54 protein-coding genes and 2 pseudogenes (2 of these 56 running past the window's edge) are annotated in these 56163 nt (G+C 70.7%); 27 read left to right on the top strand and 29 right to left on the bottom strand.

Annotation, left to right across the window (positions count from 1 at the left end):
• Positions 1-251, bottom strand: the 5' portion of a protein-coding gene (locus tag ACFW48_RS19685; protein ID WP_386316250.1) for a cytochrome d ubiquinol oxidase subunit II. It extends 820 nt beyond the left edge of the window; 251 of the gene's 1071 nt are visible here — the first part of the coding sequence; the start codon lies at positions 249-251; its stop codon lies beyond the left edge, outside the window.
• A 76-nt stretch (positions 252-327) separates the two neighbouring features.
• Positions 328-1629, bottom strand: a complete 1302-nt coding sequence (locus tag ACFW48_RS19680) for a cytochrome ubiquinol oxidase subunit I (RefSeq protein ID WP_386316248.1) — start codon at positions 1627-1629, stop codon at positions 328-330.
• Positions 1630-1825: 196 nt separating this feature from the next.
• Between ACFW48_RS19680 and ACFW48_RS19675 the strand changes: the two genes are divergently transcribed.
• The 3 genes from ACFW48_RS19675 (at position 1826) to ACFW48_RS19665 (ending at position 4559) form a co-directional block, all read left to right on the top strand.
• Positions 1826-2755, top strand: a complete 930-nt coding sequence (locus ACFW48_RS19675; protein WP_386316247.1) for a LysR family transcriptional regulator — start codon at positions 1826-1828, stop codon at positions 2753-2755.
• A 239-nt stretch (positions 2756-2994) separates the two neighbouring features.
• Complete coding sequence (locus ACFW48_RS19670) at positions 2995-3318, top strand: 2Fe-2S iron-sulfur cluster-binding protein (RefSeq protein ID WP_386316245.1); 324 nt, start codon at positions 2995-2997, stop codon at positions 3316-3318.
• The gene (locus ACFW48_RS19665) at positions 3318-4559 is read left to right on the top strand and encodes an NAD(P)/FAD-dependent oxidoreductase (protein ID WP_386316243.1); all 1242 of its coding nucleotides are present in this window, start codon (positions 3318-3320) and stop codon (positions 4557-4559) included. The genes ACFW48_RS19670 and ACFW48_RS19665 overlap by 1 nt, the downstream gene beginning before the upstream one ends.
• A 140-nt stretch (positions 4560-4699) precedes the next feature.
• Here ACFW48_RS19665 and ACFW48_RS19660 read toward each other — a convergent pair whose 3' ends face one another.
• The 3 genes from ACFW48_RS19660 to ACFW48_RS19650 all read right to left on the bottom strand — a co-directional run bounded on the left by ACFW48_RS19660 (position 4700) and on the right by ACFW48_RS19650 (position 6683).
• Positions 4700-5245 carry a YceI family protein gene (locus tag ACFW48_RS19660; RefSeq protein WP_386316241.1) on the bottom strand — a complete coding sequence of 182 codons (546 nt, stop codon included), beginning with the start codon at positions 5243-5245 and terminating at the stop codon, positions 4700-4702.
• 86 nt (positions 5246-5331) lie between these two features.
• Complete coding sequence (locus ACFW48_RS19655; protein WP_386316239.1) at positions 5332-6162, bottom strand: endonuclease/exonuclease/phosphatase family protein; 831 nt, start codon at positions 6160-6162, stop codon at positions 5332-5334.
• 38 nt (positions 6163-6200) lie between these two features.
• Positions 6201-6683 carry a carboxymuconolactone decarboxylase family protein gene (locus ACFW48_RS19650; protein WP_386316237.1) on the bottom strand — a complete coding sequence of 161 codons (483 nt, stop codon included), beginning with the start codon at positions 6681-6683 and terminating at the stop codon, positions 6201-6203.
• A gap of 181 nt (positions 6684-6864) precedes the next feature.
• On the opposite strand from ACFW48_RS19650, the gene sigJ reads away from it, so the two are divergent.
• The 3 genes from sigJ (at position 6865) to ACFW48_RS19635 (ending at position 10155) form a co-directional block, all read left to right on the top strand.
• The gene (gene sigJ, locus ACFW48_RS19645; RefSeq protein ID WP_386316236.1) at positions 6865-7800 is read left to right on the top strand and encodes an RNA polymerase sigma factor SigJ; all 936 of its coding nucleotides are present in this window, start codon (positions 6865-6867) and stop codon (positions 7798-7800) included.
• A gap of 497 nt (positions 7801-8297) precedes the next feature.
• Complete coding sequence (locus ACFW48_RS19640) at positions 8298-9035, top strand: VOC family protein (RefSeq protein WP_386316234.1); 738 nt, start codon at positions 8298-8300, stop codon at positions 9033-9035.
• A gap of 622 nt (positions 9036-9657) precedes the next feature.
• Positions 9658-10155: a MarR family winged helix-turn-helix transcriptional regulator gene (locus ACFW48_RS19635; protein ID WP_386316232.1), complete on the top strand. Its 498-nt coding sequence runs from the start codon at positions 9658-9660 to the stop codon at positions 10153-10155.
• 270 nt (positions 10156-10425) lie between these two features.
• Here the strand turns inward: ACFW48_RS19635 and ACFW48_RS19630 are convergent, their stop codons facing one another.
• The 6 genes from ACFW48_RS19630 to ACFW48_RS19605 form a co-directional block, all read right to left on the bottom strand.
• Positions 10426-12195, bottom strand: a complete 1770-nt coding sequence (locus tag ACFW48_RS19630; RefSeq protein ID WP_386316230.1) for a PP2C family protein-serine/threonine phosphatase — start codon at positions 12193-12195, stop codon at positions 10426-10428.
• Complete coding sequence (locus ACFW48_RS19625) at positions 12182-13255, bottom strand: SpoIIE family protein phosphatase (protein ID WP_386316314.1); 1074 nt, start codon at positions 13253-13255, stop codon at positions 12182-12184. Before ACFW48_RS19625 ends, ACFW48_RS19630 begins: the two co-directional genes overlap by 14 nt.
• A complete protein-coding gene (locus tag ACFW48_RS19620; protein ID WP_386316228.1) occupies positions 13252-13695 on the bottom strand; it encodes an ATP-binding protein in 444 nt (147 codons plus the stop codon). The genes ACFW48_RS19625 and ACFW48_RS19620 overlap by 4 nt, the downstream gene beginning before the upstream one ends.
• The gene (locus tag ACFW48_RS19615; RefSeq protein WP_386316226.1) at positions 13674-14099 is read right to left on the bottom strand and encodes an STAS domain-containing protein; all 426 of its coding nucleotides are present in this window, start codon (positions 14097-14099) and stop codon (positions 13674-13676) included. Before ACFW48_RS19615 ends, ACFW48_RS19620 begins: the two co-directional genes overlap by 22 nt.
• Complete coding sequence (locus ACFW48_RS19610) at positions 14096-14989, bottom strand: STAS domain-containing protein (RefSeq protein WP_386316224.1); 894 nt, start codon at positions 14987-14989, stop codon at positions 14096-14098. The genes ACFW48_RS19615 and ACFW48_RS19610 overlap by 4 nt, the downstream gene beginning before the upstream one ends.
• A gap of 142 nt (positions 14990-15131) precedes the next feature.
• On the bottom strand, positions 15132-16313 hold the full coding sequence (locus ACFW48_RS19605) for a PP2C family protein-serine/threonine phosphatase (protein ID WP_386316222.1): 1182 nt from the start codon (positions 16311-16313) through the stop codon (positions 15132-15134).
• Between the two features lie 122 nt (positions 16314-16435).
• Between ACFW48_RS19605 and ACFW48_RS19600 the strand changes: the two genes are divergently transcribed.
• From ACFW48_RS19600 to ACFW48_RS19575, 6 genes and pseudogenes are all read left to right on the top strand, one after another.
• Positions 16436-16918 (top strand): MarR family transcriptional regulator, encoded by a 483-nt coding sequence (locus tag ACFW48_RS19600; protein WP_386316220.1) that lies wholly within the window; start codon positions 16436-16438, stop codon positions 16916-16918.
• Positions 16919-17293: 375 nt separating this feature from the next.
• Positions 17294-17428: pseudogene (locus tag ACFW48_RS19595) on the top strand (transposase); the annotation flags it as partial.
• A gap of 548 nt (positions 17429-17976) precedes the next feature.
• Entirely contained in the window at positions 17977-18699 is a 723-nt protein-coding gene (locus ACFW48_RS19590) for a dienelactone hydrolase family protein (protein ID WP_386316218.1), read from the top strand.
• 1160 nt (positions 18700-19859) lie between these two features.
• A complete protein-coding gene (locus ACFW48_RS19585) occupies positions 19860-21068 on the top strand; it encodes an NAD(P)/FAD-dependent oxidoreductase (RefSeq protein WP_386316217.1) in 1209 nt (402 codons plus the stop codon).
• A gap of 92 nt (positions 21069-21160) precedes the next feature.
• Complete coding sequence (locus ACFW48_RS19580) at positions 21161-22057, top strand: RNA polymerase sigma-70 factor (protein WP_386316215.1); 897 nt, start codon at positions 21161-21163, stop codon at positions 22055-22057.
• Positions 22058-22345: 288 nt separating this feature from the next.
• The gene (locus ACFW48_RS19575; protein ID WP_386316213.1) at positions 22346-23380 is read left to right on the top strand and encodes an NADP-dependent oxidoreductase; all 1035 of its coding nucleotides are present in this window, start codon (positions 22346-22348) and stop codon (positions 23378-23380) included.
• 928 nt (positions 23381-24308) lie between these two features.
• On the opposite strand, the gene ACFW48_RS19570 is transcribed toward ACFW48_RS19575, so the two are convergent.
• Positions 24309-24452, bottom strand: a complete 144-nt coding sequence (locus ACFW48_RS19570; protein ID WP_386316211.1) for a hypothetical protein — start codon at positions 24450-24452, stop codon at positions 24309-24311.
• A 267-nt stretch (positions 24453-24719) separates the two neighbouring features.
• Between ACFW48_RS19570 and ACFW48_RS19565 the strand changes: the two genes are divergently transcribed.
• Both ACFW48_RS19565 and ACFW48_RS19560 read left to right on the top strand, forming a co-directional pair.
• Complete coding sequence (locus ACFW48_RS19565) at positions 24720-26015, top strand: TrkH family potassium uptake protein (RefSeq protein ID WP_386316209.1); 1296 nt, start codon at positions 24720-24722, stop codon at positions 26013-26015.
• Positions 26008-26697: a potassium channel family protein gene (locus ACFW48_RS19560; protein WP_386316207.1), complete on the top strand. Its 690-nt coding sequence runs from the start codon at positions 26008-26010 to the stop codon at positions 26695-26697. The genes ACFW48_RS19565 and ACFW48_RS19560 overlap by 8 nt, the downstream gene beginning before the upstream one ends.
• 341 nt (positions 26698-27038) lie before the next feature.
• Here ACFW48_RS19560 and ACFW48_RS19555 read toward each other — a convergent pair whose 3' ends face one another.
• The 5 genes from ACFW48_RS19555 to ACFW48_RS19535 all read right to left on the bottom strand — a co-directional run bounded on the left by ACFW48_RS19555 (position 27039) and on the right by ACFW48_RS19535 (position 29977).
• Entirely contained in the window at positions 27039-27833 is a 795-nt protein-coding gene (locus ACFW48_RS19555) for an ABC transporter permease (RefSeq protein WP_386316205.1), read from the bottom strand.
• Entirely contained in the window at positions 27830-28831 is a 1002-nt protein-coding gene (locus tag ACFW48_RS19550; RefSeq protein ID WP_386316203.1) for an ATP-binding cassette domain-containing protein, read from the bottom strand. Before ACFW48_RS19550 ends, ACFW48_RS19555 begins: the two co-directional genes overlap by 4 nt.
• 138 nt (positions 28832-28969) lie before the next feature.
• Complete coding sequence (locus ACFW48_RS19545; RefSeq protein ID WP_386316201.1) at positions 28970-29296, bottom strand: DUF1048 domain-containing protein; 327 nt, start codon at positions 29294-29296, stop codon at positions 28970-28972.
• 1 nt (position 29297) lies between these two features.
• Entirely contained in the window at positions 29298-29654 is a 357-nt protein-coding gene (locus ACFW48_RS19540; protein ID WP_386316200.1) for a DUF1048 domain-containing protein, read from the bottom strand.
• Positions 29651-29977: a PadR family transcriptional regulator gene (locus ACFW48_RS19535; RefSeq protein WP_386316198.1), complete on the bottom strand. Its 327-nt coding sequence runs from the start codon at positions 29975-29977 to the stop codon at positions 29651-29653. The genes ACFW48_RS19540 and ACFW48_RS19535 overlap by 4 nt, the downstream gene beginning before the upstream one ends.
• 67 nt (positions 29978-30044) lie before the next feature.
• On the opposite strand from ACFW48_RS19535, the gene ACFW48_RS19530 reads away from it, so the two are divergent.
• Positions 30045-30332 carry a hypothetical protein gene (locus ACFW48_RS19530; RefSeq protein WP_386316196.1) on the top strand — a complete coding sequence of 96 codons (288 nt, stop codon included), beginning with the start codon at positions 30045-30047 and terminating at the stop codon, positions 30330-30332.
• Positions 30333-30597: 265 nt separating this feature from the next.
• Positions 30598-30813 (top strand): hypothetical protein, encoded by a 216-nt coding sequence (locus ACFW48_RS19525; protein ID WP_386316194.1) that lies wholly within the window; start codon positions 30598-30600, stop codon positions 30811-30813.
• A 23-nt stretch (positions 30814-30836) separates the two neighbouring features.
• On the opposite strand, the gene ACFW48_RS19520 is transcribed toward ACFW48_RS19525, so the two are convergent.
• On the bottom strand, positions 30837-32399 hold the full coding sequence (locus ACFW48_RS19520; RefSeq protein WP_386316192.1) for an MFS transporter: 1563 nt from the start codon (positions 32397-32399) through the stop codon (positions 30837-30839).
• A 760-nt stretch (positions 32400-33159) separates the two neighbouring features.
• On the opposite strand from ACFW48_RS19520, the gene ACFW48_RS19515 reads away from it, so the two are divergent.
• The 3 genes and pseudogenes from ACFW48_RS19515 to ACFW48_RS19505 all read left to right on the top strand — a co-directional run bounded on the left by ACFW48_RS19515 (position 33160) and on the right by ACFW48_RS19505 (position 35004).
• Entirely contained in the window at positions 33160-33732 is a 573-nt protein-coding gene (locus ACFW48_RS19515; RefSeq protein WP_386316190.1) for a GNAT family N-acetyltransferase, read from the top strand.
• A gap of 211 nt (positions 33733-33943) precedes the next feature.
• Positions 33944-34258, top strand: a pseudogene (locus tag ACFW48_RS19510) (EamA family transporter); the annotation flags it as partial.
• A gap of 38 nt (positions 34259-34296) precedes the next feature.
• The gene (locus ACFW48_RS19505; protein WP_386316188.1) at positions 34297-35004 is read left to right on the top strand and encodes a B3/4 domain-containing protein; all 708 of its coding nucleotides are present in this window, start codon (positions 34297-34299) and stop codon (positions 35002-35004) included.
• A gap of 377 nt (positions 35005-35381) precedes the next feature.
• Here ACFW48_RS19505 and ACFW48_RS19500 read toward each other — a convergent pair whose 3' ends face one another.
• Both ACFW48_RS19500 and ACFW48_RS19495 read right to left on the bottom strand, forming a co-directional pair.
• Positions 35382-36437: a YncE family protein gene (locus tag ACFW48_RS19500; protein ID WP_386316187.1), complete on the bottom strand. Its 1056-nt coding sequence runs from the start codon at positions 36435-36437 to the stop codon at positions 35382-35384.
• A gap of 84 nt (positions 36438-36521) precedes the next feature.
• Positions 36522-37118, bottom strand: a complete 597-nt coding sequence (locus ACFW48_RS19495) for a hypothetical protein (RefSeq protein WP_386316185.1) — start codon at positions 37116-37118, stop codon at positions 36522-36524.
• A gap of 147 nt (positions 37119-37265) precedes the next feature.
• Between ACFW48_RS19495 and fes (ACFW48_RS19490) the strand changes: the two genes are divergently transcribed.
• Positions 37266-38552, top strand: a complete 1287-nt coding sequence (gene fes, locus ACFW48_RS19490; protein ID WP_386316183.1) for an enterochelin esterase — start codon at positions 37266-37268, stop codon at positions 38550-38552.
• Here fes (ACFW48_RS19490) and ACFW48_RS19485 read toward each other — a convergent pair.
• From ACFW48_RS19485 to fes (ACFW48_RS19445), 9 genes are all read right to left on the bottom strand, one after another.
• On the bottom strand, positions 38479-38754 hold the full coding sequence (locus tag ACFW48_RS19485) for an MbtH family NRPS accessory protein (protein WP_386316313.1): 276 nt from the start codon (positions 38752-38754) through the stop codon (positions 38479-38481). The two genes, fes (ACFW48_RS19490) and ACFW48_RS19485, sit on opposite strands and share 74 nt — an antisense overlap.
• Positions 38755-38756: 2 nt before the next feature.
• Positions 38757-42629 (bottom strand): amino acid adenylation domain-containing protein, encoded by a 3873-nt coding sequence (locus ACFW48_RS19480; protein WP_386316182.1) that lies wholly within the window; start codon positions 42627-42629, stop codon positions 38757-38759.
• Positions 42626-42853, bottom strand: coding sequence for a phosphopantetheine-binding protein (locus tag ACFW48_RS19475; RefSeq protein WP_386316180.1), 228 nt, complete (start codon positions 42851-42853; stop codon positions 42626-42628). The genes ACFW48_RS19480 and ACFW48_RS19475 overlap by 4 nt, the downstream gene beginning before the upstream one ends.
• A gap of 2 nt (positions 42854-42855) precedes the next feature.
• Positions 42856-43488, bottom strand: a complete 633-nt coding sequence (locus ACFW48_RS19470; RefSeq protein ID WP_386316178.1) for an isochorismatase family protein — start codon at positions 43486-43488, stop codon at positions 42856-42858.
• A gap of 21 nt (positions 43489-43509) precedes the next feature.
• The gene (locus ACFW48_RS19465) at positions 43510-45138 is read right to left on the bottom strand and encodes a (2,3-dihydroxybenzoyl)adenylate synthase (RefSeq protein WP_386316177.1); all 1629 of its coding nucleotides are present in this window, start codon (positions 45136-45138) and stop codon (positions 43510-43512) included.
• Positions 45135-46388: an isochorismate synthase gene (locus tag ACFW48_RS19460; protein ID WP_386316175.1), complete on the bottom strand. Its 1254-nt coding sequence runs from the start codon at positions 46386-46388 to the stop codon at positions 45135-45137. Before ACFW48_RS19460 ends, ACFW48_RS19465 begins: the two co-directional genes overlap by 4 nt.
• Positions 46389-46429: 41 nt before the next feature.
• Entirely contained in the window at positions 46430-47212 is a 783-nt protein-coding gene (locus tag ACFW48_RS19455) for a 2,3-dihydro-2,3-dihydroxybenzoate dehydrogenase (RefSeq protein WP_386316173.1), read from the bottom strand.
• The gene (locus tag ACFW48_RS19450) at positions 47209-48186 is read right to left on the bottom strand and encodes an ABC transporter substrate-binding protein (RefSeq protein WP_386316171.1); all 978 of its coding nucleotides are present in this window, start codon (positions 48184-48186) and stop codon (positions 47209-47211) included. Before ACFW48_RS19450 ends, ACFW48_RS19455 begins: the two co-directional genes overlap by 4 nt.
• A 96-nt stretch (positions 48187-48282) precedes the next feature.
• Positions 48283-49611 carry an enterochelin esterase gene (gene fes, locus ACFW48_RS19445; RefSeq protein ID WP_386316170.1) on the bottom strand — a complete coding sequence of 443 codons (1329 nt, stop codon included), beginning with the start codon at positions 49609-49611 and terminating at the stop codon, positions 48283-48285.
• A 178-nt stretch (positions 49612-49789) separates the two neighbouring features.
• Here fes (ACFW48_RS19445) and ACFW48_RS19440 point away from each other — a divergent pair, with 178 nt between their 5' ends.
• The 7 genes from ACFW48_RS19440 to ACFW48_RS19410 all read left to right on the top strand — a co-directional run.
• The gene (locus ACFW48_RS19440; RefSeq protein ID WP_386316168.1) at positions 49790-50842 is read left to right on the top strand and encodes a FecCD family ABC transporter permease; all 1053 of its coding nucleotides are present in this window, start codon (positions 49790-49792) and stop codon (positions 50840-50842) included.
• Positions 50839-51912, top strand: a complete 1074-nt coding sequence (locus tag ACFW48_RS19435) for a FecCD family ABC transporter permease (RefSeq protein WP_386316166.1) — start codon at positions 50839-50841, stop codon at positions 51910-51912. The genes ACFW48_RS19440 and ACFW48_RS19435 overlap by 4 nt, the downstream gene beginning before the upstream one ends.
• 670 nt (positions 51913-52582) lie before the next feature.
• The gene (locus ACFW48_RS19430; RefSeq protein WP_386316164.1) at positions 52583-53233 is read left to right on the top strand and encodes a GntR family transcriptional regulator; all 651 of its coding nucleotides are present in this window, start codon (positions 52583-52585) and stop codon (positions 53231-53233) included.
• A gap of 48 nt (positions 53234-53281) precedes the next feature.
• On the top strand, positions 53282-54034 hold the full coding sequence (locus tag ACFW48_RS19425) for a PIG-L deacetylase family protein (protein ID WP_386316163.1): 753 nt from the start codon (positions 53282-53284) through the stop codon (positions 54032-54034).
• A complete protein-coding gene (locus ACFW48_RS19420) occupies positions 54031-54738 on the top strand; it encodes a 4-carboxy-4-hydroxy-2-oxoadipate aldolase/oxaloacetate decarboxylase (protein WP_386316161.1) in 708 nt (235 codons plus the stop codon). The genes ACFW48_RS19425 and ACFW48_RS19420 overlap by 4 nt, the downstream gene beginning before the upstream one ends.
• The gene (locus tag ACFW48_RS19415; protein ID WP_386316159.1) at positions 54735-55862 is read left to right on the top strand and encodes a 4-oxalomesaconate tautomerase; all 1128 of its coding nucleotides are present in this window, start codon (positions 54735-54737) and stop codon (positions 55860-55862) included. Before ACFW48_RS19420 ends, ACFW48_RS19415 begins: the two co-directional genes overlap by 4 nt.
• A protein-coding gene (locus ACFW48_RS19410; protein ID WP_386316157.1) for a VOC family protein crosses the window boundary here: on the top strand, positions 55843-56163 show its 5' portion. 630 nt of this gene lie beyond the right edge of the window; only the first 321 of its 951 coding nucleotides appear in the window; it begins with the start codon at positions 55843-55845; the stop codon falls past the right edge of the window. Before ACFW48_RS19415 ends, ACFW48_RS19410 begins: the two co-directional genes overlap by 20 nt.

The raw sequence follows: 56163 nt of genomic DNA, 5'->3' as shown, positions 1-56163 counted from the left end.
ACGGCGACCAGCCAGACCTCGTTGCCCAGGAAGAACGGCGCGATGGCGTCGAGGGCGGCGTTCCGGCCGGTCCACCCGGTCCACCCGGTCCACCCGGTCCGCCCGGTCTCCTCGGTCCGTCCGGCTTTTTGATCTCCTCGGCCGCCGAGGACGGGGTGCAGCATCTGTGCGCCGTAGTCGTATCCGCCGAGTACGAAGTACCCCGCGAGGAGCAGGCCGAGGAGGGCCAGCCAGGCGGTTTCCAAGCTCATCTCGCTCAACTTTCCATCGTGGTCGGGGCGTTTCCCGCCGGTGCGTGGCAAGGGCCGCCGCTCCGGCCAGGTCGACTCAGAAGACCGGGACCCGCTGTGGGTCGCCGGAGCCGTCTCCCGGTTCCACGGGCAGGGCCTCGGGGAGCGGCTCGGTGACGCCGAGCTGGGTGGCGTCCGGGCCGCGGACGGCGAAGCGGGTGATCAGGGTCCAGTTCGTCACTGCCAGCGCCAGGAAGATGGCGATGAACAGGGTGCAGGAAACCACCAGTGAGGCCCTGCTGACCCGCGAAAGCGCGTCGTCCACCGTCAACTGTCCGTAGACGATCCAGGGTTGCCGCCCGACCTCGCGGACGACCCAGCCGCCCACCGCGGCGACGAAGGGCAGCGGGATCATCGCGGTCATCAGGTAGGCCAACGGACGTCGGCGCACCAGCCAGTCCCGCCACAGCAGGATGACGGCGATCAAGGTGATGGTGGAGACGGTGTTGCCGATGATCGTCATGATGTCCATCGACAGGCGCACCCACTCCTGCGGCGGGACGTAGTCGCCAGGGCCGTGCAGTTCGACGAGCTGCCGCTGCAACTCCGCGACACCCTCGTTCTCCAGGACGGCCGCCTTCATGGGCTGCGTGCGTTCGATCACCGGGACCTGCATGTCACCGACGACGACGACGAAGAAGGAGGCGAACATGGCCACCCACACCCCCAGCCGCAGGGAGCTGCGGAACAGGTCGGGCTCCTTGGTGCCCCGGGCGAAGTGCCAGGTGCTGATTCCGGCGACGAGAACGCCGCCCGTCGTCAGCGCGGCGAGGGTGATGTGTCCCAGGGCGACCAGTGCGCTGGGGTTGGTGAGGAGCGCCCCGAAGTCGGTCAAGTAGGCCACGCCGTCCCGGACTTCGTAGCCGACGGGATGTTGCATGAAGCCGTTGGCAATCATGATCCAGTACCCGGAGGCGTACGCGGTGAGGGTCACCAGCCAGATGAGCGTGACATGCACACCCTTGCGCAGCCGGCCCCACCCGAAGATCCACATACCGAGGAAGGTGGACTCGGCGAAAAATGCGATGAGCGTCTCGAGGGCCAGCGGGGCGCCGAAGACGTTGCCCGCGAACTTGCTCAAGCCGCTCCAGCTGAGTCCGAACTGGAACTCCATGACGAGGCCGGTGACGATGCCGACCGCGTAGTTGATGACGTAGAGCTGGCCCCAGAACCGGGTCATGCGCTCCCTGACCGCCCTCACGACGGGATCGCGGGTGAACGCGGCCCGGGTGTGCATGACCGCCACGAGGGGGACGAGCCCCATGGTGAGGAGCACGAACAGCCAGTGGATGCCGGTGGTGGCCGCGAACTGGAGTCGGGCCAGATCCGCAGCGCTCATGATGCGACCTTCCTGTGAGGGACGAGGGCAGGGTGAATGGTCAGGCGGGGCCCCGCATCGCGTACAGGCACCGGGCGCCGTTGCCCGTCACCTGTGCGGTGACCCCGCTGAAGACCGTAGAGAGAAGTGCTTATGCATTTCCAAGACCACTTTCGCCATGCGATGATGCCTCCGAAGGCATGAGTGAAGGTGGGTCGTGGATCTTCTGCAGCTGCGCTACTTCCAGACCGTCGCCCGATACGAGCACATCAGCCGCGCCGCGGAGGAGCTGCGCGTCGCCCAGCCCTCGGTCAGCCGCACCATCGCGCGCTTGGAGGCCGAACTCGGCTCTCCGCTCTTCGACCGAAAGGGCCGCCGCATCCGGCTCAACCAGTACGGCGCACTGTTCCTGCGCCATGTCGACCGCGCCCTGAGCGAACTCGACGACGGCCGCAGGGCCGTCCGTGAGGCCCGCGACCTGGGACTCGGCCAGGTTCGGGTGGCCTCGGAGACGCTGCTGACGATCACGTCGCTCCTCGGCAGCTTCCGGGCCTCCTACCCCCGCGCCGACGTCCGGCTCTACCAGTCGAACGCCGAGGAGATGGACCGCCAACTCCGCTCCGGTGAGGTCGACTTCTGCGTCGCCTCGCAGCAGCTGACCGGCCCGGACCTGGAGTCGATCGAGCTTGCCCGCGAAGAGGTGCTGCTCGCGGTCCCGTGCGGGCACTGGCTCGACGGGCGTGAGAGCGTGACGATCCGCGAGATCGCCGACGAGCCCTTCGTCACCACGCGGCCGGGTCACTGGCAACGCGCCCTCCTCGACCGGCTGTTCGCGGCCGAGGGGATCACGCCGCTGCTGTCCTGCGAGAGCGACGAACCGGGCGTCAGCCAGGACATGATCAGCGTCGGCCTCGGCATCGGCCTCATCCCGGCGGTGTCCCGCCAAGCCGGTACGGAGACGCGTGTCCCGGTCGCCTGGGTGCATCTGGACGCGCCCCACTGCCGGCGGGTGCTCACCCTCGTGTGGAACCGGGACGCCTACCTGTCCGAAGCGGCGCAGCGCCTGCGGGAGTTCATCACCAGCCGTCCCTTCATGACCCACCGTCTGCCCCGCCTGCCTCGCGATCGCGCACACGACCCGTCCTGACGGACCGACCGGCGGCCGGCTCTGGCGCGCCGGGAACTCTCCTGGTACGTTCCATCGCGCCGCCGTAACCCTGGCCGAGGACGTCGCGGCGTCCGAACGGCCAGTGCGTGATGGTGAGTCGGTAAGGGTGTCGCGTCCCCGACCGACCATCCGGCAGCGCATCCCACTGATCACCACTTGACCGGCGTTCGAGCCGGAGCGCGCTCGCGCGCGGCCGGACGTCATCGAGGAGTTCCGCCATGCCAAAAATCACCTATGTCGCCGTCGACGGTTCCGAGCGGACGGTCGACGTCCCCGTCGGCACGAGCGTCATGCGCGGCGCGGTCTTCAACGACGTCGACGGCATCGTCGCCCAGTGCGGCGGCAACCTGCAGTGCGCCACCTGCCACGTCTACGTGGACGAGGACTTCCTCGACCGGCTGGAGACGGCGCAGGCCGCCGAGGACGACATGCTCGACTTCACCGCCTGCGACCGCCGGCCCAACAGCCGGCTGAGTTGCCGGCTCAAGGTGACCGACACCATGGAGGGCCTGGTCGTCCACCTTCCCGAACGGCAGAACTGATGACGGACCGAGCGCGGCCCGCGTCCGTCGTCGTCGTGGGGGCAGGACAGGGCGGTTACCAAACGGCGGCTTCCCTGCGCGAGTACGGATACCGGGGACGCGTCACGCTCATCAGCGCCGAGGACGCGCTGCCGTACGAACGGCCGCCGTTGTCCAAGGCGTACCTCACGGGCGGGTCGGACAGCGCCCAGTTGTGGCTGCGGCCCGTGACGTACTACGTACGCCAGTCGATCGACCTGGTCCAGGGCACCGTGACGGAGATCGACCCGGCCGCCCGGACGGTCCGCCTGGCCGACGGCACCGCGTACGCGTACGGCCACCTGGTGCTGGCCACCGGGGCCCGGCCGCGGATGCTCGACGTGCCGGGGATCGGGCTGCGCGGTGTGCACACCTTGCGGACCGAACGGGATGCCGCGGCACTGCGGAGATCCCTCGAAGCGGTCCGGCACGTCGTGGTGATCGGGGCCGGGTTCATCGGCCTCGAGTTCGCCGCCGCGGCGCGCATGTCGGGCTGCGAGGTGACAGTCGTCGAGGCACGGGACCGCCCACTGGCCCGGGTCGTCTCGGCCCGGACCGCCGAGTGCTTCACACGGCTGCACCACCAGCGAGGCACCCGGTTCCTGTTCGGCCGGGTCGTCGCGGCACTGCGGGGGGACGGCCGGGGACAGGTGACGGCGGTCGAACTGGACGGCGCCGACGTGCTGCCGGCGGATCTGGTCCTGGTCGGTGTCGGGGTCAGTCCGTGCACGGACCTGGCCACTTCGGCCGGCCTCCCGGTGGGCGACGGCATCATCGCCGATTCCAGCCTGCTGACCGCGGATCCGCACATCTCCGCCATCGGTGACTGCGCGGCATTTCCGCAGGTGCACTCAGGGAACCTGTTGCGGCTGGAATCCGTGCAGAACGCCGTCGGTCACGCCGAGTCGGTCGCCGCACGGCTGACCGGGGCGGCCGGCCCCTATGACCGACTGCCGTGGTTCTGGAGCGACCAGTTCTCGACGACCGTGCAGATCGCGGGAGTCGATGAGGGACACGACACCGAGGTGGTGCTCGGTGACGACCCCGACGCGTTCTCCGTACTCCTCTTCGGAGGGCGGACGCTGCTCGCGGTCGAGTCCGTGAACCGTCCCACCGATCACCTGGCGGCCCGGCGACTTCTGGGGAGGCGAGTCAGGCTGACACCGGAGGACGCCGCGGCCAAGGGGTTCTCGCTCAAGGAGCACCTCGCCCGCCACGGTTGAGGGCCGCGGTCCCGTTGGCTGAGGACGACGCCGACAGCCAGCGGGACCGCGCCTACGCCCGGCAGACGGACCTCGGGTGTGCGGGCGGCTTGACGGCCGCCGCGGACAACCGCGGCCGGGGCGTGGGCCAGTGGGCCCCGTCAGGGCTGGCGGACCGCGGAGACGTCGAATTCGAGGGTGACTTTGGGGCTGACCATGGCCGTGGTCATGGCGTTCCAGTTCACACCCCAATCGTTGCGGTCGATGGTGGCGCTGCCCCGGGCGCCGATCCGGCAGTCTCCCCGGGGACCGGTCTCCGTGCCGGTCAGCGTGAACACAACGGTGACCGGTCTGGTAACGGTGCGGATGGTCAGATCGCCGGTGACCCTGAAGACGTTCTCCTCGGCCTGCTCCACCCTGGTCGAGACGAAGGTGAGAGTCGGGTGGCCGTCGGCGTCCAGGAACTTGCCGCTGAGCAGATCGTCGCGCTGCGGCTTGCCGGTCCGGATGCTTCGCGCCCGGATCGTCAGCCGTATCTCGGACTTCGACGGGTGGCCGACGTCCAGGTACGCCTTGCCCTCGAACTCCTCGAACCGCCCGCGCACCCTGGTGGACATGGTGTGCCGGGCGATGAAACCGACGCGCGTACGTGTGGTGTCGAGGAGGTAGTTGCCTGACAGTTCGCCGGGTAGGGACGTGATGGACATGTTGGGATGCTCCTGTGTGGGAAGAGGTCGTCGGGGGCGCGCATGCGACGCGCCGTCGGCGCGGTCGACAGTGACCCGTGACCGGGTCACCGAACTACTCCCAGGTCCAGATCGACGACGACACCGTAGTGGTCACTGGCCCACACACCGTCGCTGGGTTCGTCGAACACGAGCCGGGCGTCGAGAACGCGGGCGAAGGCGTGCGGATGAGCGTGTGGCGAGCCGACGAGGACGTAGTCGAGCCGACGGTGGTGCCGTGGCTGGCGTACCAGACGAGCGATGTCCTCGGACGCGTCGGGGTTGTCCGTGGACCAGGTGTGGCCGGGCCCGGCACCCGCGACCTCCCACGCGTCGTGATAGTGCGTACTGCGTCCTGCGAGCGACTGCCGGCCGGTCAGGTAGCGGATGCCGGCTGTGTCCGGGTCCGCGTTGAAGTCACCGGCCATGATCGTGGGCAAGGCCGTTCGGTGCCGGACGTCCAGGTCGCTCAGGGCCAGCACCTGACGCTCGCGTGCCGCCTCCTGGTCGAGCCGGAACGAGGTCGTGGGCGCGACGAACAGCACCTCGCCCAGATCCGGCAGCGGCACGTGGGCCGCCAGCGTGAGCCACGGCACGTCGGGCGCGTCCGTGCCGCGCTGGTCGAGGACTTCGACGACGCGATGCGGCCACCGGGTCGCGATCGCCGTGCCGCCGTACCGATCGGCGAAGGGCGGCGCCGCCATGGACACCTGCGACTGGTCGGTGCCGTGCAGCCCGGTGCCGGCGATCAATTGGTCCAGTTGCCCGGGCAGGACTTCCTGGAACGCGACGAGGTCCGGAGCGTGTCGCCGTAGCTCAGCGTTGATGAGCGCCATGCGCGCGGCACTGTCTCCCCGGGTGTTCCACACGTTCAACGTGAGGACGCGCAGCCTTGTCACTTCGAAGTTCCTCTCTGCCTGCGGCTCGGGTGGGGTTCCTAGGCCCACTGGGCCCATTGGCCGGGCTGGTAGTCGCTCGCGGGTCGCTGAACGATGACGTTGAGGCGGTTGAAGGTGTTCATGACGGCGATGAGGCACACCAGGGCCGAGAGCTGTTCCTCGTCGTAGTGCTGCGCGGCGTTGGTCCAGGCCTCGTCGGTGACGCCGCCGGCTGCGTCGGCGATGCGGGTGCCCTGCTCGGTCAGCTCCAGGGCCGCTCGCTCCGCGTCGGTGAAGACCGGCGCCTCCCGCCAGGTCGCTACCAGGTGGAGGCGCACGGCGCTCTCTCCGGCGTGCGCGGCCTCCTTGGTGTGCATGTCCAGACAGAATCCGCAGCCGTTGATCTGGCTGGCGCGGATGCGCACCAGCTCCTGCGTGGTGGCCGGCAGCGTCGAATCCGACACGGCCTTGCCCGCCGTGGCGACGTACTTCAAGAACTGGGCCGCCACCGGTTGGGCGAACAGATTCATACGGGCGTCCATGCTTTCTCCATCCCTACAGGGCCGTTCCACCGTGGAACGGCCGTGCGTGAGTCGACGTTCTTACCGGTACGACGACGCGGCGCCCGCGGATGTGAGGTCGGCGCGTCACCTCACATCCGTAGGGGCTGTCTCGTCATATCCGGTGTGGCCTGGCCAGACGCGACCGAAGGAGTGGCGAGACATGAGCACCGAAACCGAGCCGGGAGGCATTCGGCTCGACCCGAGTCTGAGCACGATCATGAGCGAGCGACGTCGGCTCACCAACCTCGCCTACCGACTGCTGGGCTCCCTGGCCGACGCCGAGGATGTCGTGCAGGAGACGTACGCCCGCTGGTACACCATGTCCCAGGAGCAGCAGGAGGGCATCAAGTCGCCAGGCGGGTGGCTGACGAAGGTGGCCGGCCGTATCTGCCTCGACCAGCTCGGCTCGGCGCGGGCGCGGCGCGAGAGGTATGTGGGCGAGTGGATCCCCGAGCCGTTGCCCGATCGCGCGGAGTGGTCCGGCGGGAGGCCAGGCGGAGCCACCACCGATCCGGCTGACCGTGTGACGCTTGACGAGTCGGTCTCCATGGCCTTCCTCGTCCTGCTCGACGCGATGACGCCGGCCGAGCGCGTGGCGTTCATCCTCCATGACGTCTTCGGCTATCCCTTCGCCGAAGTGGCCGAGATCGTCGGCCGTACGCCGGGGGCCTGCCGACAGCTGGCCTCCGCGGCCCGCCGCCGTCTCCGCGCGTCCGAAGTGTCGGCGGCCCGGGCGTCGCGGCAGGCCGCTCTCGTCAGGGACTTCAAACTCGCGTGGGAGGCCAAGGACATCAAGGCCCTGATCGACCTGCTCGACCCCGACGCCACGGGGGTCGCCGACGGCGGAGGCCTGGCCAGCGCGGCGCCCCGGCCCGTCGTGGGCAACGAGCAGATCGCGCGGTACCTGGTGGCCGTCACCGCAACGGCGGACGACCTGACGATCGTGGAACGCACGGTCAACGGTCAGCCCGGCCTGGTCGTCGAGCGCGGCGGTGTCACCGCGGTGGTGATCGCGTTCGAAGTCGCGGGCGACCGCATCAGGAACTTCTGGGCCGTCGCCAATCCCGAGAAGCTGCGTCCCTGGACGACGAGCTGACGGGCGTACCCGAGCGGGAGACCCCCGCGGCGGGTCGTCGGGACGGCTCGTCGCGGGGGCGCTCCGTGTCCGGCCCGGACAGCCAGGCCACGGTGGCGGTCCGAGAGCCGTACTCGGCGAACCGGGTCGCGCCTTCCTTCACCGCGACCGAGGTGCGGCCCGCCGGCACCGATGACGGTCACCGTGCGGCCCGGGCCAAGCTTCGTCAGCTCTACGCGCAGTCTCCGCCCCCTCCCACGTTCCCACCGGGGCCGTGCCCGGCAAAGGGGAGACCGTGCTCCCGACGGCCAGGAACCGATGGCCGAGGTCCAGGGTCTCTGCTGTTCGAGCGTCACGCAGCCGTCGCCGATCTTCCGCACGGAAGCCGCCCGGAACCAGACGCTGTTCAACGGCCGCACCTGGACCGCCCGCGACACGCCTTGTTCCACGGCGGTGCCGAGGTTCTGCTGTCCGAATTCGCAAGCCTGCCCGATGGGGGAGCACCTAGGGTGTGCGGCATGACGCTGCAACTTGTTCAGGTGAACTTCAAGGCCCAGGACGACTCGGCGCTCGGCCAGTTCTGGGCGGAGGCGCTCGGCTGGGGTGTTTCCAGCGAAGGGCCCGGTGTCACCAACCTGGAACCCGTGGGCTTCGACTGGCCTGACCCGGCCGCCGTCTGCATCGACCTCGTCCGCGTCCCGGACCCGGAGACGGTGGAGTACCGCGTGCACATCGAGCTCGCCACCACCTCCGACGCCCATCAGGCGGAGTTGGTCGCACGTCTGAAGCAGCTCGGGGCGACGCCCGCCGATGTGGGCCAGGGTGACGTGCCGTGGGCGGTGATGGCCGACCCGGAAGGCAACGTGTTCAGCGTCCTGGAGCCCCGGGAGCTCTACCGGGACACCGGGCCGATAGCCGCCGTGGTCGTCGCGTGCGCCGACCCACGGGCCATGGTCCGGTTCTGGGGCGAGGCGATCGACTGGACCGTCCACGAGCTGACCGACGACCGGGCTCTGCTGCGCTCCGTCAAGGGCGTCGGACCCTTCCTGGAGTTCCGCCGCACGCCCGACGACGAGGTCGTACGGAGCCGCGTCCATCTCGACGTAATGTCCGACCCCGTCGAGGATCAGGCGAGGGAGGTCGCCCGGCTCGAAGGCCTCGGCGCGGTACGGGCCGATGTGGGTCAGGGTGATGTCTCCTGGGTCGTTCTGGCGGATCCGGCGGGCAACGAGTTCTGCGTACTCGGCCGGGGCTGACGCGGCAATTCTCCTGCTGGTAAGTACGTTCCCGGAAAAGCTGTCCCGGCTTGCTTCCCGGTGCGCAATTGCCTCGGGCTGAGCCGCCCCGCGATCTACCCTCGCGGCCATGACGTCACTCGATGCGCCTGCAGGCTCCCGGATCGCTCCCGCCGGTGCCGGGCTGGTGATCCGGCAGGAGACCGCTGACGATCACCGAGAGGTGCGCGAGGTTCATACGCGATACGCGCGCCTTCGACGACAGCGATCGTGTCCCGGGCTCGTGGAGGCACTTCGCGTTGTTGGTATTCCTGGAGGGTTCGCCGCACTACTACGGCACGCGAGGCTTCGAGGGTGCCGGCGCGGTGGGCTTCCGTTCGCCTCGCGTCGCGGATGGCGCTGTCCGGCACCTCGGTGAGCGTCCACAGCGACGTGCACTCGCGCGCATCCCGGGAGCCCCCTCGAAAACTTGGGTCCAGACGATCCGCTCCTCGTCGAGGGACCGGACGGGGGTCGTCGGTCACTGGTGCAGTTCCTCGAACAGGTCGACCTCGGTGCCGCTTGCCTGTGCGCTCTTCGGGTAGCAGCGCCTGAACGGGAACCCGTATCCGCCCCTGCTAAAGGTTACTGAGAGTGATGTTTTGTGACTGGTCTCGGCAGTTTGGGCGGCGGCCATGTGAGAGGCCCGGATGATGGCCCCGAGGACGTCGCCCTGGAGATTGCCGACGCCGTGGAGTCTCTGACGAGTCTGTGGTCGCTGGCTGCTCAGGGGGCGGTGCTGCGGTTGTCCGTGCACCAGCTGCGGGCGTTGCGAGCGCTGGAGGCGACCCCTGACCTCAATCTCACCGGTCTGGCCGAACGGCTGGCTGTAGGGCTTCCCACCGCCAGTCGGTTGTGTGACCGGCTCGAAGCCGCTGGTTTGCTGGAACGGGCGCTGCACCCGCACAAGCGTCGTGAGGTGCAACTCAGTCTCACCGCGCAGGGACGTCGCGTGCTGGACGATGTCGCAGGGCGTCGAGCACAGGCGCTCACCGCTGTGCTGGCAGGGATGGAACCCGCCGACCGCGCGGCGCTGAGTCGGGGTATGCGGGCTTTCCTGGCGGCGCAGGTATCCGGTTCACCGCTGCACGGGGGCCCGTGAGGGCAGGGACCGGGGCGCCTGTGCGAGGTGGCTGGGTGACCGACTGCAGGACGGTCCGGGCGTAGTCGGCCAGGAGGAGGGTGACGTCCAGGGCGCCGGCCCGCTCGGCCGGGAGGCGGCGCGCGGTGGTGGCGAGTGCGTGAGGGGGAGTCGCTCGAAGCGGGCTTTCCACGGACGGTGGCGGTTCAGTGGCATGCATGGCACCCACCTTCTCCTCTGGTGGTTTCCGAATACCGCCCCATGCGTCCGGCTTGGACGAGTGGACGTGCGTCACGGCATCGTGACGGCGGTGTGGCAGAGCAGCAGGCACACGTCGTCGTCGCGTTCGGAGTCGTGCAGCAACGGCTTGAGCAGACCTTCGGCCGCAGCGTCGAGATTGTGTCCCAGTTCCACCGCGTTCAGCGCCTTCAGAGCCCGCGCAAGCCGCCCGATGCCGACGTCGATGCCCTCTTTCCGCCGCTCGACCAGCCCGTCGGTGTAGAGGGCCAGAGTCGAACCGGGTGGCAGGCCGGCGGCGTGCTCCTGGTACTCGTACGGCACCGGCACCCCGAGCATGGGACCGGGTGTGGCATCCAGGACGCGGACCGTGCCGTCGGGCAGTCGCACGAGGGGCGGGGGATGTCCGGCTGTCGCCCAGCTGATGCCCGGCTCTCCCGGCCTGAACCGGACCAGGGCTGCGGTCGCGTACAACTCGGGCTGCTGGTGGCGCAGCATGCCGTGCATCCGGGTGAGGATGTCGGCCGGTCCGTCACCGGTGACCGCGTAGGCGCGCAGCGCGGTGCGTAGCTGGCCCATCAGCACGGCGGCGTCGAGGCCGTGGCCGGTGACGTCTCCGACGACGGCGAGGAAGCTGCCGTCGGGCTGGGTGAAGGCGTCGTACCAGTCGCCGCCGATGTTCAGTCCGCGGGTGGCGGGCAGGTAGCGGGCGGCCAGGAGCAGCCCCGGTGTGGCGGGCAGGTCGGTGAGCTGCGCGCGTTGCAGGGTCCGGGCGGTGTCCCTGTGCCGTTCGTAGCGGCGGGCATGTTCGAGGGCGACGCCTGCTCGTCGGGTGAGTTCGACCAGCATGAGGCAGGTGTCCGGGTCGAATACGGGTCCTGGTGCGGTCAGGGTGAGCACACCCATCACTCCCGGTCCCGGTGCGGAGAGGGGGATGGACAGCATGGTCTTGTCCGGGGTCATGGCTGAGGGCGGAAGGTCGTCGATGCCGGGCAGTTCGCCGGGGTGAGCGGCGCCTTCGCCGGGGTGAGCGGTGGCGAGCTGGGGACGGCCGGTGCGGGCGGCGACCACGGCGGCGGCCGGGCGGGGAGTGGTGCGGTGGCTGCCGCGCCCCTTCTGGTCTTCGTCGAAGAGCCAGGCATCGACCTGCGCGGCGTAGTCGGGCACGAGGAGGCTGGACAGGCGTCGCAGGATGTCGTCGTGGCGGAGGGACCCGCTGACGGCGGCACTGGCGTTGACGAGGAAGGTGAGCAGGCCCCGGGCGTTCTCGGCCTGCGAGCGCGCCTGCCGCTCGGCGTCCAGTAGTTCCCGCTGGCGCAGAGCGGCGGCGTCGAGTTCGGCGTGGAGGGCCAGTACACCCTGGTTCGTGTGGTGCAGTTCCTCCCGGTGGAAGCGGACAAGGTTGTGTTGCTCGTCCAGGCGCCGCAGGGCCTCTCCCGCGTCCTCGTCGGCGGCGATGAGTGCGTCGGCCAGCACGGTGCGGTCCGGGCAGGGTGGGCGGGTCAGGTCGAGCCGTCCGGTTTCGTGGATGGTGGTCGTCAGGTGCCATCCGGATTCCTGTGGCGGCTGTCCGGTACGGCGCAGGGTTAGTCGGAGCTGCCCGTCGGTGCCGGGGGCGGGCCGACGCAGGTGCAGCAGGAGTTCGTACGCGCCATCGCCGTTTCGTTCTTCAAGACAGTGACGCACCTGGGTGGTCAGAGCCGTCACGAAACGCAGACGTTCCAGCAGGGGAACACCCGCGTCGGCCAGGAGGCGCGCCACGGCTGTCCGGGCGCGTGCCGCGTCGGTGGACGAGCCGATCGGCCACGTGTCAGGGACGGTCATCGGGATATGTGCGGCGGTCGTTCGCCAGTACGGCCACGCTGGTGTCGTCACGCAGAGGGCGCGCCGCGCTACTGGCTTCGCGCAGTACGACTGCTGCGATTACGGCCGGGTCGAGGGTGAGGAGATGGGGGTCGGTGGGTGGCGTCCAGCGGCTGGGCAGGCCGTCACTGTGCACGAGGAGGAGGCTGTCGGCCCGCCACGTTCCGTGCTGCAGGGGCAGGGATGCCGGCAAGCGCGCCCCGACGATGCCCGGGTGGGACAGCAGCGGTCGCCAGGTGCTGCCGGAATGAAGGCGCGCACCCACGTTGCCGACCCCGCAGAAGGAGAACCTGTCGGTGGCCATGTCGGCCTGGCCAACGACGACGGCCGCGCCCCGTGTGGAACGCAGCGCTCCATTGACGCTGCGCAAGATCTCGTCCGGTGGCCGGTCCGCGGTGTTGCGCAGTTGGGCCACAGCGGCGACGGCGGCCTGCGCGGCCCTGATGCCGTGTCCGAGCCCGTCGGCCAGCATGAGGGTCAGACGGCTGCCCGAGCGCACGCAGCCGAAGGCGTCACCCGAGTACTCGCCCTGAGCCAGCGAGACGTTGATGCCGCCGGCTCGCACGCCTCGTCCGGGACGGAGCGTGCGAGCCCGGGCGACGGGTGCGGGCCCGACGCGAGCCACGGCCACGGTGCCCTGTCCGCGTCGGCTGTGCAGGTCGAAGGCGTTCGACACGCGCAGGCAGGTCCCCAGTCCGGCGCCGAGCGAGGCCGGAACTGTCGTGCAGCCATCACGCAGTGCTGCTTCTACGTCGGGGATACCGGGTCCGTGATCGAGCGAGGTGACCTGGACCCACGACGATGTGGCGTCGTCGATGCCGGGATCCTGGGCGAGATTGATCACGATGCGGCCGCCGCCCGCGTGTTTGAGAAGGTTGGTGGCCAGCTCAGTGGCCACCAGTGCGCCGACGGCGGTGCGCTGGGAGTCGAGCCCGGCACGGGCGCACGCCGCCTCGGCGGCCACGCGCACGTCCCGGATGCGTGTGGTGTCGTGTACCGGCACGTCCCAGACGCGGCTCACACGACACCGCTGCGGGGAGAGGGCAGTGCGGAGATCCACTCGGTGATGGTGACATTGGTGCCGTGTCCGGGCCGGCTGTCCAGGGTGAATTCCTGTACCAGACGCTTTGCCCCGCTCAGGCCCAGGCCCAGGCCGCCCCCGGTGGTGTAGCCGTCGGTCATTGCCATGTCGATGTCGCGGATTCCGGGGCCTTCGTCGATGCACGACAGTCTCAGCCCACGGGTCCGGCCATTGTCCAGCGTGGTCATTTCCATATGTCCGCCGCCGCCGTGGACGAGGGTGTTGCGGGCCAGTTCGCTGGCAGCGGTGATCAGCTTCGTCTGCTGGACCAGGCTGAAGCCGAGTGCGGCCGCGGCCTGACGCACCTGATGCCTCGCCCAGGCCAGGTCGGTGTCGGAGCCGATCGTGATCCTGGTCGTCAGGCCGAGTCCGGCTTGCATGACGCGCCCTCCTGCGGATGTGGGGACTGTGCCGCCGAGGGAGCGTTTCCCAGCAGGATCAGCGCGCTCTCGACGTCCAGGGCGGTGCGCAGGCCGGGCAGGGTGAGTCCCAGTTCGACCAACGTGATCGCGACGGCGGGACGCATCCCGGTCAGTACCGTCCGGGCTGCCAGCAGGCGGGCGCCGGCGGCGATCTCGGCCAGGATGCGGCCCAGGAAGGAGTCGACGATCTCCACGCCGGAGATGTCGATGACGACGCCGCTCACCGGCTGTTGTGCGATGCGGTGAGTGATGTCGTGCTGAAGCTGTTCCGCCGCGCCGTCGTGCAGTTCTCCCTGCAGGGTGACCAGCAGAATGTCGCCCAGCTCCAGGACCGGTACGGAGACCGGGGGCTGCGTGATCACCGTCGGCCCGCAACCGAGGGTGTCCGCGGGGAGACTTCGATGCCCTGCCGGCCCAGGGCGTAGGCGAGGGCATCGGCCAGGCCGGCGCGCGTGGTGATGGGTCCGAGGTCGATGCCTAGGTGGACGATGGTCTGAGCGATCGCCGGGCGGATGCCCGAGACGATGCACTCGGCACCCATCAGCTGCGCGGCGGCCACGGTCTTCATCAGGTGCTGGGCGACCAGGGAATCGACCGCGGGAACACCGGTGATGTCCAAGATGGCGTACTGGGCACGTTGAGCGACGATCGCCTCCAGCAGACTCTCCATGACGACTTGGCTGCGGGCACTGTCAAGAGTGCCGATCAGCGGTACTGCCACGACGCCGTCCCACAGTCCGATCACCGGGGTGGCCACCTCGAGAAGCTGCTCACGCTGGCGCGCGATGAGCTCCTCGCCCGCGCTGAGCGCCGTCTCCATCACGACCAGACGCAGGGTGCCCATCAGAACGGTCAGAGCCAGCGCGGCATCCCGGCCCTGCTGGTCCGAGGGGCCGGGGAACTCCGCGAGCAGCAGCTCGGTAGCCGATATCCGCAACGCGGCGACCTCATCGGCGATTTGGGCCGGTGAGAAACCGCTCCGAGCACGGGACGCGGCCATACGCCCCAGCTGGTCACGCACCGCCGCGAAGCCGGTCGCTGCGACGTCCTCCGGCCGGCCGGAAGAGGCAACGACGGCCAGCGCGTCCACCACGGCCTTGCCTGCCTCGACCGCCTCGTCGCGGGAGACGGTGAAGACCGTGCGGAACAAAGGAGCGTCGGCCCAGCGCTGGGCGAGCTGCTCCCGGCGCTGGTCGAGAAAGGCACCTACCTGCCGCGCCGCCGACTCCTGGGCCGCGTCCCGCTCCGACACTTACATCGTCTCCCTTGCGCACAGACTCCGCGCCGCCGAGCGGCATGCACTTCGACAATAATTGCTATATGGCAAACATTAGCCCCGGAGGCGGTGCGCGAACAAGCGTTACCCGGCGCGGGCTTCCGTGCGGCACCGCCGGTCACTGTCCCAGCCAGTCCAGGCAGACCACGAGAGCGTCGTCGTCCGGGATCCGCTGGCCGCGGTGACCCGTGAGCTCCCGCAGGATGGCCCGCGGGACCTCGGCGGCCGGCAGCAGGCGCGTGGCCTGGATCGCGCGGGCCAGTGCGACGTCCCCGTAGGCCTCGCCCTTCGGTGAGGCGACCGCGTAGACTCCGTCGCTGACGAAAACCAGGCGGTCGCCGGGCTCGGCCCGGAACTCCTGGGCCACGTAGTCGGTCTCCTCGAACATGCCCAGCGGCAGCTGTGCCTCCAGCTCGATGCGCTCCACGTTTCCCTCCCGCAGCCGGAGCATCTGCGGCGAACCCGCGTCCACTACCCAGGCCCGGCCGGTGGCGAGCTCGAAGTCGAACATCAGCACCGACAGGTAACAGTGCCCCCGGTACTGGGCGTAGACCGCTTGGTCGGCCAGGGCCGCCTGGTCGGGGAGTGGGAGGCCCGCACGCCGGGCGTTGCGCAGGGCGTTGATGGCCAGGTTCGTCAGCAGGGAGGCCTCTATGCCCTCGCCCATGCCGTTGGTGACGTACAGCATCAGGTGCTCGGCGGTCGCGGACCAGTCGAAGTTGTCGCCGAAGATGGCATAAGCGGGCTCCAGTTGAGCGCCCAGCTCGTACTCGGGTCGAGTGGAGGAACGGCCGGGCAGGAGCTGCCACTGCATCTCGGCCGCCAGCGTGAGCCGGTCCTTGCGGCGCGCCTGCAGATACAGGTCGGTGTCCCGCTCCGCCACGACGACCTCACGCCCGAGCACCTCGGCGATCTCGGCCAGCTCCGTCAAGCATCCGCGGACGTGGTCCCCGCCCGGCAACACGACCGACAGCACGCCCAGCCGGTCACCACGCACACTCACCGGCAGATGCGCACGCACCAAGCCGCCCCCTGGCGCGTCTTCCACAAACGGCTCCTGGGCACCGAACGCCCTCCCCTCGGCGCTGTTGTGCACCGACACCGGCTCCAGGGTGTGCGGCAGAACGGACACCGGCTGCAGCACCGTCAGCCCGTAATCGGCCATGAAGAGCTCGACGCCGTCCGCCGCGTACTGCTCGACCAGTACACGACGGACAGCGTCGAGCAACTCATGCGGTGCCGCCGTACGGACAGCACGTTCAGCGACCACAAATCTGTTCACGTTGGAGAACCCAATCATTTGTCTGGCATGCCGGGAATATGCGGATATGTGATCAATGCGGGAAAAGTTGGCTGCCCGAGGCATCCGTATCCGGAGGGTGGCCCTAGTACGCTGACATCCGTCCCAGCGTCTGCGAGAGTATGGCCGTGAGTACTATCCGCCCCCGCCCACAGCCCGACGAGGTCGCACGCGTGACCTCAACGGCCGCGGAGCTCCTGGAAGTGCTCTGGGGCCGCGCCTCGACGGCTCCCGCATCGGCCTCCCAGTTGCGAGTGCTGCTCATCCTCGAACACCACGAGGGCATCAACCTGCGCACCCTCGCCGACTCCCTCGCCTCTACGCCGCCCTCGACCAGCCGGCTGTGCGACCGGCTCCAGGCCACCGGGTTCGTCGACCGCATAGTGAGCCCGTCCGACCGCCGCGAGGTGCGCCTGCGCCTCAGCGATCGAGGCCGGGCTTTCCTCGACGACCTGCGCCGACGCAGGCAGCGCGAACTGCAGGCGGTGCTGGACGTCATGCCCGCGGCCAAAAGGGCTGCGCTGCTCGAAGGTCTGGAAGCGTTCTGCGACGCCGCAGCAGGCCAGATACACCATGAGGACGATTCCGAAGCCCGGTCCGCCTGAAACGAGCACTGCCGCACCAGACGTCCCGGCCACGCACCACGGCGGCAGCCGGCGCGCGGTGCAACGCCGGCCCATCGGAGCATTACGGCCCCTTCCTCATCCACTCTCTGCCACGGGTACTTTGTTGCCACACGACTATAGTTGTCAAACGGCAACAGTCTCTCCTCCTCTCTCGTTGAGCCACCTGATACCCGCTCAGCCGCCACGCAAGGCCACTGCCGTACGCCTTCACCACTGTCCGTACCGAGCCAGCGGGGTGAGCAACATGCATCCACCACGGCCCGCCGCACCGCCGGATGGCAGGAGGTGTAGATGACATGGCGGGGGCCCGAGGTTCGGGGAGGCGGCGGCGAGGGCAGGGCTCAGAGGCGTCCGCGCCCGCGTGTTGAGCACACCTTCTCCCGCATGAAGAACTACAGGATCCTCCGTGACCGCCGGCAACGCGGCGACGGTCTCCACCACGCCGTCCAGGCCGTCGCCCGCATGCACAACCTCGCCCTCGCCGCATGACCGCACACGCCCAGACACCGCTTCGGCCTGCGTGATCACGGCCTTCCGCAACACCCTTTAGGCAGTCTCGCTTGGCTCAGTCGGCCTCGGCCGTTGCTTCGGATGCGCCGTTGACTGACGCGCAGTGGGCGCGGATTGAGCCACTACTTCCCAAAAGATCATCACCGGCCTCCAACGGCAGACGACTCTCCACGAACAGATCGAACGGGGATGTGCGGAGCCGGTGCCAACGGCAGTGCCTTACGTGCTGCTGGTGAGAAGTGGCACGCCGTCCCCGGTGACAAGCGACCGTGCCTCCGCCGCGCCGAAGTCATGGGTCAAGGACGGCCAGGGGGCAGCCACCCCGCCTTGGCGCAGACCAGGGAGTCCTCGCGAAAACCCGTTGGCGGACCACGGCGACCGTTGCTAATCTGCCGGAGGCCGTGCGAGAGAACGAGGAGGTGGTACCCGTGAACGCTGTATCGACATGGGTGCTCTCCTCCGGGGTCACGGTCGGGCGATAGGTCGTCCGGGAGCGCCGTTCAAGAGCCCTCCCGAAAGGCACGACCGTGCAATTCACTTCTGAGCAGCGCCTCGACGACGGTGTCCTCGAGCGCGAATTCACCCTCGGCGAGATCCCCGGCACCCTGTGGACGCCTGGATCCGCACCGGCCCCGCTGGTCCTGATGGCCCACAACAACGGCCTGCCCAAGGCGGAACCACGGCTGGTGGCCCGGGCCCGGTACACCGCTGCGCGCGGTTACTCGGTGGCCACCATCGACGCCGCCGGGTGCGGTGACCGTCCCCGTTCCGCCGCCGACGAGCAGGCCCGTGCCGGCCTTCGGCGAGCGATGCGGGCCGGCGAGCCGGCCGACGAGATTTTCGAGTCCTTCATCGGCCCGCTGGTCGAGAACGCGGTCCCGGAATGGCAGACCACTCTGGACGCCCTCCTTGAGCTGCCCGAGATCTGCGGCCCGGTCGGGTACTCCGGAGGGTGGACCGCCCTCGGCATTCGCCTGGCGGTGGTCGAGCCGCGCATCGTGGCCGCGGGCTTCTTCGCCGGGGGGTACGTGCCCCGTGCCCAGCGCGAGGAGGCCCGGCAGGTCACCATTCCGCTGCTGTTCCTGCTGCAGTGGGACGACGAAGGGAACCCCCGGCAACAGGCCCTGGACCTGTTTGACGCGTTCGGCAGCAAGGAGAAGACGCTGCACGCCAACCTGGGAGGGCACACCGGCACCCCGTGGTTCGAGTTGGAGGACGGGTGCCGGTTCTTGGACCGGCATCTGAAGTGAGGCCGGGCCGTATGGCGGACGGCAGACGGTGGGCGGTGACGGCATGGATGCCGTCATCGAGGACAGGTCCCGGCCTTCCTCGATGGTGGTGGTCGGCAGATGCCCAACCGCCCGGCCGGCGATGGTGCCAGCCATCGGCGGCACCGGTCGGCCGGCGCGGCGCTCGGCCAACAGCGTCGCCATCGGCTGGGACCATGCCGTGAGGCACTCGACCCGTAATCGCGGATCGCCGGGCAGGCGACCGACTCGACCAACAGCGGCCGGGCTGGGCAGCCGGGGCTGGCGGCCAGCAGCCGCCAGTAGGTACGCGTCACGGCGTTCAGCATCCCGCGGGAGCCGTCGCCGGGCTTGGTGAGACCGCGGTCGGCGTGACCGCGGTGGTCGGCATCAGCCGCGCCTTCATCGAGCAGTTGTGGTCTCCCGCCGCCTTGTTACCTGGCGACAGTTGGTCCGGACCGTCGGACGACTCACCGCGGAGGGGCACGACGGCGGGCAGAGAGCGCCCGGGCTACGGTTTCCCACGTCATTGTCGACGTGGTCGGCACCGGGCTCGGCGCCTACCAGGCCCGGCTCGACCGGCAGGGACGCGGTGAAGACTGCGGACGAGCAGCTGTTTGACGAACTCCTGGCGTGGGCCTTGACCTGGCGGGCCAGTGGGCGCCCGGCCTCGAAGAGCAGCGCGCGTACCCGATGCGGATGTCGGCGCCCGGGGCCGTGCCCGGTGCGAGGGCGAGCGGGGCGGCGCGGCGAACCGGGCTCGGCCTTGCAGCGCGGCCGAGGGCTGACGCTCGACGTCGGCAGCAACGCTCGCAGAAGACTCTTGAGGGGGCCGTCTCAACTGTGGATGGTGTCACGAACGATTCTCAGAAGTACCCCGCACCCACCTTCGAGTGAGAACGGGTTCTGTGAACCGAACCAGTGCTTCGCAGGTTCCGCGCGGACTTGTTCGGTCTCACTCGGGCAAAGGGCCGTGAATGAAAGGGAGTTGGAGTCCCGAGTGCGCGCAGGACTCGCCTCCGACCGGGTTCGTGTACACCCGGCCGGCGCCAATGCGGACCCAGCTCCAGCCGAGCCCCGTGAAGTGATCTGACTCACGTCCTGTCACAGAGGACGATGGCGCGGTGTCTTGAGGCCGAACACCCGGAGTCGGAGGAGGCGTTGTGACTGGGAACCCGCATGTGGTCGTGATCGGTGGCGGATACGCGGGCGTGATGGCCGCGAACCGGCTGATGCTGCGCGACGACGTGACAGTGACACTGATCAACCCGCGCCCCAATTTGGTCCACCGGGTCCGGCTGCATCAGCTGGTCGGCGGCTCCGACGACGCGGTCGTCGCCTACCCGGACGTCCTGGCCGAGGGCGTCCGGGTGGTGGTCGACACCGTCACCAGGATCGACGTGGCCGGGCGGAGCGTGACACTGACGGCCGACGGCACGCTCGGATACGACTACCTGATCTACGCGGTGGGCAGCGGCAGCGCCGAACCGAGCGTGCCGGGGGCGGCCGAGTTCGCCTACCCGATCGCCACCCTGGAGGAGGCGCAGCGGCTGCGCCCGGCTCTCGACGCGGCGCCCGCGACGGCCCCCGTGACAGTGGTCGGCGCTGGTCCCGCCGGCATCGAGACCGCCGCCGAGCTGGCGGAAGCAGGCCGCCGGGTGACTCTGGTCTGCGGAGGTGTACTCGGCCCGTATCTGCACACCCGGGGCCGGCGCTCGGTCGCGAAGCGGCTGGCCCGGCTCGGTGTGACGGTCATCGACGGCTCTGACGCGATGGTGACGGCGGTGACCCGCGAAGCCGTGCGGCTCGCCGACGGCCGTGAGCTGCCGAGCGAGGTCACCGTCTGGACCGTCGGCTTCGGCGTTCCGGACCTGGCCGTCCGCAGCGGGCTGAGCACGGACGCGGTGGGGCGCCTGCTCACGGACGAGACGCTGACGAGCGTGGACGACGCGCGCGTCCTCGCGGCCGGGGACTCGGCGGCACCGTCGGACCTGCCGCTGCGGATGAGCTGTCTGAACGCGATGCCGCTGGGCGCGCGGGCCGCCGACACCGTGCTCAGCCGACTCGCGGGTGAGCAGCCGGAGAACCTTCATCAGTCGATGTACGCCCAGTGCGTCAGCCTGGGCCGAAACGCGGGCATCTACCAGTTCGCCAACAGGTCCGACGTCGCGGTGTGGCTGCACATCGACGACGGCCTGGGCGCCAGGATCAAGGAGGTGGTCTGCGAGGGCATCCTCAAGCACCTGGCCGGAGAGGCGCACAAACCCGGCTCATACAGGTTTCACCGCGTGCCGGGTGGTGTCGCCAAGCGCCGGCAGCTGCTGCGCGCCCACCGCGCCGAGGCACCGGCCGCCGCTGACCGGGCAGTCTGACCGGTGCCCGCTGCGAGGAACTTGCTGTGGACGCATGCGAACGCGGCCGGCCGCCAGGGCCGACCGCGAAGGACGAGGAGAGGGGACGAGAGATGAGCGACGACGCCACCGACCCGGCGACCGAGGCGTTCATCGCCCACCGCAATCTGCTCTTCACCGTCGCCTACGAGATGCTCGGATCGGCCGCCGACGCCGAAGACGTCCTCCAGGAAACTTGGCTGCGCTGGGTCAAGGCCGACCTGGGGCAGGTGAACGACCAGCGCGCCTACCTGGTCCGGATCACCACCCGCCAGGCGCTCAACCGGCTGCGCACCATCAAGCGCCACCGGGAGGCATACGTCGGCCCCTGGCTGCCCGAGCCGCTGCTCACCGCGCCGGACGTGGCCGAGGACGTCGAGCTCGCCGAGAGCGTGTCGATGGCCCTGATGCTCGTCCTCGAGACGCTGTCACCGATGGAACGCGCCGTGTTCGTACTCCGCGAGGTCTTCGACATCGGCTACGACGAGATCGCTGCCGCCGTCGACAAGAGTCCCGCAGCCGTCCGTCAGATCGCCCACCGCGCCCGCCGGCACGTCGACGCCCGCCGCCCCCGCCGGGTGGTCTCCTCGAACGAGGGCCAGGCGGTCCTGGAGTCGTTCCAGCACGCCGTCGAAACCGGGGACCCGCAGGCCCTCCTTGAGGTGCTCGCCCCTGGGGTCGTCCTGATGAGCGACGGCGGCGGCATCAAACACGCCGCGCTGCGGCCGGTCACCGGCGCCGAGCGGGTGGCCCGTATGTTCGCCGGGGGCATGGGCAAGTTCGAAGGCGCGTTCACCACCGAACCGACCGTGGTCAACGGCAAGCCGGCACTCCTCGTCCGCCTGGACGGCGAGATCGACGGCGTCATGGCGATCAGTGTCGAGGACGGCCTCATCACCGGCCTCTACTACGTCCGCAACCCGGAGAAGCTGTCCCACGTCACATCCGCGACTCCGCTCACCCTGCGCTGAACACCAACATCCCCGACCCGCGGACGTGATTCCTTTCCAGACCGGAAGCACCACCAACCTGTTCGCGCCCGAGGAGAAGCCAGCCGCCCTTCCCGCTGGGGGATGGGTCGAAGACGTCAGCGTCGGGGCCGTCAAGGCCGGCGGAGCCGTCGGCGATCGCGGCGGACCTGGCCTACCCAGCCCTGGCCGCCTTCGTGGCGTGGGGCCGCTTCGGCCACGAGTCCTTCACCAGCTGACCCGCCAGGGAGATGACCGATGGACCAAGCAAGTGAGCGAAGTGGAGAAGTCATGAAGGCAGTGCGTTACCACTCCTACGGCGGCAGCGACGTCCTCGTCTACGAGGAGGCAGACCGGCCGGTGCCAGGTGTGGGCCAAGTAGTGGTGCGGGTGGCCGGCACCTCGTACAACGACGCGGACTCCGGCCTGCGCGCGGGGTTGCGACAGGACCTGCTCCCACTGGTCTTCCCGCACATCCCCGGCCTCGACCTGGCCGGAGTCATCACCGAGGTCGGCGAGGGCGTGCCCAACTGGAGCGTGGGGGACGCGGTGGTCGCGCTTCTGCCGGCGGCCGCGCCCGGCGCGGCCGCCGAATACGTCGCCGCATCCGCCGAGGCGCTGGCCACCGCTCCCCGCACCGTCGAGCTGGCCGACGCCGCGGCCCTGCCCCTCGTCGGGCTGACGGCATGGCAGGCCCTGTTCGAACACGCCGACCTCAAGCCCGGGCAGAACATCCTGATCAACGGCGCAGGCAGCGCAGTGGGCGGGTACGCCGTCCAGCTTGCCGCGCAGGCCGGTGCCACCGTGACCGCGACCGCCGGTGCGCGCAGCCGCGACCGTGTCCGCTCCTACGGCGCGAACCGGATCGTCGACTACGCCGTGACCCCCGTTGCGCAGGCGCTGGCCGGGCAGCACTTCGACGTGGTGCTGCAGCTGGCTCCCGCCGGCCCCGAGGAGAACGCGCAGCTGGTGGACCTGGTCGCCGACGGCGGAGCCTTCGTCAGCGTCACCACTCCCGGCCCGCAGGATGCCGGACGCGGGGTGCGCACGGTGCACGTGTTCGTGCGCGGCGACGTCACCCAGCTCGCCGACCTGGTCGCCCGCGTCGACGCCGGAGATCTGGCGATCGAGGTGGCCCAGCGGCTGCCACTGGCCGACCTGGCCACGGTCCACGCCCGTGCCGCAGGCCGGTTCGCCCGGATCGCCGAGCTGGCCGCCCGGGTCGAGGGCGGAGACTTGGCCGAGCGGCTGCGTGCCGACCAGGCCGCGGTCCGCGCCCCGGCTGCCGCCGGAGGCCTGGCCGGCAAGACCGTCCTGACCCCCTGACCTGAGCGACGCCGGCACCGGACAGGTGACCGTGACCTGGCGTTCCCGGGCGGCCTGCAACCCTCAGAAACTCCGGCCGTGGACGGTGGGCCACAGTGCTGGGACCAAAATCGCTCGACCGCACACTTGACCAGATGCCCGACGGCCAGGGCATCGGCGCCGGCCGCCAGACCTCGTCCTCGCCGTCCTCGAAGGCGTCCGGGTCGCGGAAGAAGGGCAGGTCCTGACCGGGGCCGCTGGCCTTGATATTGAAGAGGTAACGGCCCGGGACCAGTTGATGTGCCGGTCCTCGAGCGGGGAGAGCCGGGCGACGTCCTCGTCCTTGACGTCGTAGTCTGCGCGGCGTTCCGCTTGAGATTGACCTTGTTGCGGGCTACGGCCTCCACCGGTCCGTACCCGGCCACCGAGGCGCGCTCTTCCAGCAGTCCGCCCTGGCCGGCACCTGAGCGGCGCGCTTCGAGGACGGCTCCCCACTGGCGCTTGCCGTGCCCGTGCGCGGCCCCGCCTGGGGCACCCCGCACGAGGGTGCGCCGGTGCGGGCACGACGCGGGCGATTGTCGCGGTACTCAGCGGCGGAGCCCCCTACGTCATTGCCAGCGGCCCGTCTGCGAAGCCGGTCGTGGTCATCCGTCCCGGCGGGCGCTGCATCACACTGGACGGGCGGGAGTGCAGCACCGCACGGGCCATCGGTAGCCGGGGTGCACCGGGGCCGGACGACCCAGTGATGGTCAACGGCCTCTACACCGTGGAGTCCGGCACGCCTGCCCTCCTGCTCGCCGGGCTGTCCCCGTTCGCCGTCATCCCAGCCGGACAAGGGCCCTGCCCCGTCCGTCGCCTGACTGGACCACGATGCCCCAGTCCGCGCCGTTGAGCGCGGCAAATGGCACGAGCGCCCAGTGCCGAGCGACGCGTGTCCCTGCCGTCGAGGTCAAGGTCGGTAGATCATTTCGATCAGGCCGGCGGCGATCAGCGCCCAGGCCCCGATGCCCAGCAGCCACAACGTGTCGCTGATGACACCGGCGGTGCCCAGCAGGGCGGCGGCCAGGAACAGGGTGTACTTGGTGCGCCGCATGTCATGGTCGAATGCGGGCCCTTTCACTTGGTCGCCTGCGCGCTGGGCAGGGACCAGTGAGGATGCGTGGGACGGGGGCCGCGTCGGGGGCGCATGGCGTAAGCGTAGACACGGCGGAGGGCACAAGACAGGCCCCGGCGCCGGAAACGCCGTTAAGGTTGTCTATCGTCTCCCAGTGCGAACAATTCTGGTGCGTGTCCGCGGAGCGGAGGGCTTGTTGTGGTGAGGCGCCGGTGGCCGCGTCTTCGGCATCCGGCGCAGGCGGTCGTGACCGGCTTCGCCACGGCTGTCGCGGCTGGGACCGGTCTGCTGATGCTGCCGGTGGCCAAGGCAGGGCCGGGCGGCGCGGGCGCGGTGGATGCGTTGTTCACCGCCACGTCCGCGGTGTGTGTGACTGGTCTGGTCGTGGCGGACACCCCCGTCTACTGGAGCGGATTCGGGCAGGCGGTGATCCTGGCGCTCATCCAGGTGGGTGGCTTCGGCATCATGACCTTCGCCTCCCTGCTGGTACTGCTGGTCTCGCACCGCATCGGCCTGAAAGCGCGCCTGACGGCCGCCGCGGAGACCAAGACCCTGGGGCTGGGCGATGTGCGTGCGGTCGTGACCGGTGTGGTCAAGGTCAGCCTGCTCCTGGAGGCGGTCACCGCGCTGGTGCTGGCCCTGCGGATCGCCACCGCCTATGACGAGCCCTGGCCGCGGTCGGTGTGGCTGGGCGTCTTCCACGCCGTCTCTGCGTTCAACAACGCCGGATTCGCGCTGTACTCCGACAGCCTGATGGGCTTCGCCACCGATCCCTGGATCTGCCTGCCCATCGCGCTGGCGGTCATCGCCGGTGGACTGGGCTTCCCGGTGCTGTTCGAGCTGCGCCGCCGCTGGAGACGGCCGTGGTCCTGGTCCCTGCACACCAAGATCGTGCTGTGGGCTTCCGGGATCTTCCTGGTCGGCGGCAGCGCCTTCATCACCGCGATCGAATGGTCCAACCCGGCCACCCTGGGCCCCATGGACGCTCACGGGAAGCTGCTGGCCGGGTTCTTCCAAGGCGTCATGCCGCGCACCGCCGGCTTCAACAGCATCGACACGTCCCAGATGAATCCCGCGAGCTGGCTGGGCACGGACGTGCTGATGTTCGTCGGCGGCGCCAGCGCCGGCACCGCCGGCGGTATCAAGGTCACCACCTTCGCCGTGTTGTTCTTCGTCATACACGCCGAGATCCGTGGCGAGGGCGCGGTCAACATCTTCCACCGCCGCCTGCACGGTGATCTCCAGCGGCAGGCGTTGACCGTGGTGCTGCTGTCCGTGGCCGCCGTCGCCGTGTCCACGCTGGCCTTCGTGGTCTTCACCGACCACAGCTTGGACCAGTCGCTGTTCGAGGCCACCTCCGCGTTCGCCACCGTGGGACTGTCCACCGGCATCACCGCCGGCCTGCACCCCGGTCTGCAGCTGCTGCTGGTCGTGCTGATGTTCATCGGCAGGCTCGGCCCCATCACCGTCGCCTCCGCGCTCGCCCTGCGCAGCCGCGTCCGCCTGTACGACCTTCCCGAGGAGCGACCCGTCATTGGCTAGGAAACCCAGCCCCAAGAAACGGCGCAGCGGCCCGGAGAGCTCCGTGGTCGTGATCGGCCTGGGCCGCTTCGGCCGTGCCCTGGCCCTGGAACTCGTCGACGAGGACACCGAAGTCCTCGGCATCGACGAGCACGCCGAAGTCGTCCAGGCCCTTTCCGGGTCCCTCACCCACGTCGTGCGGGCCGACTCCACCAAGGAGGATGCCCTGCGCCAGCTGGGCGTCCATGAGTTCGAGCGTGCCGTCGTCGCCATCGGCACCGACCTGGAAGCCAGCATCCTCACCGCCTCGCTGCTGATCTCCTTCGGCATCGAGAACGTCTGGGCCAAGGCCACCAGCGAAGCCCACGGCCGGATCCTCACCCAGCTCGGTGTCCACCACGTCGTCTACCCCGAGCACGACATGGGGCAGCGGGTCGCCCACCTCGTACGGGGCCGCATGCTGGACTACATCGAGTTCGAGGACGACTTCGCCATGGTCAAGACCAACCCGCCGGCCGACATCATCGGCCTCCCCCTGTCCAACAGCGCCGTCCGCACCCGTCACGGCATCACCGTCGTCGCCATCAAACGCCCCGGCGAAGGCTTCACCTACGCCACCGCCGAAACCGTCGTGGAAGCAGGCGACACCATCATCGTGGCCGGACGCACGCGAGCAACCGAACGCTTCAGCGAACTCCAGTAAGCCGGCCTGCGCCACACAACGGCCCGCAGAGCCACGCGGTTCCCACAACCGATCCTCTCCCGGAGCGAGACCACCCCGTGGTCGGGAAGCCCCTCCGAGCCTCGGATCGGTTCGCACAGCCCCTCGATCATCTCGGGCCCATGAGGGTCTCTCCAAGGAGTCCCGGTAGTACTTCCGCAGAATTAACGGAGTAGCCCTGACCTGACCCGTTGCTCTTGAGATCCCAGCGGTGTGTGTCGAGCCGCTCCCCGCCTCGGTCGTACGGCTCGGCGCCGTCGGCCCGGGCACCGGAGGCCCACGCGGGCCGGTCGATGGCATGGAATCAGGGGCGGGGCTGCCGGCTACTTCGGGTCGCGGTTGAACAGGGCTCTGGACCAGAGGTAGCCGAGGACCGTGAGGCCCACGCACCAGGCGACGGCCAGCCAGCCGTTGTGGCCGATCTCGCTGCCGAGCAGCAGGCCGCGCAGGGTCTCGATGGCCGGGGTGAAGGGCTGGTACTCGGCGATCGGCTGGATCCAGCCCGGCATCGTCTCGGCGGGGATGAACGCGCTTGAGATCAGCGGCAGGAGGATCAGCGGCATGGCGCTGTTGCCGGCCGCCTCAGCATTCGGACTGGACAGGCCCATCCCGACCGCGATCCACGTCAGTGCCAGGGAGAACAGCGTGACCAGTCCGAACGCTGCCAGCCACTCCAGGACGCCTGCGTCGGTGGAGCGGAAGCCGATGGCCACGCCGACGGCCCCGACGAGCACCACGCTCATGACCGACTGCAGCACGCTGCCGACGACGTGCCCGATGAGCACCGAGCCGCGGTGGATCGACATCGTACGGAAGCGGGCGATGATGCCCTCGGTCATATCCATGGCCATGTGCACCGCTGCGCCGATCGTGGTGCTCCCGACGGTCATCAGCAGGATGCCCGGGACGATGTAGGCGACGTAGTCGGAGCGGTCCGCGCCGCTGCCGCCGCCGATGCCGGCGCTCATCGCGTCGCCGAAGACGTAGACGAAGAGCAGCAGCATCATGATGGGCGTCAGCAGCAGGTTCAGCGTCGCGGACGGGTAGCGGCGCGCGTGCAGCAGGTTGCGGCGCAGCATCGTGGACGAGTCGCGCACGGCCAGGGCCAGGGAGCTCATCGGACGGTCTCCTTGGCCGGGGTGGCGACGTTGTTGCTGGTGAGGGCGAAGAAGACGTCGTCGAGGTCGGGGGTGTGCACGGTCAGCTCGTCCGCCTCGATGTCGACGGAGTCCAGCCAGTCGAGGATGGAGCGCAGTTCGCGCTGGCTGCCGCCGCTGGGAATCTGCAACGTCAGCGCCTCGTCGTCCCGCTGCACTTCGCGCAGCGCGGTGGCGGCGCTGTGGTAGGCGGACGGATCGGTGAAACGAAGGCGGATGTGCCCGCCGGGGACCATCCGCTTGAGTTCCTCGGCGCTGCCCGCGGCGGCGATCCGGCCGTCGTGGAGCACGGCGATGCGGTCGGCGAGTTCGTCGGCCTCCTCCAGGTACTGGGTGGTGAGAAAGACGGTGACGCCCTCGGAGACGAGCTCGCGGATGACGCCCCACATGTTGTGGCGCGAGCGCGGGTCGAGGCCGGTCGTCGGCTCGTCGAGGAAGATGATGCGCGGGCTGCCCATCAGGGTCATGGCGATGTCGAGGCGCCGCTTCATGCCGCCGGAGTAGCTCTGCACCGGCTTGGCGGCGGCGTCGACGAGGTCGAAGCGCTTCAGCAGCTCGGCGGTGACCTGCTTGCCCTCGCTCCTGGAGAGGTGGTTCAGGTCTGCCATGAGGTGCATGTTCTCCTCACCGGTGATCAGCCCGTCCACGGCGGAGAACTGCCCGGTGACCCCGATCGCGGCCCGCACCCCGTCCGGTTCTGTGGCGACGTCGTGGCCCGCGACCTGGGCCTGCCCGCCGTCGGCACCGATGAGCGTGGAGAGGATCTTCACGACGGTGGTCTTGCCCGCGCCGTTCGGACCGAGCAGACCGAAGACGGACCCTTCCGGGATGTGCAGGTCGATGCCGTCGAGGACGGTCTTGTCGTCGTACGCCTTGCGCAGGCCGACGGCGGAGATGGCGAGCGGCGGCGACGGGCGACCGCCGTTCGTAGTAGTCGTGGGCATGACAGATGGAGCCATGAGGGTCTCCCCTTCGAAAGCTGAGGTGGTGGAGGAAGCCGCCAGGGCCGACCCCAGTGGGCCAGGCCCTGGCGCACGGTGGCGTCACTCGCAGTAGACCCGCATCTTTAAGCCGAGGTCATCCGAGGTCGGCGGGTATTACTTCTCGGCCGTGCCGGGTTTTCCCCCGAGGGACTCCTGATAGACGTCCGCATAGGTGCGTGAGTCCTTGATCAGGCCGTCGCAGAACGCGGCGACGTCGGTGCCGATGAGTTCCAAGACTCCTTTGCCCGCGGCGACGCCCTCCTCGAAGAAGTCGACGATTCCAGGGAGCAGGGGCCCGTCGGACAGACTGACCGGTCCGACCTTGAACAGGTACTTCTGCATCTCCTTGTAGACGATCTGGTAGTCCGGCGGGAGTGCCTTGACCCGGGCAACGTGCGCCCGCCACTGTTTCTTGCCTTCGATGATGTCTTGGATGCTCACGTCAGCCTCCCAGCCGGCTCAATTTCCTTGCGACGTTCCTGTTCAACTGCTCGCGCCACCGGTCGCGATGAGTCCGGGCCCCTGCTCCGCCGGCCAGCGCTGTGCAGAAGCCCCGGGTGTCGTCACCGAGCGCCTCGTGGACGCTCTGCCCGTCCGCTGCCGACACTTCGAGCAGCCCCAGGGCGGAGTCGAGGATCGGGGTCAGGTTGCGGCCGGTGAAGTCCCCGTAAGGGAAGAGGTGGGCGACGATCTGGTCCCACGCCTCCCGGTAGTCGTCCGGCAGAGCCTCGACCCGGGCTCCGAACGCCTTCCAGTCCCTGGTGAGATCGCTGCCTGTGACCTTCTCCCAGAAGTTCATCTCCCGCCCTCCTTGAGCCTGTCGATGCGTGACGATACGTACTGCCATTTCGCCCAGAACTTCGCGAGTTCCTCGCGTCCGGCGTCGTTGAGCGAGTAGAACTTGCGCGGCGGACCGGCCTCGGATCGCCGTTTCGCCACCTGGACGAGTCCGTTCCTCTCCAGTCGCAGCAAAATGGTGTACACCGTCCCCTCGACGACGTCGGCGAAGCCGAGTTCGTTCAGTTGGCGAGTGATGGCGTACCCGTAGGTTTCCTCGCTGCTGATGATTTCGAGCACGCACCCTTCGAGCGTGCCCTTCAACATCTCCGTCAGGTCGTCCATCGCAAGCCCACCTCAGCTCATTCAGTACTCGGTGATACCGAGTACCACTACAAAGTAACACCGAGTAGTGGAGAGCGCCAGCGAGCGGCTGCTCGCGCTCCTGCTCGGTCGTGAGTGGCTGGTAGCGCACCGCGGTGCGCAGGATCTCGGCCGCGGTGGCGGCGAACTCCTCCAGCGACCGCGCGGTGTTACCGGACAGCTCGTACGCTTTGCCTTCGTGGCCGGGCGTGGACAGGACTACGACGGCGGCTTCGGTGAAGTCCTTGCGCGGGTGGTGGCGATGCGGCCGTCGCCGAGGCTGTTGGGCCGTGACGGCGGGCAGCTGTGCGAGCGGCGGCGGCACGGGTCTCCGTGAAGCGAGTCGGCGTTGAGGCGCCGCGCATTGCTGGGCCGGGACACGGTAGTTGGAACCTGGCTGCGGGAGTTGGAACCAGCGTCGGGGCGGCAGGCGGGGGCGGCACCGATGGAGTCGGCTGCCGACCGAGCGTATTGTCCAGCCGTACCTGCCGACCCGAAATCAACTCTGCGCTCTGTGCGACTTCGTTCATGGGCGAAGTTGCTCCGCGGGTTCGGTTGCCATTCGGCTTCCCGGTGAACCGCGTCATGCTGCGGACTCGGGCGTGGCCGATGTGGCCCGTGCCTCGGGCGCCCGGTATGACGTCACCAACGTCCTCTGCAAGCGGCTGTTCGCCGACATCGACACTGGTCAGCCCTGCGTCGCTGCCGAACTCGCGTGGGAGGCGCTTCTCGCGATCGCAGACGCTTGGCGAGATGCGCCCAATGTGCCCGCTGAGCTGCGGAAGCCGGCATTCGATGCTGCCCTGCGGCGAGCCTGAGCCCGGGTGCTGCCTTCCCACTCTCAGACGGAGCTGCGGGCCTCTTCGCAGTCCGGCTCCGGTGTCGGATCCTTCTTCTTTTCGACAGCGGGCAAGGTGATCAGCAGCACAGCTGCTCCGAGGAGCGCGATGACCGCGATCCAGCCCGCGCCGACGTGCATAGCATGGATGAACGCGTTGTCAGCAGCCTGAGCAAGAGTGGGCCGGTGGACAGCGGTGGCGACGTGGCGGGCCTGTTCGGCGGAGACTCGCGCCTGATCCCGCACCGGGCCGGGCACACCCTCCAGCGAAGGTTCGATCGCACGTCGGTACATGATCGACATGATCGTGCCGCCTACTGCGATTCCGATGACACTGCCGGTTTGTCGCACGGTGTTGGTGACGGCCGATCCTGCGCCGGCCTGTTCCAATGGCAGGTCGCTGATCAGTGCGGCCGTAACGGGGCCGATCACCATGCCGATCGAGAGACCCTGTATCAACAACAGGATCTCGATCCAGACGAGTGGAGTGTGGAGTCCGAGGAACCCGTAGCCGCCCATGGTCAGCGCAGCCACGGTCAGCGCCGGCACGGTGACAAGGCGTAGCGGCAGGCGGCGGACCAGGCGCGAGGCAAGGGGCGCCCCCGCGAGCGCGCCGAATGCGGTCGGGATATTGGCCAAACCCGCTTTCATCGGCGAAAATCCGAGCGCGCCTTGCAGGTAGAATGCGTTATAGAAGGTGATGGCGGCCACACCGAAGAGCAGCAATCCGAGCGCAACATTGCCGCCACCGAATGTGCGTTGCGCGAACAGTCGTGGATCGAAGCTGGGCACCTTGACGCGCAGTTCGACGAGTACGAAAACGGCCAGCAGAGCCAGACCGACAGCGATCGGCGCCCACACGTCGGTACGACTCCACGCCGCCACCTGCCCCGCCCGGATCAGTCCGTAGGCCAACGCCACCAGCCCACTGATCGACAGCAACATTCCAGCGGGGTCCAGCGGTCGCAGAGTGGGGCTGCGGAAATTCGGAACCAGCACGGCGAGCCCGACCAACGTCAATGCCGCGACCGGGACATTGATCAGAAAGACCGAGCCCCACCAGAAACGATCGAGCAGGAACCCCGCCAGCACCGGGCCGGCAGCCATTCCGACACCGGCCGACGTCGAGAAAATGCCGATCGCGGCAGCCCGCGCGGGGCCAGTAAAGGTCCACATAAGGATGGCCATCATGGCGGGCGTGATCAGTGCGCTGCCCACTCCCATCGCAGCTCGAGCTGCGATCAGCTGGCCCGCATGGCTTGCGTACGCCGCCCACAGCGAGGACCCGGCGAAGATCACCAACCCACTGGAAAACACAGTCCGGTGACCGAACCGATCGCCCAATGCGCCTGCAGTGAACATCAATGTGGCGAAGGCCAGAGTGTACGAACCGGTCGCCCATTGCAGCTGACCGGGATTGGCCCCCAGTCCACGGACCGGGTCGGCAAGGGTCTCCAGCGTAGTACTCAGGACGGTATTTTCTAGCCAAATCAGCAGCGAACACAACATGAGAACGGCAAGAATCAACTGCTGCTTGGACTTCGGCAACGTTGGAGGCGCGGTCATGAACACCTTCGGATATCGATCGGCGGGAACCTGAACGACTGGACCATAAGAAAACTCCACGACGCCGTCAAGCTCAGATTTTCTTGTCAATACTGTTGCGGCTGAACGGACTGCATGCCCTCTGCCAGATTTGCGGACCCAACAATTTTGTGCCCTCTGGCGGATTTGCGAGTCGAAGAATTTCATGACTTCCGGAGAGTTGCGACTGAGCGGATTTCATGCCCTCCAGCGAGCTGTCGCACCGCGTCCTGCGAATGAGGTGGGCAGGCAGTGCCTCCGGGACCCAACTCCGCCAGGCTCTCGGATCGGTGTAACCGGCCGGTCGACACCGTGAAGGCCGTCCCCGGCCGGTCCGTTGACGCGAAATGACGCACGGAGTGCACCAGTCCCGTCACCATCTCGGCGAGTTCCCTGACCGGTACGACCACCTTGGCCCGGCCGGATCGCCAACACGGAGCCCGTGAATCCCGTGCCGAGCACAGCACTCCGAGCCCCCGCGAGGTACGTCGGAACTGCTCAGCTCAGACCGTGGATGTCTCTGGTAGTGGCCTTGTCCGGGGCGGCTGCGGATGACGTTCATGCTTGGGCCGCCGGTGGGCAGGCCGAGTAGTCCTGTCGTTCGCGGACGCCGAATGCCTGATGGGGACACTGGTTGAAGGTGTGCACGATCTGCTGGTACGCGGTTCGCTGGTCGTGAGGAACGGACCGGGATCGGATATTCGATGCTCTGCCCGCCCCACGGGGATGCAAGATGGCGTCCATGACACTGGCCACTCCCATACTGCACACCGCTCGCCTGCGGCTACGACCCTTCACCGACGCCGACGCGGACCTCCTCTTCACGCTGCACAGCAGCCACCACGTGATGCGCTACTGGGACTCCGCGCCGTGGAACGACCGGGCTCGCGCTGAGCGCTTCATCGCGATTTGCGGGAAGATGGCGGACGAGGGCACCGGGGCGCGAGTGGCGATCGACCGTGCCTCTGACGGGGCCTTCGTCGGCTGGTGCGGTCTGACCGAATGGGATCCGGGCTGCCGCAGCGCGTCGTTGGGCTACTGCCTCGACGATGCGATGTGGGGCCACGGCTACGCGACGGAAGCTGCGCACGCCTTGCTGCAGTGGGCATTCGACACACTGGACCTGAATCGAGTTCAGGCCGAGACCGACACACGCAACGTGGCATCTGCCCGGGTTCTGGAGAAGATCGGATTCGTGCGTGAAGGGACGTTGCGGGAAGACTGCGTCGTGAACGGCGAGGTATCCGACTCATGGGTGTTCGGGTTGATCCGGCGCGAGTGGCGGCCGTCGTCAGTGCCGATCCCACCTCGCTAGGAGGGCAGGTGAGTGGACACCACCCGCAGCGGTGATCCGTCAGGGGAAAGGCGCCCGGCGATGAGACTGGTGTGGTAGCTCGCATAAACAAGGGGCAGATGCATCGATGTTGGGTGCGAGCTGACCTCGACGCCGAGCAAATGGACGATCTGCGACGGGTCAGGCCGCCGAGCCAGGACCGGGCGGAATGTGCACGGTCATGATCAGGTGACCGCTGATCATCGGCCGCGCCGTGTCCTCCGCGGTCACGCTGGCCGCTGCCGGTGTGATGTACCGGCGACTGGGATCCGAGAAGCCCGCGTACGCGATGTCGGCGACGGCCGGTGTGCTGGACTCGGTGACCAACCTGCTGTTCCTGCTCGCCGCCCGCAGCGGTGACCTGGCCGTCGTCGCCGTGATCACCGCCCTGTACCCGGCCGGTACCGTCCTGCTCGCCCGCAGCGTCCTCGCCGAGCGGATCCACCGCGGCCGACTGATCGGCCTGGGCACCGCCGCCGTCGCCGTCGGCCTCCTCGCCCTCACCTGACCTGCCCGCTCAGCCGCCTTCCTGGAACGGACCACCTGATGACCACCTTCCGTATCAGCCCCGCTGTCGCCGACGTCTTCCCTGACGCCCTCGTCGCCGTCGTCACTGCCACCGGTCTGCGCGGTGGCGAGCCCTGGCCCGCCACCACCGCCGCCCTGGAGGACCTGGAGGCCCAGCTCGCCGACGGCGCCTGGCAACCGGCAGACGAGAGCGACCCGCGCATCGAGGCGTGGCATGCCGCATACCGCTCCTTCGGAACCAACCCCCGCCGCATCCGCCCCAGCGTCGACGCCCTGGGCCGCCGCATGGCCAAGAAGGGCGCGCTGCCCAGAATCAACCCGGCCGTCGACTCCTACAACGCCGTCTCCGTCCGCTACGGCCTGCCCGCCGGCGCCTTCGACCTCGACCACGTCACCGGCGACGTCGAAATTCGCTACGCCGACGGCAGCGAGACCTTCACCCCGCTCGGCGAACCCGACACCATCGAGACCCCGAAGCGGGGCGAGATCATCTACACCGACACGACCGCCGTGCTCACCCGGCACTGGAACCACCGCGACGCCCACCGCACCCGCGTCACCGAAGACTCCACCCACGTCGCCTTCGTCCTGGAGACCGTCGCCGCCACCCGCGACGAGCACCTGCTCAAGTCCGCGGCCGACGAACTCAAGACCCTGCTCCAGCCGCACTGCGAGCAGAGCACCGTGCACTTCCTGAGCCCGGCCTACCCCGACACCACCGTCTGACCACCGCTCCCGGGCCCGCCCACCTGCACGGCGGCACCAGACACGGTGGTGACCGTGCAGCCCACCACCACGGAAGGACCACCCACGCCCGTTGGAGGTTCGTCTTGTCCACCGGTCTGAGCGCCTTTCCGCTCACTCCCATCCCCGGCGACGGCAGCGTCGACGAGCTCCGGCCAGCTTGATCGCATCGAAGACGACGACCGAGGTTTCGACCGAAGTGCCGCCCCCAGGGTGACTGCGACGACCAGCATGCCCTGGGCGACAGAGCGACTTTCGACCTGGGTCACAGAGGGTGCCCACTCGAACCGCCGAAACCTCCCGCCGCCGAGAGGCGGCGGGAGGCGGCGGGAGGTGACGAGCACCGGTGGGCGGAGGCGTCAGCGCGCGAGGCGGATCCGGCTGACGGTGTCCTCGGTCGCGGTGGCGCCGGACTTGTCGACCACGTAGGCGGTGCCGTTGGAGATCTCCACGTGGTTCGGGTTGGCGCCGGTGGGGATGCTCTCCTCGATCACGCCCTCCTTCACGTCGACCCGGGTCACGTTGGCGGCGGTGCGGTTGACCACCAGGACGTCGCCCGAGCGCTCGTCGGTCGCCACGGACAGGGCGCCGGCGTCGGTCGCCACGGAGCGGGTGACGGTGGCCGACCTCAGGTCGATCACGGACAGGGTGCCCGAGGTCTGGTCGGCGGTGTAGGCGGTCCTGCCGTTCTTGGACAGCGAGACCGAGATCGGGCCGTCACCGGCCGGGATGAGGCGCGGGCTCTCGGAGCCCCGCGCCAGCTCGATCAGGCGGTCGTTGTTGAGGTCGGCCGCGTAGAGGGCGCCGGTCTTCTCGTTGACGGTCAGGCCGGTGGGGCCGGCGCCCTCGACGGTGACGCGCTCCTTCTCCTTCAGGGTCTTGGTGTCGAAGGCGACCAGGGTGCCGTCGCCGAAGGCGCTCGCCCACACCGTGTCGTGCTTCTCGTCGACGACGATCTCACGGGCGTGGTTGACGTTCGGCAGGCTGGCGAGGTGCTCGCCGGTGCGCTGACTGTAGACGGACACGGTGTTGTTGCGCGTGTTGGTCGTCCAGACGGTGTTGTGCTCGTCGTCGACGGCGACGCCGTAGACCGCCTCGACGGCGCCGGTGGCGGTGTCGGTGACCGGCGGGGTGAAGTCGGCCTGGATCTCCAGGGTCTTCGGGTCGACCTTCAGCAGGTGCGACTCGGTGACCGGCGGGCGGCCGACGGCGGCGGTGACCCACAGCACGTTGTTCCGCTCGGAGTAGGACGACTGGTACAGGCCCTTGGTGAGCTTGGCGGTGGTGACCGACGAGCCGGCGGACTGCGCGGACGCGGTGCCCGCCAGGGTCAGGGTGCTGCCCGCGGCGACCGCCACGGCTACGGCGGCGGCGACCGCGGTGCGGCGGCGGATGGCGGTGGCAGGGATGGACATGGTGGTGGAGCTCCCTTTTCTCGGGGATCAACGGACAACTGCGGAGGGAGAAGTGGCTCAGTGGCCGCCCGGAGGGCGGCGGGTTCAGGCGCCCGCGACGGGACCGGTGGCGGGACCGGCGGCCGCCGCGGACCAGGCGATCGTGGCGTAGGAGACGGGGGTCTCGACGGACGCCGCGGCCAGGGTTTTCGAGGAGGTGTCCGGGGCGGTGGTGCCGGACGTCGAGGAGGACGCGGCGGCCCCGTCCGTCGCCGTGACGACCGTGAACTCCACCTTCAGCGTGGTGGCCGGGCTCGGGGCGAGGAAGCGCAGCCAGTGCGCGCCCTTGGCGGCGTCGGCGGGGCCGGTGACGGTGCCCGAGGCGCTTCCGTCGGCGCCGACGGTGATCTGCTTCAGCAGCGTCTTGTCGTCGAACTTGACGCTCAGTGTGCCCCCGGCCGGGAACCCGGCGGCGGTGAAGGGCACCTCGCCGCCCTGCTTCACGCTCCTGGCGCCCAGGGTGACCGAGGGCTGGGCCGTGTCCGCCGCCAGGGCCACCGTGTCGGTGGATGTGCCGCCGATACCGGCCACGGCCGGTGGGGCGGTGCAGCGGGCACCCAGGCCCAGGGTGGCGCCGGTGGTCAGGACGACCACGCGGCTCAGCCGGGCGCCGGAGGGCGAAGCGGATCTGTCAGAGGTCATGAGGGCTGCTCCTGGCAGGCGAAACGTCACGGAGAAGGACGTCCGAGTAGCGGGGCACGTCGGGGGCGGCGAAGCCGGCGCGGAACACGACATGCGATCAACTAAGGTAAGGCTAACCTAATCTAGAGATCATGGACAGTCAACATCATGGACAGTCAGTTGGAATCCGTATCCCCGTACTTTCATGAGCCTCCGGAAGACGCCCCGAACCACCCGCCCCGCCTGCCCAGGCCGCACCCGGTGCCCCGCCTCACCGAGCCGGTGTGCCCGCTGCCCGGGCCGGGGGGCGAGGACGCCTTCTGGGCGGACGTGCGGGCCCGCGGCGGCACGCCCCTGGTGGGCCCCGACCCGCGAGGCAGCGCCGACCACCGGGCGGTGACGTTCCTGTGGCGCGGCACCCCCGGCACCCGAGCCGTCCAGGTCCTGCCGAACAAGCTCGGTGACCCGCACGTCCCCGACGGCAATCTCATGGAGCGCGTCCCCGGCACGGACGTCTGGCACTGGTCCCTGCGCCTGCGGCACGACTGGCGCGGCACCTACGACCTGTACGTCGACGAGGGCGACGGCCCGGACCCGGGAACCCCCGGGTGCCGGCGCCGTCCGCGCACCCTGCGCCGCCCCGATCCCCTCAACTCCCGCACGCTGCCGCACCGCTGGGAGGCGGAGCCGGTGTCGTACGCGGAGCTCCCGGCTGCCCCGCGTGCGGTGGACTGGGAGCCGCGGCCCGGCATCCCGCGCGGCACCGTCACCGAGCACTCCGTGGCGAGCACTCGCCTCGGCGGTTCCCGCCGGGTCTGGCTGTACGAACCGCCCGGCGCGGTCCGGGAGCCGGCGGGGCTGCCGGTGCTGGTGCTGCTCGACGGCGAGCACTGGCAGCCCCGCCTCGGGCTCGCCCACCTCCTCGACAACCTCGTCGCCGACGGCCGGGTCCCGCCCGTCGCCGCCGTACTGCCGGAGGCCGTGGACGAGGCCACCCGCTGGGCCGAACTGTCCTGCCGGCCCGCGTACGTCGACTTCCTCGCCGGCGAACTGCTGCCGTGGGCGGCGGGGCTCCTGCCCCTGAGCGACGATCCGGCGTACACCGTGATCGCCGGGCAGAGCCTCGGCGGGCTGACCGCCGCCTACGCCGCGGCGGCGGCACCGCACCGCTTCGGCAGCGCCCTCGTCCAGTCGGGCTCGTTCTGGTGGCCGGTGGGACCGGACGCGGAGTGGTTCACCCGGGCCCTCGCCCGGGCGCCCCGGCTGCCGGTGCGATTCCGGCTCTCCTTCGGCGCACAGGAATGGGTGGCCCTGCCCGCCGCGCGCAGGCTGCGCGACACCCTGACGGACCTCGGCTACCACGACTCCTCCTACCGGGAGTTCAACGGCGGTCACGACTACCTCTGCTGGCGTACGGAACTGGCGGACGGGCTGGTGGAACTCCTGGGCCGCTGAGCCGGCTTCGGGGATCACTCCCGGTCGCCGCGACCCGGCGCACGCACCGCTCGTGCGGTGCGGGGCCGAAGCGGGGCGTCCAGCCGGCCGGCACCGGGCGCCACGCGGGCCACAGGGACCGGTGGCCCGCGGCGTTCTCCAGGACCAGATGGTTCTCCCGGCCGTCGTCGGGTCCGGGGTCGAAGGGGCCGGCCGGTTCCATGGTCATGCGTCCAGCTCCTTCAGGCGGGCGGCCAGGACCGCCGCGACGTCGTCGAGGTACCGGTCCCGCATCAGCTGCGGGTGGGTGCAGTCGAGGTCGTGGTCGTCGAGGGCGCCGGTGACGTACGGACGCCAGGACTCGCTGGTCAGCCAGTCCTCGGCGCGCGGGGCGGCGGCCGTGAAGAACAGCACGTCGCCGTCGTACGGGTGGTGTTCGTGCTCGCGCATCATGCGGGCGTGGTTGGGCACGATGTCGACGATCCGGGACAGGGTGCGGTCGGTGAGTCCGGCCAGGGGGCTGCCCGCCTGGCGCAGCGTGGCGAGCACGTCCTCGCGGGTGCGTTCGCCGGTGCGGTCGAAGCCCGCCATGCGCAGTACGGCCGTCAGCGCGTCGCCCTCCTCCGGTGCGGGACGCTCCCGCCACTGGTCGGAGGGGAAGGCGTCCAGCAGCGCGAGGAGTTCGACCTCCTCGCCGGCCTCCTGGAGCAGGACCGCGACCGTGTGCGCGAGGACACCGCCGACCGACCAGCCCAGCAGGCGGTACGGACCCTGCGGCTGGACCTCGCGGATCCGCTCCGCGTAGTCCTCGGCCTCCTCCTGGAGAGTGCGCGGCAGCGCCTCGTCACCGGCCAGGCCGCGGGCCTGGAGCCCGTACACCGGCTGCTGCGGGCCGAGCCGCGCGGTGAGTCCCGCGTAGCACCAGGCGAGGCCGCCCGCCGGGTGGATGCCGAACAGCGGTGTCCGGTCGCCCTCGGCGCGCAGCGGCAGGACGACGCCGAGCGCGTCCCCGGCGGCCGGTGCGGCGGCGTCCAGCCGGGCGGTGAGCGCGGCCGGTGTCGGTGCCTCGAACAGGGAGCCGATGGTCAGTTCGGTGCCGAACTCCTCGCGGACCCGGCCGACCAGGCGCACCGCCAGCAGCGAGGTCCCGCCCAGGTCGAAGAACGCGTCGTCGGGGCCGATCCCCTCCACGTCCAGCACCTCGGCGAACAGGCCGGCCAGTGCCGCTTCACGGGCGGACGCGTACGGCCGCCCAGCTGTGCCGCCGGTGAACACGGGGGCGGGCAGCCCGCGCCGGTCCAGCTTGCCGTTGGGGGAGAGCGGGAAGGCTTCCAGGGCGACGACGGCCGCCGGAACCATGTGCTCGGGCAGCTCCCGGGCCAGCGCCGCCCGGACCCCGGCCGGATCGGCGCCGCCGGTCACGTAGCCGATGAGCCGGTCGTCGCGGACCAGCGCGCACGCCGCCTCCACGCCGGGACGGGCGGCCAGCGCCGCCTCGATCTCACCGAGTTCGACGCGCTGGCCGCGCAGCTTGACCTGGTGGTCGGTACGGCCGAGGTACTCGACCTCGCCCTTCTCCGTCCACCGCGCCAGGTCCCCGGTGCGGTACATACGGGTGCCGGCCGGTCCGAAGGGGTCGGCGACGAAGCGGGCCGCGGTCAGCTCGGGCCGGCCCAGGTAGCCGTCGGCGAGCTGCGCCCCCGCCAGGTACAGCTCGCCGGGGACGCCGGGCGGGCACGGCTGGAGGGCGGCGTCCAGGACGTACAGGCGGGTGTTCCACACCGGCCGCCCGATGGGTACCGGGCCCATGTCCGCCGGGTCGCACGCGTGGTACGTCACGTCGACGGCGGCCTCGGTCGGCCCGTAGAGGTTGTGCAGCTCCACACCGGGCAGGGCGCGGGCGAACGCGGACGCGGTCTCGCGCGGGAGGGCCTCGCCGCTGCAGAACACCCGGCGCAGCGCGTGGGCGCAGCCGGCGGCCTCCGGGGCGCCCAGGAACACCTGGAGCATCGACGGTACGAAGTGGCATGTGGTGACGGCCTGTTCGCGGATCAACCGGGCCAGGTGGACCGGGTCCTTGTGGACGCAGGGCTCGGCGACGACCAGCGTCGCGCCCTCGCGCAGCGGCCAGAAGAACTCCCACACCGACACGTCGAACGACGACGGCGTCTTCTGCAGCACCCGGTCCCCGGCCGTCAGCCCGTACTCGTGCTGCATCCACCGCAGCCGGTTGTCGATCGCCCGGTGCGGCACGACCACGCCCTTGGGGCGGCCGGTGGAACCGGAGGTGTAGATGACGTACGCGGGGTGGGCTGGGGTGAGGGCGCGGGCCGGGTCCGTCCAGGCGTACGACGACACGTCGAGCCCGTCCAGTACGACCACCTCTGTGCCGGTGCCGGTGCCGGTGCCGGTGTCGTCCGGGAGGCGGCCGACGCGGTCGGTGACGGCACACACCGGCGCGGCGTCGCCGAGCATGTACGCCAGCCTCTGCGCCGGGTAGTCCGGGTCGAGCGGCAGGTAGGCGGCGCCCGCCTTCAGCACCGCGAGCAGCGTCACGACCAGGTCCACCGAGCGCGGCACCGACACCGCCACCACCGTGCCCGGCCGGGCGCCGAGACTCTGGAGGTGCCGGGCGAGCCGGTTGGCGCGGGTGTTCAGCTCCGCGTAGGTCAGCGTGGTGTCTGCGAAGACCAGCGCGGTGGCGTCCGGGGTGCGGGCGGCCCGCGCCTCGATCGGTCCGACGAGCGTGGTCGGCGGCAGGGCCCGCTCCGTGCGGTTGAACTCGTCGATGACCAGGTCGACTTCCGCCGGGGTCGCGACGGTGTGCACCGCGAGGGGCTGCTGCGGGTCGGTGCCGGCCAGCCGGTCCAGCAGGTCCAGGAACCGTTCCTGGTGCGCGGCGAGGTCGGAGTCCTCGTACAGCGCGGGGTTGCCGTCGTGGTCGACGCGCAGGCCCCGGCCGTCGGCGCGGTCGTAGACGTTGACCGTCAGGTCGTCCACCGGGCCCGCCGACAGGTTCCTCGCCCGAGCGGGGGCGCCCGCGAAGTCCACGGCGTAGTCGAAGGGCATGACGTTGACGAGCGGGCCGACCAGCGCCCGGCCCTCGCCGAGCAGGCCCAGGTCGCGGCGGATGTCCTCGTAGCGGTAGCGCTGGTGGCGGCGGATCTCGCGGATGCCGAGCACCACCCGCCGGACCAGTTCCGCGAAGGTCTCCTCGGGGGAGACGGCCAGCCTCAGCGGCAGCACGTTCATGACCATGCCGGGCACCCGCAGTGCCGCCGAGCCCATGCGGCCCATCATCGGCAGGCCCAGCACCACGTCGGTACGGGCGGTGGCGCGGGCCGTGTAGAGGGCCTGCGCGGCGATCAGTACGTCCGGCCAGGTCGCGCGGAGCCGGGTCGCGAGGTCCTTGAGCCGCTCGGTGGCGCCGGGGGAGAGGTGGGCGGTGCGGCGCAGGAAGGTGCGGGACGGCAGGGCGCCGCGTCCCGCGAGCCGTGGTGCCTCCGGCCGGTCGGCGAACGCCTCGGCCCAGTGCGCCCGGTCGGCCTCGAAGGCGGCCGACTCCCGGTAGGCGGTGTCGTCCGCGACCAGGTCGGCCAGGTGGCCGAAGCCGCGTGGGGCGGGTTCCTCGCCGCGGACGAGAGCCGAGTACACCTCGGCGGTGCGGCGCACCAGCAGCGAGTAGCCGTAGCCGTCGATGACGAGGTGGTGGACGCGCTGGTACCACAGCCACCGGTCGGCGCCGACCCGGAACAGGGCGTGGCGGAACAGCGGTCCGGCCGCCAGGTCGAACGGCTCGGCGAGGTCGGCGCGCATCCACGCCTCGGCCTCGGCCTCGGTGTCCGACTCGCGTACCGTAAGCGGCAGTTCGACGACATCCGACACGCGCTGCACGGGACCGTCCGGGGTGTCCTCGACCCGGACCCGCAACGCCTCGGCCTCATTCGTCACCCGGCGCAGGGCTCGGGCGAACCGTCCCGGATCGAGCGGTCCGTCGATCTCAAGGCACTCGGCGGTGTTCTGCGCGGGGCTGAGCGGGTCCAGGGCCTGGGCGAACCACATGCCCGACTGGGCCGCTGTCAGGGGGAGGGTGGTCATACCGCCCCCAGCAGGGACGCCCACGCCTCGATGACGGGCCGTTCGGCGAGGTCGGCGAAGGAGGCGGCCACGGCGTGCTCGCGGCGCCAGCGCTCCAGCAGGGTCATGATGCGGATCGAGTCGAGGCCGTGGTCGACGAGGTACTCGTCGACGGGTATGTCCGTCGGATCCTCGCCGAGGCAGTCGGCGACATCGGTGCGGATCCGCTCAACGGTCAGTGCCATGGTCAGGCCTCCGTCAGGAGCGCGTCGGTGGTGGTGACGACCGCGCAGCGGCCGGCGGCGTAGCGCAGCGCCATGTCGTGGTCGGTACGGGAGAAGTCGGCGACGGCGTCGGCGACGACGAACGCCTGGATGTCCCGCTGCCAGGCGTCGGCGGCGGTCATCAGCACGCCGATGTGCGCGTACACGCCGGCGATGACGATCTGGTCGCGGCCCTTTTCACGCAGCAGGTCCGCCAGCCCCGTGCGGACGAACGCGCTGTACTTCCACTTGGTGAGCACCGTCTCCCCGTCCTCGGGGGCGACGGCCTCGGGCGCGGCGAGTCTCTCCGGGTCGTCGGCGACGCCGGGGCCCCAGAAGTCGAGCTGGAGGCCGCGCTGTTCGGGCGTCTGACCGCCGCGCTGGGCGGAGTGGAGCACCGGCACGCCCAGGCGCCGGTACTCCTTGAGCAGGCGGGCGGTGTTGCCGAGCATGCCGGTCAGGGGCGGCTCGCCGGAAGGGAAGGCGGACAGGAAGTGCTGTTGCAGGTCGTGCACGAGCAGAACGGCGCGCGCGGGGTCCACGGTCCAGGACACGCGGTTCTCGGGGAGCTCGTCCGGTGCCGGCAGCGGATAGGGGGTGATGGCGGGGAGTGCCACGGGGGAGTCCTCTCGGTACGGTCAGGCCTGTCCGGCGGTGGACCGCAGCTGCGTCTTGCTGATCTTGCCGACGCCGGTGTGGGGGAAGGCGTCGACGAATTCGACGAGGTCGGGGACCTTGTAGGCGGCGATGCCGTGTTCGCGGACGAACCGTTTGACCGCGACCGGCTTCAGCGGGGCGGCGCCCCGCCGCAGGATCACGTAGGCGAGGGAGCGTTCGCCGAGGTACTCGTCGGGCACCGAGACCACCGACACGTCGTGCACCGACGGGTGGGCGAGGATGACGTTCTCGACCTCTTCCGGCGCGATCTTCTCGCCGCCGCGGTTGATCTGGTCCTTGGCACGGCCCTCCACGACGAGGTGGCCGGCCGGGGTACGGCGCACGATGTCGCCGGTGCGGTAGAAGCCGTCCTCGGTGAAGGACCGCCGGTTGTGGTCGGGGGCCCGCCAGTAGCCGCGGATGGTGTAGGGGCCGCGGGTCAGCAGATGCCCGAACTCGCCCTCCGGGACGTCGCGGTCCTCGTCGTCGACGATGCGGACCTCGTCGTCCGGGGAGATCGGCCGGCCCTGCGTGGTGACGACCGTCTCGGTGTCGTCGTCCAGCCGCGTGTAGTTGACCAGGCCCTCGGCCATGCCGAACACCTGCATCAGTCCGCAGCCGAGCGCGGGCTCCAGCCGGCGGGCGGCCCGCTCGCTGTACTTGGCGCCACCGACCAGCGTCAGCTCCAGGGTGGACAGGTCGTGCCCGGTGGCGGGAGCGGCCTCGGTCCACACCAGGGCCAGTGGCGGCACCAGGGCCGTCATGGTGATCCGCTCGGCCTCGATCAGCGGGAACGCGGTGGCCGGGTCGGGCTTCGGCGCGAGCACCACCGTGCCGCCCGCGTACAGGACACCCAGCCAACCCGGTGAACTCATCGGGAAGTTGTGCGCGGCCGGCAGCACGACCAGGAAACGGGTGTCGCCGTCCACGCCGCAGATCTCGTCGGAGCCCCGCAGCGAGTACATGTAGTCGTCGTGGGTGCGCGGGATCAGCTTGTTCAGGCCCGTCGTCCCGCCGGAGAGCTGGAGGAACGCCAGCTCGTGCGGCTCGGGCCCGTCGAACGGACCGGACGGCTCGCACGGCACCTCGCTCAGCGCCGTGTGCGCACCGGGGTCCCCGGCCACGAAGACGTGCTTCAGGCCCGGCGTCCGCTCCCGTATCCGCGCGGCCAGGTCCCGGTGGTCGAAACCGGCGTGCCGGTCGGGAACGACGTACGCGACGGCCTCGGTGAAGGAGCAGAAGTGGGAGATCTCCGTCTCGCGGTGCGCGGGCAGCGCGTACACCGGCAGCGCGCCGATGCGGAACAGGGCGAAGACCACCTCGGCGAACTCGCCGATGTTCGGCAACTGCACGACGACCCGGTCGCCCTTGGCGATGCCGCGCGCCAGGAACCCGGCGGCGAGCCGGTCGGCGCGCTCGTCCAGCTCCCGGTACGTCCAGGTGCGCCGCTCGGGCGCCGGGTCGACCAGGGCGATCCGGTCGGGGTGAGTGGCGGCCCGCTCGCGGAGCATGCCGCCGAAGGTCTCGCCGCGCCAGTGACTGGCGGCCCGGTAGCGCTCGGCGAACTCGGGCGGCCAGGTGGGGGCGTCCACACCGGGGGTGAGGGTCACAGCGCTGCTCCAACGGCGTGCAGGAAGGTACGGAACTTGGCGGCGGTCTCCGCGGTCTCGGCCTCCGGCGTGGACGCGGCCACGACCCCGGCACCGGCGAACAGCCGCAGTGTCCTGCCCTCGGCCTCGGCGCAGCGGATCGTCACCACCCACTCGCCGTCGCCGTCGGCGTCCTGCCAGCCGACCATGCCCGTGTACGCGCCTCGGTCGAAGGGCTCCGACTCGGCGATCACCCGCCTGGCCAGCTCGGTGGGCGTGCCGCAGACCGCCGGGGTGGGGTGCAGCGCGGACGCCAGGTCGAGGGCGGTGGTGTCCGGGGCGGAGACCTCGCCGGTGACCGTGGTCGACAGGTGCCACATGGCGGCGGTGCGCACCAGCGTGGGCCGCTCGGGCACGTGCAGTGTGGTGCACAAGGGCGCCAGCGCCTCCCGTACGGCGGCCACGACGACGGCGTGCTCGTGCAGGTCCTTCTCGGACTCCAGCAGGGCGACCGCGCGCCGCACGTCCTCGGCGAGGTCCGTGCTGCGCGGCGCCGATCCCGCGAGGGGGTTGGCGGTGAGCCGGACGCCCCGGCGGGAGACCAGCAGTTCGGGGCTGGCGCCGACCAGGGTGCGGCCCGGTCCGCTCGGCACGGCGAAGGTGTAGCCGGCCGGGTCGCGGCGGGCCAGGCGGCGCAGCATGGCCGGCAGATCCGGTTGCCGGGCGGAGGTCAGCTCCAGGGTGCGGGCGAGGACGACCTTGTCGAACTCCCCGGCCCGCATCCGCGCCACCGCGGCGGCGACCGCCTCGCCGTACCGTCCCGCGGCCGGGACCTCCCGGACCCGCCACTGGGGACGGTCCCGCTCCTCGGGCACGGGCAGTGCGATCAGCGGGTCCTCGCGCAGTGGCGGCGCCCAGCGCACCGACTCCGGCACCGCGAGCGCGGCCGGGGCGTCCGGGGCGAAGGGCAGCGTCCCCACGACCACCGGCGCGGGGGCGCCGGGGCGGCGCAGCGACTCCAGCACCTCCCGCACCCGCCTGGCCGGCGGGCGGGAGCCGCCGGGTATCTCGGCCGCGGTGCCGCGGCCGAGGAACGTGCGGTGGGGGGTGGCGAGGAAGCGGTCGGTCGCGGGTCGGTAGGACTCCAGGAGCGCGGTCGCGGCGCCGGGGGTGACCGGCGCTTCGGTGGGCCGGTGCGGGGTTTCGGGCAGGGGTTCGTGCAGCGGTTCGTGCAGCGGTTCGTGCAGCGGTTCGTGCAGGGAAAGGGACATGGCTGTCTCCAGTGGGGGAGGACGTGTGCCGAGGGCCCGGGTCAGGCCCGCAGGGTGGCGCCGCCGTCGACGTACAGGTCGTGCATGGTGATGTGGCGGGCGCGGTCGGAGGCCAGGAAGACGACGGCGTCGGCGATGTCGGAGGGGTCGGCGATCCGGCCGAGCGGGATGCCCGTGCGGTAGGACGCCGGGTCGCCCTCGATCACCCGCCGGGCGGACGCCTCCTCCTCGCCCGCCGTCCACAGGGCGCGCTGCATGCCGGTCATGGTCGACCCGGGGGAGACCGTGTTGCAGCGCACGCCCCGGCGCGCGACCTCCAGACCAAGGCACTTGGTGAACATGACCGCGGCGGCCTTGGAGGCGGCGTAGGCGGCGAGGCCCGCGCGGGGGACGCCGCCCGCGTTGGAGGCGACGGTGACGATGCTGCCGCGGCCGCGCCCGGCCATGCGGCGGGAGGTGGCGCGCGAAACGTGGAACACCCCGGTGGTGTTGACCGCGAAGTGCGCCGCCCAGTCCTCGTCGGAGAGGTCGGCGACGGGCCCGTCGCGCAGGATGCCGGCCACGTTGACGGCGATGTCCAGTGGGCCGAGGGTCTCCTCGGTCTCGGCCACCAGCGTCTCCACGGCGGGGGCGTCGGTGACGTCCAGCGGGCGGGCGGTGACCCGCTCGCCGTGCCGGGCGGCGAGTGCCTCCACGCCCGCGCGGTCGAGGTCGGTGGCGACCACGCGGGCGCCCTCCTCGACGAGGGCCGTGACCACCGCCGCGCCGATGCCCCGGGCCGCCCCCGTGACGAGGGCGAGCCGGCCGTCGAGTCCGGGCGTCACGAGGCGAGCGCCTTCGTCACGTCGTCCAGGACGATCCGGGCGGCCAACGGACCGCCGGCGCTGTTCCAGGCGGAACCCTGGACGACCACGACGTGGCCCTCCTGCTCGGCCTTGAGCCGGCTGAAGTTGGGCACCTTCTGGGCCTCGGCGTACGCCTTCTCGCCGTCGGCCTTCTCGCCGAGGGTGCCGAAGAACAGCCAGTCGCCGTCGATGGTGGACAGTTTCTCCAGGCTGACCGGCTCGCTGTGGCCGGTGCCCACGCCCTGCTGGTCCTTCGGTCGCTGAAGACCCAGGGCGGTCAGGGTGGCGCCCACGTGGCCCACGCCCCGGCCGACCGCCGACGGCGCCTTGTTCTGCCAGCGGACCACGCTGACGACCGCTCCGGCGTTGTCGCCGAGCTTCGCCTTGGTGGCCGTCACGTCGGCGTCGAAGCCGGTGAGGATCTTCTCGGCCTCGGCCTTCTGGTTCAGCGCCTCGGCCGTGGCGGTGAACGCCTTCTTCCAGTCCTCGTTCAGCTTGGCGGTGACCACGGTCGGGGCTATGGACTCCAGCTTGGAGACCTGGCCCTTCACCGCCGTGGTCTCGTCGAGCAGGATCAGATCGGGCTGGAGCGCGGCCAGCTTCTCCATGTCGGCCTCGGCGACCGTGGCGACGACCTGTGCCTCGCCCGCCTTGTCGGCCAGGTAGGTGGACACGCCCTTCTGCCCGCGTCCGGCGGTGGCGCCGACCGGCTCGATGCCGAGCGCGAGGGCGGCGTCCAGGGTCGGCTCGCTGAGCGTGACGACCTTCTTGGGCTCGGCGGGCACGTCGACCTCGCGGCCCGTGGCGTCGGTGACCTGACGGGTGCCGGCTTCCGAGCCACCCGCGCTGTCGCCGCTGCTGTCGTCACCGCAGCCGGTCAGGAGCAGGGCCCCGGTGACGGCGGCGGCGGCGGAGGTGAGGACGGTTCTGCGGGAGGCACGTGAAGGGGACATGAAGGGGTCGCTCCTCGGGAGGGTGATGGGAAACGGAAAGGGGACGGGACAGGGGAAGTGGGGCAGGACACGGAAGGGGAGTCGCGAGGTGCTGGATCAGCAGGCGGGGCCGCCCAGCAGGTGGACCAGGCCGTCCGCCAGAGCGCCGTGCCAACAGGCGTAGTCGTGACCGCCGTTGAACTCGCCGTAGGTCACCCGGTGGCCCGTCGTGCGCAGCGCGTCGTACAGGGCGCGGCTGTGGTCGACCATGGCGCCCTCGTGCAGTCCGACGTCCAGATGGACGCGCACCGGCCGGGCGGTTCCGGCGGCGTAGCGGGCGACGAGCCAGGGCGTGCCGTACACCGGTGGTTTGGGTCCGGCCGGCGGCGGCAGGCCGGGCCGCCACCACAGGGAGGCGGACTGGGCGAGGGCGTTGCCGAACCGGTCGGGCCGCAGGTACGCGGCGTACAGCGCGGTCATGCCGCCGAGGCTCTGCCCGGCGATCACGGTCCGGCCCGGGTCCGTGGTCAGCGGCCAGCGTCCGGCCGCCCAGGGCAGCAACTCGTCCGCCAGGAAGCCGACGAACGGCTTACGGCCGCCCAGGTCGCGCCAACGGGTCCGGCGGTCCCCGGCGTCCGGCGCCACCACGGCCAGCGGCGGCAACGCGCCGTCGGCGATCAGCGCGTTCAGCGTGTCGCCGAGACCGAGCCGCCCGAACCACATGTCGCCGTCGCACAGCACCACTGTCGGCAGGGGCGCGCCGACGCCGCGTTCGTGCCCCGGCGGCAGGTAGACCCAGGCGTCCCGGTCGCCGACCGGCGCCGAGCCCGGGACCCGGTGCCGCTCGACCCGCCCGGCCGGCACCGTGCCCCGCCGTCCGGCCCACGACTGGGCGGGGGCGTCGGGCAGGGCGAAGACCGAGGCGTCGGACTCCTGTCGGCGGGTGGCGACGGTACGGCTGTTGAGCGGGTCGGCCGCGGCGAACGCGGTCAGCGACCGCAGCCGCTGCTGGAGGCCGTCCGGGTCCGAGGGCGGTTCCTTGAGGGAGATGTCGGCGGCCAGCCGGTAGGAGCCGCGGTGGTCGGCGCGCAGCCGGAGCCCCAGGTGCCAGACATCGGTGCCGGGGACCCGCTGCAGCAGTGAACCGGCCAGGTGGGCGCGGTCGGTGAGGCGGTTGCCGAACAACAGCACCTGCCGCGTGGCGCGGTGACCCCGCCACAGGAACGTGACCGCCCGATGACCGGGCGCGCCGTCGAGTTCCTCGACGAGCGGGGTGCCCAGGCTCTCCGCCTCCTTCCAGAACTCGGCGGCCAGGGCCGCCCGTCGGGCGTCGTCGGCCCCCTCCACGGCTTCCAGCAGCCGCGCGACGCGCGGCCCCGTCACTCGCACCGGGCGGACGTCCGGCGCGGTGGCGCCGCGTGGGGTGGGTCGGGTGAGCGTGGTCATCGCGTTCTCCGTGAACCGCTGGTCGGAGGGTGCAGGGCAGGCCAGAACTGCCGACGAAATCGTCAACAGCGAAGGTAAGGCTAGCCTAAGCTAAGCACATGTCCATTGGAATGTGTGCCTTGCACCTAGTCGCCTCGGCGCCCCGGGGCCGGCGCCTCGCCTCCCGGACGGCCGCCTCGTGAGCACCGCGACGGCCGCCGCCCCGCCGGTGGAGGAGCACGGCCCGAAGAAGCCCCGCACCAGGGCGTCCCGGCGCGCGGCGGGCCTGCTCCTCGGCGTCTGCCTGCTCGTCGCGGCGACCGCCCTCTCGCTGGCCGTTGGCGCCAGACAGATACCGCTCGACCAGGTCTGGTCCGCCCTGTTCGACCCGTCCGGCACCGAGAACGACGCGATCGTGCGGGACCTGAGACTGCCCCGCACCCTCATCGGCGCCGCCGTCGGCGCTGCCCTCGGCCTCGGCGGCGCCGTCATGCAGACCCTCACCCGAAACCCGCTCGCCGACCCCGGCCTCCTCGGCGTCAACGCGGGCGCGTCGGCCGCGGTCGTCACCGCGATCGGAGTCCTCGGCATCACGTCCTTCACCGGATACCTCTGGTTCGCACTCGCCGGCGCGGCCCTCGCCGCCACCGCCGTCAGCGCCCTCGGCGGTGGCCGGTGGGCGACGCCGGTCCGGCTCGCGCTGGCCGGAACCGCCGTCAACGCGGCCCTGTTCGGCTACGTCAACGGACTCTCGCTGTGGCACCTGAGCACGCTGGACGAGATGCGGTTCTGGTCGGTCGGCACCCTCGCCAACCGGGACGTGTCCCTGCTGGCCACCGTCGCGCCGCTGCTCCTGGGCGGTGCCGTGCTCGCCCTCGCACTGGCCCGGCCGCTCGGCGCCATCGCCCTCGGCGAGGACCACGCGCGGGCGCTGGGCACCCGGGTGCGGCGTGTGCGGGTGCTCTCCGTCGTCGCCATCACCCTGCTGTGCGGCGGCGCCACCGCCGTGTGCGGGCCGATCGGCTTCATCGGCCTGATGATCCCGCATGCCGCCCGTGCCTTCTGCGGGCCCGACCCGCGCCGGCTCATGCCCTGCTGCGCGGTGTTCGCGCCGGTGCTGCTACTCGTATCGGATGTCATCGGGCGCGTCGTGATGCCGCCGTCCGAGATCGAGGTCGGCACGGTCACCGCGTTCCTCGGCGGGCTGCTCTTCATACATCTCGTACGGCAGCGGAAGGTGGCCCAGTTGTGAGCCTCGTGAAGGACGCCCCCGCGCGGGGCCGCGCGCAGGCGCGGCGCGGACTGCTGCGCACCGGCCGCTGGTCGCTGTGCTACGACACCCGGGCCCTGCTGGTCTGCGTACTGCTCGCCGTGCTCACGGCAGGCACCATGGTGCTGGCCATCGGCACCGGAACCTACGAGCTGTCCCCGCCCGAGGTGCTGAGCACGCTCGCCGGCGACGGCCCGCCGGGCGCCGGGTTCGTCGTGCTCGACCTGCGCCTGCCCCGGGCCCTGGTGGCCGCGCTGGTCGGCTTCGGGCTGGGCATGGCGGGCGCGGTCTTCCAGTCCCTGACCCGCAATCCGCTGGGCAGCCCCGACGTCATCGGCTTCGGCAACGGCGCCTCGGCCGGCGCGCTCGTGGCCATCATCGTCCTTGACGCGGGCGCCGCGCAGACGGCCGTCGGCGCGGTGTGCGGCGGTGCGGCGACGGCCGCCGCCGTCTACCTGCTGGCCTTCAAGCGCGGGGTGCACGGATACCGGCTGATCCTCGTCGGCATCGGCGCCTCCTCGGTGCTGGGCGCGGCGACCAGCTTCCTGTACCTGCGCGCCGACATCGGCAAGGCCGCGCAGGCCGCCGCCTGGACGATCGGCTCGCTCAACGCCCGGGACTGGAACGACGTCCGTGTCGCCGCGCTGGGGCTGGTGGTGCTGGTGCCGCTCGTCCTGGCGTGCGGACGACGGCTGACCATGCTGGAGATGGGCGACGACACCGCCGCCGCGCTCGGGGTGCCGCCCGAGCGGAGTCGCCTGGTGCTGCTCGGAGCGGGCACGGGCCTCACCGCCATGGCGGTGGCCGCGGCCGGACCCGTCCCGTTCGTAGCGATGGCCGCCCCGCAGCTGGCCCGCCGGACGACACGGGCGGCGGGCCCGAACGTCGTGTCCGCCGGGTGGACGGGAGCGTTCCTGGTGACCGCCGCGGACCTGGTCACCCAGCGTCTGACCGGCTCCGCCCTGCTGCCGGTCGGGGTGGTGACCGGCGTGGCCGGCGGGGTCTATCTGGCCTGGCTGCTGCGCGCCGAGCGCCGGGGCTCCCGCCTGTGACGGGGAGCCGGCCGCCGATCGGGACTGACTCTCGTAACGCCACGCGCTGTCGGCCCCGGCCTCTCCACACCTCCCTGCTCGGCGGTCCGTCTCCCCGGAGGACCGAGATCGACGCGCGCTCACCCGCATCACCTGCCTGAGCGCCCGTCATCGGTGGCGCGAACGACTGACGGTCGTGGTCGGCGTCGCCCTGGACCGGGGCCACGCCGACCTCCCGCGCAAGCGGTCGGGGTTGCGTCGCCCCGCGTCCCCGACTCCGGCGAGCGCCGTGCCCGGCGCTTCGAGATGACCCGGGTCGGCGGGCGCCGTGCAGCGCGTCCGAGTGGGATCCGGCTCGCGTGATCGGCCGGTGTCACCTTGTGCTCCGGAGTGCCTCACCGGCAAGCACGTCGGTGGCCGTCACGTCTGCTCCGGTGGCCGCGGGAGGTGGAGGGAGGGAACGGCGTCCGGCGCCGCACGGGATGGCCGGGCTGCACCGTGGCGGTGGGTGGGTGTCATGGGTGTCGCCCGCGTCAGCCGGCGTGCGGGTCGACGCCCGATCGTCCGTCCTCTGGCGCTGTTTCGCGCCGGGACAGCCATGCCGGATGTGTCGAACTTGGTGGACGAAATTGTTGACAATCTTGTTTGGCTAGATTTACGTTCGACAGGCACTCACTCAGGGAGGGCAACCATGCCGAACCAAGCCCGTCCGGGCACCGGGGAGCAGGCCAAACAGCGTGCGCTCGGGCAACTGCGGCAGGCGATCCTGCGCGGGGAGATGGCACCGGCGCAGCGGCTGGTGGAGAACGAACTCGCCGAGCAGTTCGGTGTGACCCGGGCCAGCATCCGGGCCGCGCTGATCGACCTGGAGTCTCAGGGGCTCGTCGAGCGGATCCGCAACCGTGGTTCACGGGTGCGGGTGGTGACCGTGGAGGAAGCGGTCGCCATCACCGAATGCCGCCTGGTCCTCGAAGGGCTGTGCGCGGCCAAGGCCGCCGTCGTCGTCGACGACGAGCAGCTCGCCGAACTGAAGGACCTGGGCACGGCGATGCGCAAGGCCGTGGCCGGCGGCGAGCCGCTGACCTACTCGGACCTCAACCACGAACTGCACGCCAGGATCCGGGAGTTCTCCGGGCAGCGCACGGCCGTGGAACTGCTGGAGCGGCTCAACGCCCAACTGGTGCGCCACCGCTTCCAGCTGGCTCTGCGCCCGGGGCGCCCGCAGCAATCCCTGAACGAGCACCTGGCCATGATCGAGACGATCGAGGCCAGGGACCCACAGGCGGCCGAGGCGGCCGTCCGGGCCCACCTCACCAGCGTGATCGAGGCGCTGCGCGACTGACACACGCACCGAGGCGGGCGTCACCTGTCCAACCGAGGAGAAGCATCCATGACGCACGGCAACGCGCCCGCCGCCACCCCACGCTCGACACTCGTGGTCACCGCGCACGCGGGGGACTTCGTGTGGCGGGCGGGTGGCGCCATCGCCCTGGCCGCCTCGCGCGGGGAAAAGGTCACCATCGCGTGCCTGACCTTCGGCGAGCGGGGCGAGTCCGCCAAGGCCTGGCGCGAGGGGAAGAAGCTGGAGGAGATCAAGGCGCTCCGCCGGGAGGAGGCCGAGAAGGCCGCCGCCACCCTCGGTGCCGAGGTCCGCTTCTTCGACGCCGGCGACTACCCGCTGCTCGCCACCCCCGAGCTGACCGACCGGCTCGTCGAGGTCTACCGCGCCACCCAGCCCGACGTGGTACTCACCCACCCGGTCGAGGACCCGTACAACGGCGATCACCCGGCCGCCAACCGCATGGCCCTGGAGGCCCGCGTCCTCGCCCAGGCCATCGGCTACCCGGGCGAGGGTGAGATCATCGGCGCCCCGCCCGTCTTCTACTTCGAACCGCACCAGCCCGAGATGAGCGGCTTCAGGCCCGAGGTCCTGCTCGACATCACCGAGGTGTGGGAGACCAAGCGCAAGGCCATGGAGTGCCTCGGCGCCCAGCGGCACCTATGGGACTACTACACCGACCTGGCCGTCCGCCGCGGTGTCCAGCTCAAGCGCAACGCGGGCCCCAATCTGGGCCTGGCGCACCGGACCATGGCCGAGGCGTACATGCGCCCCTACCCGCAGATCGCGCAGGAGCTGGCATGAGCGGCGTCATCGTCACCGACCCGCCCAAGGCCGACGCCGAGGACGTCGAGGCGCTCGCCGGGTACGGCGTGGCCACCGTCAGCGAGGCCATGGGTCGCACCGGCCTGCTCGGGCCGGACATCCGCCCTGTCCAGCAGGGCGTACGGGTCGCCGGCACCGCGGTCACCGTGCTCAGCTGGCCCGGCGACAACCTGATGATCCACGCCGCCGTCGAGCAGTGCGGCGAGGGCGACGTCCTGGTCGTCACCACCACCTCCCCGTCCACCGACGGCATGTTCGGCGAGTTGTTCGCCACCGCCCTCCAGCGTCGAGGCGTACGCGGTCTGATCATCAACGCGGGCCTCCGCGACACCCAGGAACTGCGGGAGATGGGTTTCGCCGCCTGGTCCCTGGCCGTCTCCGCGCAGGGCACGGTGAAGGCCACCGGCGGCTCGGTCAACGTGCCGGTCGCCGTCGACGGCCAGGTGATCCGCCCCGGTGACGTGATCGTCGCCGACGACGACGGCGTGGTCGTCGTACCGCGCGAGAAGGCCCGGCGGACCGCCGAGGCGTCCGAGGCCCGCGAGGCCAAGGAGGCCGGCGCCCGCGCCGCGTTCCTGGAGGGCCAACTGGGCCTGGACCGCTACGGGTTGCGCGAGAAGCTGAAGCAGCTGGGTGTCACCTACCAGTCGTACGACGAGTACACCGCCGGGGAACGGCCGTGACCGGCACCGAAGAGGTGCGCTGCACGCTGATGCGCGGCGGCACCTCCAAGGGCGCCTACTTCCTGGCCGAGGACCTGCCCGCCGACCCCGGTGCCCGTGACGACCTGCTGCTGCGGATCATGGGCAGCCCCGACCTCCGCCAGATCGACGGCCTGGGCGGCGCCCACCCGCTGACCAGCAAGGTCGCCGTGGTCTCCCGGTCGGCCGACCCGGACGCGGACGTCGACTACCTCTTCCTCCAGGTCGCCATCGACGCGCCCGCGGTCACCGACCGGCAGAACTGCGGCAACATCCTCGCGGCAGTGGGCCCGTTCGCCGTCGAACGCGGACTCGTACCGGCCGGGGAGGCCGAGACGTCCGTACGCGTCCGCATGCTCAACACCGGGGAACGCGCCGTCGCCACATTCCCGACGCCGGGCGGTCGCGTCGACTACACCGGGGACGCCGCGATCTCCGGCGTACCGGGGACCGCCGCGGCGGTCGTCATCGAGTTCCCGCGGGGCTCCGGGCCCCTCCTGCCCACCGGCAGTGCCCGCGACACCGTCGCCGGCACCGAGGTGACCTGCGTCGACAACGGCATGCCGGTCGTGCTCGTCCCCGCCACGGCGCTGGAGGTCACCGGCTACGAGACGCCCGAGGATCTGGAGGCGGACGCCGAACTCGCCGGTCGTCTCCGGGAGATCCGGCTGGCCGCCGGGCATCTGATGGGCCTCGGCGACGTCGAGGGCGCCACGGTGCCCAAGCTGACCCTGCTCGCCCCGCCCGCCGACGGCGGCGCGGTCATGACCCGCACTTTCATCCCGGTGCGCTGCCACACCTCCATCGGCGTGCTCGGCGCCGCGAGCGTGGCGGCCGGACTGCGCGTGCCCGGCGGAGTGGGGGAGCCAGTCGCCGAACTCCCGGCAACCGGCGACCGCGTCCGCGTGGAACACCCCACCGGCTACCTGGAGGTCGGCGTCGACGTCGACCCGGGTTCCGCCGGCGCCCCCGCCGTGGTCCGGCGCACCGCCGTCGTGCGCACCGCCCGCAAGATCTTCGACGGCACCGTCTTCCCCCGGTCCGCCAAGACGGCACCGATACCCGCACAACGCCCTGGAGGCCACCATGACTCCGCCGCTCGGTGACATCGCCCATGTCGGCCACGCCCAGCTCTTCACGCCCGAACTGGACGCGAGCGTCGCCTTCTTCACGGACTACCTGGGCCTGACGGTCAGCGGGCAGGACGGCGACACCGTCTACCTGCGCACCTACGACGACTACGAACACCACAGCCTGGTCCTGACCGCCCGCGAACACCCCGGCCTCGGCCGCCTCGCCCTGCGCACCTCCAGCGAGGAGGCACTCCAGCGCCGGGTGGCGGCACTGGAGGCTGCGGGACGGCCCGGGAAGTGGGCCGAGGACGAGCCGGGGCTCGGCAAGCTCTAC

Source organism: Streptomyces sp. NPDC058812 (assembly GCF_042744565.1).
Lineage (GTDB): Bacteria > Actinomycetota > Actinomycetes > Streptomycetales > Streptomycetaceae > Streptomyces > Streptomyces thinghirensis.
This window is presented reverse-complemented; position numbering and strand designations above follow the sequence as displayed.

What these genes read in the sequence shown, in the direction of transcription:
- ACFW48_RS19500 (WP_386316187.1), bottom strand. Translation starts at nt 36,437, where the DNA reads ATGTCCATCCCTGCCACCGCCATCCGCCGCCGCACCGCGGTCGCCGCC.
- ACFW48_RS19485 (WP_386316313.1), bottom strand. Translation starts at nt 38,754, where the DNA reads ATGGAACCGGCCGGCCCCTTCGACCCCGGACCCGACGACGGCCGGGAG.
- ACFW48_RS19420 (WP_386316161.1), top strand. Translation starts at nt 54,031, where the DNA reads ATGAGCGGCGTCATCGTCACCGACCCGCCCAAGGCCGACGCCGAGGAC.
- sigJ (WP_386316236.1), top strand. Translation starts at nt 6,865, where the DNA reads ATGAGCACCGAAACCGAGCCGGGAGGCATTCGGCTCGACCCGAGTCTG.
- ACFW48_RS19430 (WP_386316164.1), top strand. Translation starts at nt 52,583, where the DNA reads ATGCCGAACCAAGCCCGTCCGGGCACCGGGGAGCAGGCCAAACAGCGT.
- ACFW48_RS19555 (WP_386316205.1), bottom strand. Translation starts at nt 27,833, where the DNA reads ATGAGCTCCCTGGCCCTGGCCGTGCGCGACTCGTCCACGATGCTGCGC.
- ACFW48_RS19600 (WP_386316220.1), top strand. Translation starts at nt 16,436, where the DNA reads ATGGCCGTGAGTACTATCCGCCCCCGCCCACAGCCCGACGAGGTCGCA.
- ACFW48_RS19640 (WP_386316234.1), top strand. Translation starts at nt 8,298, where the DNA reads ATGACGCTGCAACTTGTTCAGGTGAACTTCAAGGCCCAGGACGACTCG.
- ACFW48_RS19580 (WP_386316215.1), top strand. Translation starts at nt 21,161, where the DNA reads ATGAGCGACGACGCCACCGACCCGGCGACCGAGGCGTTCATCGCCCAC.
- fes (WP_386316170.1), bottom strand. Translation starts at nt 49,611, where the DNA reads ATGACCACGCTCACCCGACCCACCCCACGCGGCGCCACCGCGCCGGAC.
- ACFW48_RS19505 (WP_386316188.1), top strand. Translation starts at nt 34,297, where the DNA reads ATGACCACCTTCCGTATCAGCCCCGCTGTCGCCGACGTCTTCCCTGAC.
- ACFW48_RS19480 (WP_386316182.1), bottom strand. Translation starts at nt 42,629, where the DNA reads ATGACCACCCTCCCCCTGACAGCGGCCCAGTCGGGCATGTGGTTCGCC.
- ACFW48_RS19570 (WP_386316211.1), bottom strand. Translation starts at nt 24,452, where the DNA reads ATGCGGCGCACCAAGTACACCCTGTTCCTGGCCGCCGCCCTGCTGGGC.
- ACFW48_RS19575 (WP_386316213.1), top strand. Translation starts at nt 22,346, where the DNA reads ATGAAGGCAGTGCGTTACCACTCCTACGGCGGCAGCGACGTCCTCGTC.
- ACFW48_RS19515 (WP_386316190.1), top strand. Translation starts at nt 33,160, where the DNA reads ATGACACTGGCCACTCCCATACTGCACACCGCTCGCCTGCGGCTACGA.
- ACFW48_RS19540 (WP_386316200.1), bottom strand. Translation starts at nt 29,654, where the DNA reads ATGAACTTCTGGGAGAAGGTCACAGGCAGCGATCTCACCAGGGACTGG.
- ACFW48_RS19665 (WP_386316243.1), top strand. Translation starts at nt 3,318, where the DNA reads ATGACGGACCGAGCGCGGCCCGCGTCCGTCGTCGTCGTGGGGGCAGGA.
- ACFW48_RS19460 (WP_386316175.1), bottom strand. Translation starts at nt 46,388, where the DNA reads ATGTCCCTTTCCCTGCACGAACCGCTGCACGAACCGCTGCACGAACCG.
- ACFW48_RS19425 (WP_386316163.1), top strand. Translation starts at nt 53,282, where the DNA reads ATGACGCACGGCAACGCGCCCGCCGCCACCCCACGCTCGACACTCGTG.
- fes (WP_386316183.1), top strand. Translation starts at nt 37,266, where the DNA reads ATGGACAGTCAGTTGGAATCCGTATCCCCGTACTTTCATGAGCCTCCG.
- ACFW48_RS19630 (WP_386316230.1), bottom strand. Translation starts at nt 12,195, where the DNA reads ATGACCGTCCCTGACACGTGGCCGATCGGCTCGTCCACCGACGCGGCA.
- ACFW48_RS19620 (WP_386316228.1), bottom strand. Translation starts at nt 13,695, where the DNA reads ATGCAAGCCGGACTCGGCCTGACGACCAGGATCACGATCGGCTCCGAC.
- ACFW48_RS19650 (WP_386316237.1), bottom strand. Translation starts at nt 6,683, where the DNA reads ATGGACGCCCGTATGAATCTGTTCGCCCAACCGGTGGCGGCCCAGTTC.
- ACFW48_RS19495 (WP_386316185.1), bottom strand. Translation starts at nt 37,118, where the DNA reads ATGACCTCTGACAGATCCGCTTCGCCCTCCGGCGCCCGGCTGAGCCGC.
- ACFW48_RS19520 (WP_386316192.1), bottom strand. Translation starts at nt 32,399, where the DNA reads ATGACCGCGCCTCCAACGTTGCCGAAGTCCAAGCAGCAGTTGATTCTT.
- ACFW48_RS19475 (WP_386316180.1), bottom strand. Translation starts at nt 42,853, where the DNA reads ATGGCACTGACCGTTGAGCGGATCCGCACCGATGTCGCCGACTGCCTC.
- ACFW48_RS19535 (WP_386316198.1), bottom strand. Translation starts at nt 29,977, where the DNA reads ATGGACGACCTGACGGAGATGTTGAAGGGCACGCTCGAAGGGTGCGTG.
- ACFW48_RS19670 (WP_386316245.1), top strand. Translation starts at nt 2,995, where the DNA reads ATGCCAAAAATCACCTATGTCGCCGTCGACGGTTCCGAGCGGACGGTC.
- ACFW48_RS19550 (WP_386316203.1), bottom strand. Translation starts at nt 28,831, where the DNA reads ATGGCTCCATCTGTCATGCCCACGACTACTACGAACGGCGGTCGCCCG.
- ACFW48_RS19680 (WP_386316248.1), bottom strand. Translation starts at nt 1,629, where the DNA reads ATGAGCGCTGCGGATCTGGCCCGACTCCAGTTCGCGGCCACCACCGGC.
- ACFW48_RS19450 (WP_386316171.1), bottom strand. Translation starts at nt 48,186, where the DNA reads ATGTCCCCTTCACGTGCCTCCCGCAGAACCGTCCTCACCTCCGCCGCC.
- ACFW48_RS19605 (WP_386316222.1), bottom strand. Translation starts at nt 16,313, where the DNA reads ATGATTGGGTTCTCCAACGTGAACAGATTTGTGGTCGCTGAACGTGCT.
- ACFW48_RS19660 (WP_386316241.1), bottom strand. Translation starts at nt 5,245, where the DNA reads ATGTCCATCACGTCCCTACCCGGCGAACTGTCAGGCAACTACCTCCTC.